This window comes from Imhoffiella purpurea (assembly GCF_000585215.1).
Lineage (GTDB): Bacteria > Pseudomonadota > Gammaproteobacteria > Chromatiales > Chromatiaceae > Imhoffiella > Imhoffiella purpurea.
The window spans coordinates 1-57,671 of record NZ_AONC01000018.1; the positions used below are offsets into that span (position 1 = coordinate 1).

A 57,671-nucleotide genomic window follows, 5' to 3' on the forward strand; every position below is an offset into this window, starting at 1 on the left:
GCCCCCAAGATCGAACGGCGCCAGCTCATCGAACGCTTCACCGGCAGCAAAACGACGAAGCCACCCTCGAAGGCGGCCTATTGCGCCCTACAGTCCTCAGAAGAACAAACTGGCGAGCTGCGCACCCGGATCCGGGGCGCGCATGAAGGCCTCGCCGACCAGGAAGGCGTTCACCCCATTCTCCCGCATCAGGGACACGTCCTCGCGCGCCAGGATGCCGCTCTCCGTGACCAGTAGCCGATCCTTGGGAACGGACTCCAACAGACCCAGCGTGGTGTCCAGCGAGACCTCGAAGGTGCGCAGATTGCGGTTGTTGATGCCGATCAGACGTCCGGGAACCGCGAGTGCACGCTCCAGCTCCTCCGCGTCGTGCACCTCGACCAGCACGTCCATCCCCAAGGATTGCGCCAGCGCGCTCAGGTCGGCGAGCTGGGCGTCCTCGAGACAGGCCGCGATCAGCAGGATGCAGTCGGCCCCGATGACCCGGGCCTCCCGGACCTGATAGGGATCGATGATGAAGTCCTTGCGGATCACCGGCAGGTCGCAGGCCGCGCGGGCCTCGATCAGATAGGCGTCGCAACCCTGGAAGAAATCGATGTCGGTCAGCACCGACAGACAGGACGCGCCCGAGCGCGCATAGCTGGCGGCGATCTCGGCCGGACGGAAGTCCTCGCGCAGCAGCCCCTTGCTGGGGCTCGCCTTCTTGACCTCGGCGATCACCGCCGGCTGTCCGGCTGCGACGCGGGCGGCGAGCGCGTCGGCGAAGCCGCGCACCGGCGAGGCATCGGGGATCCGCGCCGCGAGCTCGGACATGGGCAGACGCTCGGCGCAGGCACGCACCTCCTCCACCTTGCGCCGCACGATCTTCTTGAGGATATCCGGGGTCTCTGCCATGTCGTTCTGCCGTTGTGGGATGGATGGGAGCTACCAGCCTACAGCTGTCAGCTTCCAGCTTGATGTCGGAAGGCGCCGTAGGGTGCGGTGAGGCACGAACCGCACCGATCGCGAACGATGCGATTCGCGATGCTCATCGCATCCTACGAGGATCCTTGCCCCTTGCTCAGTCTCTACGCAATCGATGCAAGCGGCCAACCAGATGAGAAAACAGCCAAGTAACCCTGCAAGCTCCGCTGAAGGCTGGCGGCTGGAAGCTGGCAGCTACAAACCACTCGTCAGCGCCACCAGCTGCTCCAGACGTCTCGCCGCCTCTCCGCTCGCGAGCACCTCGCCGGCGGTCGCGACGCCCTCGGCCAGGGTCTCGGCACGGCCGGCCGCATAGATGGCGGCCCCGGCATTGAGCTGGACGATGTCGCGCGCCGGGCCGGTCTGACCGGCCAGGACCGAGCGGACCATCTCCAGGCTCTCGGCCGGATCCCGGACGCGGATCGCGTCCAGGTCCGAACGCGCCAGACCGAAGTCCTCCGGGCGAATACCGTAGCGGTGGATCTCGCCATTCCTGAGCTCGGCGACGTCCGTGATGTCGGCGATGCTGATCTCGTCCAGGCCGTCGCGCGAATGGACGACCAGGACGTGATGGCTGCCCAGCCGCTGGAGCACCTGGGCCAGGGGCTCCAGCAAGGATTCGCTGAAGACGCCCAGCACCTGATTCGGCACCCCGGCCGGGTTGGTCAGCGGACCCAGCACGTTGAAGATGGTCCGCACGCCCAGCTCGCGGCGCGGCCCGATCGCGTGCTTCATGGCGCTGTGATGGCCGGGCGCGAACATGAAGCCGACACCGACCTCGCGCACGCAGCGGGCGACCTGGTCCGAGGTCAGATCCAGACGCACGCCGGCCGCCTCCAGGACGTCGGCCGCGCCCGACTTGCTCGAAACCGAGCGGTTGCCGTGCTTGGCGACGCGACAGCCGGCGGCGGCGGCGACGAACATGCTCGTGGTCGAGACGTTGAAGGTCCCGGACGAATCGCCTCCGGTCCCGACGATGTCGACCGTGTGATCGAGCCTGTCCAGCTCCACCCCGCTCGCCAGTTCGCGCATCACCGAGGCGGCGGCGGCGATCTCGGCCACGGATTCGCCCTTCATGCGCAGCGCGACCAAGAATCCGGCGATCTGCGCCGGCGTCGCGCCGCCCGTCATGATGGTGCGCATCACCTGGGTCATCTCAGCGCCGCTCAGGTCCCGGCGCTCGATGCAGCGGGCGATGGCCTCCTTCATCTCCATATCGGACTCCTCGCTCAGCGGTCCTCGATGAAATTGCGCAGCATGGCGTGGCCGTGCTCGGTGAGGATGGACTCGGGGTGGAACTGCACGCCCTGGACCGCCAGTTCGCGATGACGCACGCCCATGATCGCCTCGCGCTCGCCATCCGGGGTCTGGGTCCAGGCGGTCACCTCCAGACACTCGGGCAATGTCTCGACATCGATGACCAGCGAGTGATAGCGCGTCGCCTCGAATGGATTGGACAGGCCGGAGAAGACGCCCTGGTCGGTGTGATGGACCTTGGAGGTCTTGCCGTGCATGACCTCGGACGCCTTGACGATATGGCCGCCGAAGGCCTGACCGATGGACTGGTGTCCGAGACAGACGCCGAGGATGGGCACCCGCCCGGCCATGGTCCGGATCAGCGGCACCGAGATACCGGCCTCGTTCGGGGTGCAGGGCCCCGGAGAAATGACGAGGCGCTCGGGCTGGAGCGCGACCACCTGCTCGACGCTCATCTCGTCGTTGCGCACCACCCTCACCTCGGCCCCCAGCTCGCCGAAATACTGCACCAGGTTGTAGGTGAAGGAGTCGTAGTTGTCGATCATCAGCAGCATGTTGCAGCCATCCCCTTATTCTGTCTCGAGCCAATCAGTAGGCGGAATCAGCGTTCGTCAAGACACGCGATTCAGCAACCCGTCAAGCAGCTTGATGAAATTTCGCTTGGGCTTGTATCGAACCCTCAGATCGCGCAGATAATCGAGGTGCTCGGCTTGCCGGTCGAGCGTTTTCATCAAGTCTCCGACCTTGCGAAGCAAACGGATCGCCTCGTCATAAGCCCGATTGTTGGTTTGCTCGACGATGGGCGGAATGACCCGCCGATAGATGCCGACCGCCGCATCCGCACGCGATGCCTCCAGCTCGCCGGCCAGCGTGATGAGGAGGTGCGACTCGCAGCGACCTCGCTCGACGGTCGCCAAGGCGGCGTCCAGATCCTTCTCCCAGAGCGCGATCTGCAAACGTGTCGAATAGTTGGGCTCTCCCGTTCTCGATGGCCACTGCAAGATGGCCGATGCTCCGGACTGCATCGACTCCTCCAGAAAGGCCAGCGCCCGTTCGCGTTGAGCTGGCCAGATACCGATCCGCTCGGCAACCTGAGCGAGCTTCTGGTAGACCACCAGGGAGGGATATTCCTCGAACTGGATCCAGGTCAGCTGCAGCGCCTCATCCTGCCGCCCACGATCCAGATAGGCCGCCGCCAAGAAATCGCGCAGCCGACTGTCGGGGCGATCAGGAAAGGCGGCGAGGCCACGCTCAGCCCATTCCAACGCCCGATCCGGCTGACCGGCCTCGACCCAGAGTTCGGCGATATCCAGATAACGATAGGAGGACGTGAGGTCACGGGAGCGAATCTCGATCAACTCCTCGATGTCGCCATCGGCCCTGGCCAATTGCTCCATGAGACTGGTAATCCGCACGCGATGGGAATCATAACGCTCCTGACTGCCACGCGGCCCCAATTCGCGCCACTGCTCTTCCACCAGCTCCCGATACCGCTTGAGCCCCGTCGCGCCGAGCGCATCGCTATAGCGGAGCGGACCAAAGCCGCATAGATCGATCGCGGGCTGCATCTCCATCCGAAAGAGGCACTCGGCCAGCTCGGTCGGATCCAAATCCGCCTTTTCGCAGGCCTCCCGATGCAGCTCGCTCAACCGCTCGAGGACACCACCGACCTCGCCGCTCGAATCGTCGATCTCCTGCAGCGCCTCTTCGATCCGTTCGATCGCGTATTCGCTCAACTCGACCAAGAGCACGGCCGAATCCGCTTCGAGCAACTCCTCCAGCGAATCCACGACCGCATCCAGATCCCGAGCAAAGTCGCCAGCCTCGTGCCAATCGAGGTAGCCACCAGTTTGGGTCGCGGTATCGATCGCGCGCCGGAAGATCTCGATCCGATCGCCATCGCTTTCGGCACGCCCGCGCTCGGCCTTGAGCAGGAGCGACTGATAGAGCCGATCGTCGTCGTGAATCGTATCCATCAAAAGGCTGATCAGGATCTCGGCCGGCAGGGTCTCCAGATAGCAGCGGATGAGATGCAGCGGATCGGGCCGCGCATCCGCCTCGCCCTCCCCGATATCAGGCAGATCCGCCGCCCCACCCAACCAGGCAAGACCGAGCGCGACACAGTGTTTGCAGAAATAGCCGTCGGCGGCGTGAGGACAGCTACAGTCGTAGCCCAGCTCGCCCTCCGCGTCCCAGAGTTCGGCCTGATAGCTCTCCGTGCCCTCGACCCGTGCCTTGATCCGGTCGCCGATTACACGCACTCGCCCCACGGCATCGGCGGCAAAGTAATCCCTGCCCCGCCAGAAGACCTTCTTTCCGGCGAGGGACTCGAGTTGATCGATCGTAATCAAATCGCTGAGCATGATGAGGGAATCCGAGAGGAATCGAGTCAGCGACCAGCCGAGCGTGGCATCTGCGACAGGGTTCTCGCGATGCCTGACCGCCGGTGGCCGATCACTGACGGCTGGAAGCTGAAGATCAGACCCGCTTCACGCCGCAGCCATAGCGATCGACGCCCATCTCGGCGGCGGTCACGGCGCGGAAGACGGCGCGGCCCTTGTTCATGGTCTCCTGCCATTCCATCTCCGGCTGGGAGTCGGCCACGATGCCGGCGCCGGCCTGGATGTGCAGGGTTCCGTCCTTGATGACTGCGGTGCGGATGGCGATGGCGGTATCCATGTTGCCGCCCCAGGAGATGTAGCCGATCGCGCCCGAATAGACCCCGCGCTTGACCGGCTCGAGCTCGTCGATGATCTCCATGGCGCGGATCTTGGGCGCGCCCGAGACGGTGCCGGCCGGGAAGGTGGCGCGCAGCACGTCGATGGCGCTCATGCCCTCCTTGAGCTCGCCGATCACGTTGGAGACGATGTGCATCACGTGCGAATAGCGCTCGACGATCATGCGGTCCGTGACCCGGACGCTGCCGATCTCGGCGACGCGACCGGCGTCGTTGCGGCCCAGGTCGATCAGCATCAGATGCTCGGCCAGCTCCTTGGGATCCTCGAGGAGCTCGGCCTCGAGCGCCCTGTCCTCCTCCTCGGACTGGCCGCGCCGGCGCGTGCCGGCGATGGGACGCACGGTGACGATGCCGTCCTCGAGCCGGGTCAGGATCTCGGGCGAAGAGCCCACCACCTGGAAGTCCTCGAAATCCATGAAATACATATAGGGCGAGGGATTGAGCCCGCGCAGCGCCCGATAGAGGTCCAGCGGACGCGCCTGGAAGGGGATCGAGAGCCGCTGGGACAGCACCACCTGCATGCAGTCGCCCTCGAAGATGTATTCCCTGATGCGCTCGACCGCCTGCTTGAATCCGTCCTCGGTGAAGCCGGAGACGAAGTCCGACTCGTCGACCTCGCGCCGGGATCCGCCGTCGACGTTCGGCATGCTGTGACACATGCGGTCGGTGAGCTCGGCGATCCGGGCCTCGCCCGCCTCCAGGGTGTCGCCCGCGGTCGGATCCAGATGCACCACGATGTACATGCGTCCGCTGAGGTTGTCGAACACCACCACCTCGTCCGAGACCATCAGCAGGATGTCCGGGGTGCCCAGCTGATCCGGATTGGGACAGTCGCCGAGCCGGGGCTCGATGTAGCGGATGGTGTCGTAGCCGAAATAGCCGACCAGCCCGCCGGTGAAGCGCGGCAGCCCGGCCATGTCGGCGACCTGGAAGCGCTGCTGGAATTCCTCCAGCCAGGCCAGCGGATCCGTGCTCTCGACCTCCTCGACGACCTGCCCGTCGCGCTCGACCCGGATCCGGCGTCCGCTGATGCGGATGCGGGTGCGGCAGGGCAGGCCGATGATGGAGTAGCGCCCCCATTTCTCGCCGCCCTGGACCGATTCGAGCAGATAGGAATAGGGGCCGTCGGCCAGCTTGAGATAGACGCTCAACGGGGTCTCGAGGTCGGCGAGCACCTCGCAGGAAACGGGAATACGGTTGTAGCCCTGATCGGACAGGGCACGGAAGGTCTTCGGGGTCATCGGGATCTCCGAGCAAAAACAAAAAACTAGGGTTGGCGGAGGCGTCCTAGCGTCGCCATCGCCGCTCTAGCATTGCTCGTCTTGCCGGTGTGCACATGCTGCTGGCCTCGGTACCCGGTTCAGGCCGCCGGGGCCAGAAGGCCTTGGAGTTCGGAGAGTGAGTCGATCACGGCATCTGGATTGGAATCGCGAATGTCCTGGCCGTGATTGTAACCGTAGCTGGTGCAAATAATCCCGAAACCGGCCGCGCGCGCCGCCTTCACATCGCTGATGGAATCGCCGACCATCAGCGAATCCTCCGGCGCGGCCCCGAAGTGACCGGCCGCGTGCAGCAGCGGCAGGGGATCGGGCTTCTTGCGCGGCAGGGTGTCGCCGCAGACCAGGATCCCGAAGTCGTCGAGGAGCCCGAGATGCTCGAGCAGCGGCTCGGTGAAGCACCGCGCCTTGTTGGTGACGCAGCCGAGCGGGTAGCCGGCCGCCTTCAGGAAGTCGATGCCCTCGCGCACGCCCGGATAGACCGCCGAACGGCCGTAGGTATTCTCGGCATAGAGCTCGAGAAAGATGGGATAGGCGCGCTGGTAGTCCAGTTCGTCCGGCTCGCCGTCCAGCTGGCCGACCAGCGCCCGGCGCACCAGGCGCTCGATGCCGTTGCCGACCCAGTTGCGCACGGCGGCCTCGCCGCGCACCGGCAGACCGAGACGCGCCATCATGGCATCGACGCAGTAGGCGAGATCCGGAACGCTGTCGACGAGCGTTCCGTCCAGGTCGAGCAAGATCATCTTGGGCCGCAGCATGCCTTGACCGCTCCTCGATTGGTCCCGTGTCTCAGCGATCGACGGAGGCCAGGGCCTCGCGCATCTGACCGATGATGCTGTCGTAGCGGTGCGGATCCGAGTCCTTGGCCTTGCCGAAGATCCCGGACCCGGAGACGAAGGTGTCGGCGCCGGCCGCCTTGATCTCGGCGATGTTGTCGGCCTTGACCCCGCCATCGATCTCGAGCCGGATGTCGAAGCCCGAATCGTCGATGATCTCGCGCACCTCGCTCAGCTTGTCGAGCGCCGAGGGGATGAAGCTCTGGCCGCCGAAGCCCGGATTGACCGACATCAGCAGGATCATGTCGACCTTGTCGAGCACATAGTCGAGATAGGTGAGCGGGGTCGCCGGGTTGAAGACCAGACCGGCCTTGCAGCCCTCGTTGCGGATCAGCTGCAGGGTGCGGTCGACATGCTCGCTGGCCTCCGGGTGGAAGGTGATGTAGCTCGCGCCGGCCGCGGCGAAGTCGGGGATGATGCGATCGACCGGCTTGACCATCAGATGGACGTCGATCGGAGCGGTGACGCCGTGCTTGCGCAGGGCCTCGCACACCAGTGGACCGATGGTCAGATTGGGCACGTAGTGGTTGTCCATGACGTCGAAATGGACGATGTCCGCGCCGGCGGCCAGGACGTTGTCGACCTCTTCGCCGAGCCGGGCGAAGTCAGCCGAGAGAATCGAAGGTGCAATGAGATCAATCGCCATCTGTGGTGTCCCCCCAGACTGCATGACCGGGCGTTCGGGCCACGATCAGTATCAGGATTTCGTTTTGTAGGAATTGGGTGCGCCTGTTCGAGCGATCAACCGGATCTTTCGAGTGGGCAACGTCTTATTCGAGCGGGCAACTCTAACCCATGCGAATGAGATTTTCACTCGGCCCCGATCACCCGAGCGGCGGGGATACACCCTCATATCCCCCTGGCCCGAGCGATCTCCTCATAGGCGCGCCGAATCTCATGGGTCTTCTGGGCCGCCATGCGCAGGGCCTCGTCGGGAAGGCCGCGCGAGGCCAGCTTGTCCGGATGGTGCTGGCTCAGGAGACGCCGATAGGCGCGCTTGATCTCGGCGGGACCCGATTCGGGCTCGATGCCGAGGGTGGCATAGGACTCGGCCAGAGGCCGATACCTGGACGTCTCCGTCTCGGGGCGTCGGTAGGAACCGGAACCTGGCGCCCGGCCGGACGCCGCCTGGACGCGCTGCTGCAGGATCACCAGGCGCTCCAGGGCGGCGAATTCGGGCACCGAGATCTTCAGCTCGCGACGCACCCGGTCGAGCAGATCGCGCTGCGCCGGACTGGGCGCCGAATCCACATGGGCCATGCCCAGCAGCGCCTCCAGCAGCAGACGCAGCAGGGCGCGCTGACCGGAGCAGACCGACCGGAACCCGGCGACCATCGCATGCACGTCGAATTGCGCCGCCTTGCCCTGGGTGAAGAGCCCGATCGCGGTGCGGCGCAATGGCGGCGGCAAGGCCATGCGATCCATGACGGCCTCGGCATAGGCGATCTCGGCCTCGCTGACCCGGCCGTCGGCCTTGGCGATATGCCCCATGAGGCTGAAGGTCGCCTCGAAGAAGCGTTCCTGGATGCGCGACCGGTCCTCGCCGCCCAGGCCCGAGCGCAGGCGGCCACTGGCCAGACCGCGATCCACGCCCTGCCCCAGGATGGCACCGAACATGGCCCCGACCGGACCACCGAACATCAGACCCAGCGCGCCTCCGGCAGCCGTGCCCCACCAACCCATGACGTCTTCTCCCTCCGACTCAGTCACCCGCCGCGTCCGGCTCGTACCCCTGCGGCGGGTACAATCGATCGCGGCACCTTCGAGCCCCGGCTCGATCGAAGCAACATATCATGCGCATCCAGAGAGGAGACAGCCATGCAGTTGAGACCATTGGGGCAAACCGACATCCGGGTCAGCGCACTCTGCCTCGGCACCATGACCTTCGGACAGCAGAACACCGAGGCCGAGGCACACGCCCAATTGGACCGGGCGGTGGCGGCCGGAATCAATTTCATCGACACGGCCGAGATGTATCCGGTTCCGCCATTCGCCGAAACCCAGGGCCGCACCGAGGAATACATCGGCACCTGGCTGAAATCCAGAGGGGGACGCGAGCGTCTCGTCCTGGCGACCAAGGTCGCCGGGCCGGCGGACTGGCTGCCGCACATCCGCAGCGGCACGCACCGCCTCGACCGCCCCAATATCGAGGCGGCGCTGGACGCCAGTCTGAAACGGCTCCAGACCGACTGGATCGACCTCTACCAGCTGCACTGGCCGGACCGCAAGACCAACTTCTTCGGCAAGCTCGGATACTCCCCGGACGAAGAGGAGCCGAGCGTTCCGCTGCTGGAGACGTTGGAGGTGCTCGCCGATCAGGTGAAGGCGGGCAAGATCCGCCACATCGGCGTCTCCAACGAGACGCCCTGGGGTCTGATGCGCTTTCTCGCCCTCGCCGAGCAGCACGGACTGCCGCGCGTGGCGAGCATCCAAAACCCCTACAACCTGCTCAACCGCAGCTTCGAGATCGGACTGGCCGAGATTGCCATCCGCGAGCAATGCGGACTGCTGGCCTATTCGCCGATGGCCTTCGGCATGCTGTCCGGAAAGTATCTGAACGGCCAGCGGCCCGCCGACGGCCGAATCACCCTCTTCGAGCGCTTCAGCCGCTACTCCAACCCACAGTCCGAGCGGGCGACCGAGGAGTATGTCGCGCTGGCCCGCCGTCATGGGCTGGATCCGGCCCAGATGGCGCTCGCCTGGGTCACCAGCCGTCCCTTCGTCACCGCCAACATCATCGGCGCCACCAAACTGGAACAGCTGGAGAGCAATCTGGCGAGCATCGATCTGGAGTTGGACGAGGAAGTGGTCGCCGAGATCGAGGCGATCCATGTGAGTCAGCCCAATCCGGCGCCTTGATCGCTTCGGTGCGGTTCGTTCCTCACCGCACCCTACGGGTCTGAATGGGGTTGAAACATCAACCCGGCGTTGCGGGCCTCGTCGATCAGACCCTCCAGGCCGATGCGCCCGCACTTGAATCCGGCCAGGCCGACGGCGCGCTCGACCGACTCGCGCGGCGTCAGACTCCGTGCGAGCGCATCGATCACGGCGGCGTTGAAGGTGTCCCCGGCGGCCAGGGTGTCGAGGACGCGCGGCGGCGGCACGGCGGGAACATGCTCGACCTCGGCGCCACGCACCAGGAAGAAGGCACCCGCCGCGCCCCAGGCCAGGACGCAGAGCTGGGCGCTGGTATGCGACATGAGGTCGGACAGAAAGGACTCGGGTACCTCGAAACCGCGCGCCTCGGCGAAGACGCGACCGGCGAGGATGACGTCTGGACCCTCCAGCAGCGTCTCGATGCCATCGCGGGGCTTTTCCAGTTCGAGGGACACCGAAAGACCGGGCGCGATTCGACGCACCCGGTCGATCATACGGCGGGTCTCGAGCGGGTTGCGGCCCTCGAAATGGATCCAGTCCAGACCCTCGAGCGGCACCCGATCGAAGCCATCCGCATCCAGCTCGGGCAGATCGCGATAGTGAACGATGGTCCGGCTGCCGCTGGCACGGCTCAAGGCGATGTAGGATGTCGGCGTCGCTCCACCCGCATGCACCACCGCATGAGCGGCATCGATACCCTGCCGCGCGAGGTCTTCGCGAATCCAACGGCCGGTATCGTCGTCGGCTAGGGTCCCGAGCCAGCGGCAATGGTGTCCAAACTGGGCCAGCACGCCGAGACTGTTGGCCACGTTGCCGCCGCGCACTCGGCGCTGGGCGGAGGCGCGCATCTCGGCATCCTCGGCCGGATAGACCTCGACCTCGTTGACGATATCCAGGGTGGCGATGCCGACGCCCAGGATCGAACGCACGGCCGGGCGGGAAAACCGCGAGCCGCGCTCAAAGGTCTCGGGCAACGCGGAATCCGATCATGTTGAGACGCGCTCCCGAGGCGAAGTGCGAGCGTACGTAGGAACGCATGGATGAGGACGGCTTGTTGAAGGCACCGCCGCGCGCGACCCTCTGCGAGCAGTCGCCGGCGAGCCAGGAGCGTCCGTCGCTCGGGGCGCCGCGATAGCTGCCGTTGTAGCAATCGTCGACCCATTCCATGGCATTTCCAGCCGTGTCGAAGAGCCCGAATGGATTGGCGGGAAAGGAGCCGACGGGAGCGGTCGAACGGTTGTCCCAGCGGGTCCCGCAATCGAAGCAGACGGCCCGCCCCGGTGTCATGCCGTATCCCCACCAGTAAGGCGTATCGGTTGATGCCCGGGCCGCATATTCCCATTCGGCCTCGGTCGGCAACCGATACGCCCTGCCGGTCTCGCGCGAGAGCCAGGCCACGTAGGCCCCGGCATCGTTCCAGCTGACGCCGACCACGGGCCGCGATCCGCGTCCCCATCCACGATCGTCTGGCGGCGAGATCCCGCTCGCCCGGGCGAAACGGTCGTACTCCTGGAAGGTCACCTCGTGCTGACCGATCCAGAAGGGGCGGACCCTCACCTCGTGCGCGGGGCTGAAATCCTCGCCCGTCGGACTGGTGCTCCCCATCGTGAAGGCGCCGCCCTCGATCAGAATCATCGGTGGCCCCAGGGTGCCATTGCTCAGACGGTCGTTGCGGATGCGCGGAGGTATCCCGGGAGATGCCGCGGCCACGTCATCCGGGACCGGCTCGGCCGTCACGACCGGATCGGCGGCCGATTCGAGCGGCCGGCCGGCATCGGCCTCCACCGGAGGAAATGACGAGGTTCCCTGGGCGACGATGGTCTGGGTTGCCACGCTCCCCCCGCCCAAGTCCAGCCCTGGGAGACGGATATGGATGCGATCCCAGAACAGATAGAGAAAACTGAGCATGCCGGCCGACAGGAAAACGAACATGACCAGGGCGCCGATCAGTATCCAGGAGGTCGGAATCTTCCTCGGCGGCGCCTTATCGACCGGGGCCGTCGGCGCCACCACGACGGGCGGTGGCTCCTCGACACGCCTCTCCAGCATCCTGACCTCGTCGCGCAGATTCTGCAGCTCGGACTCCAGTTCTTTGACCTGCCTGTCCTTGCGCTCGACCTCCTGCTTGAGTCCATCGCAGACCATGTTCTGGTCCTCGATCTGATCCTCGAGCCGGCGGCATTCCTCGGTGATGTGATCGAGCGCCTGTTCCTTGGCCTCCAGGGTCTGCTGCAGGACCATCATCTCCTGCTGCATGGCGAGACGCTCGGTGGCGGTCGCGACCGAGCTGTCGGGCGCGAACTCGCGCTCCGCGAGCCTGCGGTTGAGTCGCGCGACCTCGTCCTCCGCTTCCTTGCGCATCTGCTCCAGCGTCTTGCGCAAAGACTCGGACTCGTCCTCGTACTCTGATTGCGAGTCGATTTGCTCAGTCATCCCGAAAGGCATCTCAAAGGCTTAAAATCATCCGAACGTCCAGGATAGCGGAACGGCATGCGGCCCCGAGGACCGCATCGCACCGGTCTGGACACCCAGGGCGAGTTGTACTTATCCACGAAAACGTCGGCCACTTCAACAAGCCCCTCGAGCATTCCGGCAGCCCATGACTTTGTGAGGACATGAATTGCGGATACTCTGTTCCGCCCATCGCCACGAGGAGCATTCGCAACATGCCGCTGCCGTTCAAGGAACACCCACTGCGCCATCAGGCCATCGCCGAGCTGCACGCACGCACCTACGAGCCCCTACGCGCACCCGAGCGCGTCTCGCACCTGGCGGCGGTCTGCGGCGAGCGCGGCAGCGGACGCAACGTCCGGCACCTGATCCGTCTGCTCGAGCACTTCGGACTTCCGGTCCCCGACCAGGTGGATCAGCATTACTCGGCGGTTCTGGGCGACATCCGCATGCGCTGGGAGCGACACACCGAATTCGTCTCCTACACCTTCAGCAAGCGGGGACCCTTCGTCCACCCATTCGCCCAGCCCGTGTTGCGGGATCTCCCCCAGGACTGGCTGCGCGAGATACCGGGCGAGGTGATCACCGCAATCTCGCTCGCGATCGAATCGCGCGACATGCCCGAGCGCTCGCAGGATGAACTCGATTCCTTCTTCTCGAGCAACCAGATCATCGGCTCGCAGGTCGTCGGCGGCGCCGCGCGCGCCTGGTCGGACATGCGCATTCACGGCGACGGTTTCTCGCGGATCCTGATTCGCGATCAGGGACTCTCGGACAATCAGGCGGGACGGCTGGTCAAGCGGATCCTCGAGGTCAACTCCTATCGTTCCATGGCGCTGATCGGACTGCCCGCCGCGCGCGAGGCGAACGCCATCCTCAGCCAGGCCGACCGCCGCCTCGTCGAGGTCGCCGCGCGCATGAGCGAACAGGAAACCTCCGAGCACTGCTCGGAAAGCGATCTACTGGAGGTGCTGACGACCCTGGCCTCGGAGATCGAGGCCGTGACCGCGCGCACCAGCTATCGCTTCGAGGCGGTGCGCGCCTACTATGCCGTCGTCCAGCAGCGCCTGGAACAGCTGCGTCAAAGACGCATCGAGGGGCTGCAGACCTTCACCGAATTCCTCGAGGCGCGGCTCGCCCCGGCCGTGGCGACCTGCGATTCGACCTCCAGGCGCCAGCAGGATCTCGCCGAACGTGCGGCGCGTCTCACCAGTCTGCTGCGCGCGCGGGTAGAGGTCGGTCTCCAGGAGCAGAACAGCGGCCTGCTCGAATCCATGGATCAGCGTGCCAAGCTGCAGCTGAGGCTGCAGGAAACCGTCGAGGGACTCTCGGTGATCGCCATCGGCTACTATGGGGTCGGTCTCGTCGGATACCTGCTGAAGGGCCTGGAGGCCCATGGCGTCCCGATCGACGCCGGCTATGCCACCGGGCTCTCGGTTCCGCTGGTGGTTCTGACCGCCTGGCTCGGCCTGCGGCGCATGAAGGCGCGTCTGCTCAAGTCCGAGGAGGTCAGGGACTGACGTAGGGCCTCAGGGTCATGCGGCCGCCGGAGAGCATCACCTCCAGGTGCTTGAGATAGGCCATGCCGAGCAGGGCCTGGTCGCCCTGCATGTTGGGCAGCACGGTCGCCCTGACCCGGTCGACGGCCAGCCCCCCGATGTCGACGCTGTCGAGCCAGGCGACCCAGCTCTGGACGTTGCCGTTGCCGGTCTTGCTGACGTGCCCCGGGGTCATCTGCAGCCCGAGCCGTTCGGCGATGCGGTAGGGCATGGCGACGTCGACCGATCCCGTATCCACGAGGAACTCGACCTTCTTGCCGTTGATACGACCGGTGGCCACGTACTGACTGAAATCGTTCTGTTCCAGCACCACCTCAGGCACCCCGCCCTCGCCCAGATAGGCCACGGGACGCGGATTGGGGTTGCCGCGCCCACCGCTCGAAAGCACGACCGCTACCATGAGCGCGCCCAGGGATGCGAGCGCGATCAGGCCCAATTTCCGCGTATTCAATCGGGTTTTCAACTCATGACACCTCTCGATGCGATGCGCTCCACGCCCTCGAACCCCCATGCCGAGGTCTTCGACCGGGGCGAGCTTACCGCGAAAAACCGAGGGTGAGGAGGCGGGCGCCGGTCGTCAAGGCGACGCGTGGCGGCGCAAGGTCAGGGTGTCGCCGCGCTGGACGAGCTCGAGATGCCTGAGAAAGCTCATGCCCAGCAGCACCGAATCGCCCGGCATGTTCGGCAGCACGCTCGCGCGGACATCGCGTCCCACGAGCCCGCCGAGTTCGAGGCGATCGAGACTGGTGCTCCAGGTCCGCACCATGCCGTTCGCGGTCATGCTGTTCCCGCCGGGGCGCAGCGGCAATTGGAGCTTGCGCGCGAGATCGAGCGGCAGGGCGACGTTGGTCGCCCCCGTATCGACCAGAAAGCGCACCGGATGGCCCTCGATCCGCCCCGAGGCGACGTACTGGCCCGAACGATTGCGCCGCAGCACGACCTGCTGGGCACCGTCCGGTCCCAGGGTCGCGACCGGATCGGAATTGGGATTCACCTGACGATCGATGACCCGATCGAAGAAGCCGAACAGCAGCGCCAGACCGACCGCCCAGGCGCCCAGCAGCATGAGGCGCCCGATCCGCGTGGACAGATCGCCGGCGTTGGACCGAGAACCTCTCCTCATGAGGGGCGGGAAGAGGACATTCGAGCCGCAATGAGCGCGAGGCAGGCACCGGATTTCTGGCCCATCCGCCCTCGAGTCACTCTCGCACCGGGGAGCTCCTCGAGGGTCGTCGACCCCACATCGATATCCTTCGCGCGCTTCGCGTCTTTGCGGTTCAAGTCGAGGGTCCCGAACGTCGCTCAGCGGCCGACCACCGGCATCTGCCCGGCCATGCGCTGGAACTGCACCCGATAGAAGGCCGCGGCGCTCTGACCGTCGGCGACCACATCATAGACGCGCCAGCCCGCGTCGGACGGCGCCATGCGGAACTCGAGGGTCGCCGGATAGGTGCCTGGGCGCAGGATCGCCACCTTGATGCCGACCGCGCCGCGCGGCCCGCGCCGAGGCGACAGCATGCGGATCCGCTGGCCATCGTAACCGCCGAGATTGCCGGCCAGCACGCTGAGAAAATCGGATTCCAGCCAAGCCGCCAGATCCCTCCGATCCTCGTCGGACATGCCGCTGTAGGCGGGTCCGGCGACCCATTGCGCCATGTATTCAAAATCGAAATAGGGTGCGATCTCGCGGTCGAGAAAGGCCGCGACCTGTAGCTTGTTGGCGGAGGCGTTCGCGGACAGGAAATCGAGCAGGCGGTCCATGCCCTCCTCGAGCGTAGCCGCCGCCTCGGCCACAGGGCTGACCGGCCGTTGCGGCGGAGACGACGCCGAACGGTCGCCGGACATCGAATCAAGGGATTGGTGCCGAGAGGGTGCGATGGGTCGGGCGTAGTCCGAAGGATAGGCATCCGGGCGCCACGGCATGGCCGGCGACGGCGCGGAGTCGAAGGATCCCGGCCCATCGTAGCCGGATCCGGGCTGAGAGGGGTAGGGATAGGGCTGCGCGGCGAGCCCCGCCGACAGACAGAGCAACAGGGCACTCGAGGACGCGGCAGATGCTTTCATCGATTTCCTCCGGTTCGTTTATGTTCTGCAAGCCTGATCGAGCGCGCCCCGATGGCGACCACCGGGTTTGGCCCCGTCGAATCGGAGCCGTTGGCGCTCCGACCGATGCCGAGCGGCAACAGGCGCCTGCACGAGCGGCCATTCGATCGCATGGATCATCGGTCGAGCGGGAGGTTGCCAACGACCTTGTCGAAAAGCAAGTTGGCGCCGGTCAATCGGCCGGGACGATTACATGCTCGACACCGGAAGAGCGCCCACCGCGAGACCCTGCGCGAGCTGATCCGGGGCGAGCGGACTGGCCAGCAGAGGGCCCTGGACGGCATCGCAGCCCTCGCGCTCGAGGAAGCGATACTGCTCCTGAGTCTCGACGCCCTCGGCGACCACCCTCAGGCCGATCTCACGCCCCAAGGCGATGAAGGTCCGCACCAACAGCTCGCTGGTCGGCTCGCGCCCGATCTCGCGGACGAATGCCCGGCCGATCTTGAGCGTATCGATCGGCAGCTGTTTCAGCTGCGACAGCGACGAATAGCCCGTGCCGAAATTGTCGACGGCGATCCGCAGGCCATGATCCCTGAGCAGCCCCAGGGTCTCGATCAGACGCGCATCCCGGGCGAGCAGCAGGCTTTCGCCGATCTCGAGTTCGATCGTGCCGCGCGGACGCTCCTTGGCGATCCGGATCAGCCGGTTGATCAGGCCCTGATCGCTGAATTGACAGTCGGACAGATTGAGCGAGACCGGGAAGGCCACGCCATCGCGCGACCAGTCGGCATACTGGCGACTCAGCTCCTCGATGACCCACTCCCCGATCGGCAGGATGAGACCCGATTCCTCGGCGACCGCGATGAATTCGCCCGGCTCCACCCAGCCCCGATCCTCATCGTGCCAGCGCAACAGAGTCTCCACGCCCAGTATCTCCCCTGAGCCGACGGCATGGATCGGCTGATACAGCAGCCTGAAGTCGCCGCGATCCAGGGCTCGGCGTAGACGCGACTCGATATCCAGCTTGAGCGAGGCTGACTCGCCCATCGAGGCGGTGAAGAACCGGTAGAGGTTGCGCCCATCCAGCTTGGCGGCATAGAGGGCCGTATCCGCGTGCTTGAGCAGCGTCTCGGCCGTCTCGCCATCCTCCGGACTGAGCGCGATTCCGATCGAGACCGTACAGACGATGCTGTGACCGGAGCAATGGAAGGGCTCGCGAAAGCGCTCGATGACGTGCTCCGCCACACGGCTCGCCACGCGCGACACGCCATACCCCTTGAGGATCACCGTCAGCTCGTCGCCCCCCAGACGGGCCACGGTGTTGGCCACATTGGCGCCTCGCCCCGAGCCCCGCACGCGGGCCTCCGCCGTGACCTCGTCGACGGCCTCGCGCAGGCGTTTCGCAGCACCGCGCAGCAGTTCGTCCCCGATCCCGTGGCCGAGCGAATCGTTGATGCGCTTGAAACGGTCCAGATCCAGATACAGCAGGGCGAGACGGTCGTCGCGGCGACGCGAGAGGGCCAGCGCCGAGGCCAGGTCCTGATTGAACTGCTGGCGGTTCGCCAAACCGGTGAGACTGTCCTGATAGGCCAATTGATGGATGACACGCTGACGTCGGCGCTTCTCGGTCATATCGCGGAGCAGCAGAATCACCTGCTGGGCATCGACCGCGATCAGCCGGACATCGAAGGCGCGGATCTCGTCGTCCTCGACCGGAACCTCGATCTCGAGTTCGCGCAGACCCAGCTCGGGGAGGGCCGTCTCCAATTCGCGCTGAATCGACGCGGCGACAGACTCGGGGAGCAGGTCTGAGAGGGTTCTCGATCCGGTCTCGACGCCATCCAGGCCCTTGTCCAGGATCGGCCCCGACTTGATCTGCAGCACCCGGCCCTGACGGTCGAGACGCATGAGCACATCGGGAATCGCGGCGATCAGCGCGGCATTGCGCGCCTCGCTGAGATGCAATGCGGCGAGGGTACCGTGACTGCGCAGCAGATAGCGGATGCGATGGACGAGCAGGCTCCAGTTGACCGGCCTGGGATAGAAATCGGTAGCACCCGAGTCGTAGGCCGCCTCGACGGCGGAGAGGTCGTCCAGCCCGGTGACCATGAGGATCGGAATCAGCTCGAATCCGGGCAGCCGGCGGAATCGGCGGCAGGTCTCGTAGCCATCCATGACCGGGGCCATGACATCGAGCACGATCAGATCGGGACGCTGAAACCGCACCGCCTCGAACGCGCCCTGTCCGTCCCTGACACCGGCGAAGCGGAAGCCGCACGTATCGAAGGTGCTTTGCGCCACCAGATGCGTCCCCGGATCCTCGTCGACCACCAGAATCAGAGGACGATCGCGTCCCGAATGCCGATCGTAGGAGCCGGACGCATCGCTTTCGCCGCCTGGAGCCTCACCCGGCGAACCCGAGCCGATCGCCGTTGGCGCGATCGAAGGCGGGGAAGATGCCGGGAGCCGCTCGAGCACCTGAGCATCGGCGGTCGCCGCGTCCGCGCTCGAGCGCTGGCTGATGGCACGCCGCGTCTCGGCCGCCGTGCGCTCCAACGAGATCGCCACCTGGGCCGACGGGTAGAAGGGGCCGCCTCCGCGCGACGCGCGTTCGAGGCGATCGCAGAGCGCGGTCAGGCGCATCGCCCCGAGGGTCTTGGCCGCCGAGCGCAATGCCTGGACGCACTCGGCCACCTGCTGGGGCTGTCCCGCCTCGACGCCGTCGCGAATTCGGGCGACCAGGACCGATTCGGAATCGAGATAGCTCGCGATCATCCGGGTCACCAGCGCCGAGCCGGACTGGAGATCGATCGCGCCGACCTCGTCGAGCACCCGAGGATCGAGCAGAGGCATCGCCTCGAGGTCGTCCAGACCGAATGGCCCGGTCTCTGCGGGCGCGGAGGATGCCGCCCGCGCGCCCTGCAGGCCGATCGCGCCACGGCCGCTCGCCCCGGAAACGGACGCGATACCGGACCCTCGGCCCACACAGCGCAGCAGGGTACGATGCATCGACCTCAGCGACACGGGCTTGGTCAGGTAATCGTCCATGCCGGCGGCCTGACAGCGTTCCTGATCCCCCTCCATCGCATGCGCGGTCAGGGCGATGATCGGCAAGCGCCGGCCGTTCCCGCCATGCTCGCGCAGACGCAGACGACGGGCCGCCTCGTAGCCATCCATCATCGGCATCTTGCAATCCATGAGAACGGCATCGAAGGACTCGGCCGCACAGGCGTCGATCACCGCCTGCCCATCGAAAACCGCGCGAGATTCGCATCCGAGCGCCGCGAGCATCGCCATCACCAGATCCTGGTTGATGGCATTGTCGTCGGCAACCAGCACCTTGATCCCCAGAGGCTCCAGGTTGCCCAGATCCAAGGCCGCATCCTCGCCGATCTCCGGCAGATCCCAACCGCTCCGCGTCACGCTCGCCAGGGTCGAGATCATCTGTTCGCGCCGTACCGGCTTGACGAGACGGGCGTCCACGATCAGTCCGGCGCCCCGATCCTCGCCCCAGTCGTCGCCGGCGGAGACCAGCAGGACCCGAGCGACCTGATCGAGCGCCCGGGTCTCCGCCAGCGAGACCGAGGACAGCAGCGACTCCAGATCCCTGAGCGCCGAATCCACGACCAATAGATCGAACGGAGCCGGCCCCTCGTGGGATTCGCACAAGACCTCCCGAGCCTCCGATGCCTCGGAGCACTCGTAGACCAGGATGCCCGCTTCGGCGGCATAGGCGCTCATTGCCTCGCGCGACTGATCGCTTGGTCCGACCAGGACCATCCGCATGCCCGAGAGATGGGCGCGCGCCGCGGACCAGGGCAGGTCCCAATGACTGACGGTCACCGGAAGACTGAACCAGACCCCTTCGCCATGCCCGGGATCGTCCAGCACGCCTGGGGTGCCGCCCATCAGGGCGATCAGGTCGCGAGCGATCGACAGCCCCAGATTGGTATCGACGGAGGTGGTCGCGATCAGACCCAGCAAAGAAAAATCCTCGAACGCCGAACCCGAATCGCGCACGCTCGTTTCCATGCTGGCGAGGCGCACCTCGACCCGGATCGTCGCCCGTTCGCCGCTGGATCCATCCAGACTGGCCCGAACCAGGATCTCGGTATCCTGCGCGACGCGGATCGCAGCCGACCCCAGGATCCCCAGGACCTGAGCGAGCCGCACCTGATCCCCGCGAACGGCATGGGGCAGATCCGGATCGAGCCGCGCGACCAGCTCGACGGACCTGGCGCGGGCGCGGTCGGCGAGTCCGGCCAGCGCCTCCTCGATGCAATCGGCGAGCACGAAATCGCCCGAGCCGAGACGCATGCGTCCCGCCTCGATCTGGGCCACGTCGAGCATGTCCTTGATCGCCATGCGCAACGATTGCCCGGAACGGATCAGCGCCGTCGGAAGACGCCGCTGATCGCTCGGCAGATCGGTTCCGAGCATCAGCTCCCCGATCCCGAGGACACCGCCGAGATGGGTTTGGATCTCGTGGATGAGGTTGGCGAGCAGCTGGGATTTGGCCTGCTTGACCTGGTCCGCGACATCCAGGACATGCTCGGCGGCACGCCTGGCCGATTCGGCCTGACGCAGCTGCTGCTCGATGATCAGATTGGCCTGGATCTGATGCGCGCAACGCTCCTCGCACTGCTGCTCGAGCCGTTCCTTCTGGCTCAGATACCAGCCGTCGCGCTGAGCCTGCCGCTCGAGCTGCTCGAGCAGACCGTTGCAGCCGGCGACGATGCGGTCGAGCTCCTCGGCCGCGTAGAAGGAGGCACGCAGACCGTAGTCGCCCTCGCGCAGGGCGCGCTCCACCACCGACCCCAGGGAGGAGAGCGGGAAGAGCACGCGCCGCTGCAGACGCTCGGCGATCAGCCAGGCCATGGAGATGGCCAGCAGCAGCACGAACAGCAGAAGGGCGGCATTGGCGATGAGCCGATCGGGCGTCGACTGGATGACGACCACCACCGGCACCAGGAGCAAGAGCGCGGTCAGGGTCGCGATGGCCGATATGCGCCGCAGCGTTGAGCTGACCGACGAACAGGATGGCGACTTCATTCCGATGGCCCCTCCATCGTTTACGGCATGTCGGGAAATAGTGGCATCCGATGCGTCACGAAGCCATCACTCGAGTGTCGTCCAGCGCTGCAGCATCTCGGCAAGATCGGACAGCTTGAACGGTTTGACCAGATAATCATCCATCCCGGCCTCCAGCGCGCGCTCGCGATCGCCTTCCATGGCGTAGGCGGTCAGGGCGATGACGGGAAGCCGTCCGCCCCGCATCCTCTCCCGGAGACGCAATCGCCGGGTCGTTTCGTAACCATCCATCGCGGGCATCTGGCAATCCATGAGTACCAGATCGTAATCCGAACGGGCCAATTCGGCGAGCAATGCCTGACCATCGGCACAGAGCTTCGACTGGCAGCCCAGCTCGACGAGCATGCTGTCGATCACGTCCTGGTTGACGGGATTGTCCTCGGCGACAAGCACCCGCAACCCGAGACGGGGATGGATGGCCGCCGAGCCAGAATCGCCCTGGAACCCCTCATCCCCGGCCCGAGAGGACGCCGGCATAATCGCGCTCAAGTGGCTCGCCAAACGGTGACAGTCGAGAGGTCTTGTCAGATAGACGAGGTCATCCCACCCCGAATCCGATTGATCCATCTCGCCGAGCAGCACGGCCGCACGGGACTGATCGAGCAGATCGCGCAGCACTCGCCCCACGGGCTGGTCCGAGCCGGGAAGCTGCGTCGCCTCCAGAACGAAGACCGGGAAGCCCTGGCCGGCGGCGGCCTGGGTGAGCGCCATCTCCATCGCCTCGCCCAGCTCGGCGACCCATTCGATATGACCACCCCGCTCGGCGCATTGACCGACCAAGACGCTGGAGGCCGAGCGATCGCGGTCCACCAGCAGGATCCTCAGACCGCTCAAGTCCGGCTCCTCGCCGAAAGTGCCCGAGAGAGCCTTGGGCAGGGTCAGCTCGATCCGAAAGACCGATCCGCGCCCCGGCCTGCTTTCGAGGTCGAGGGTCCCGTGCATCAGATCGATCAGCTGCCGGCTGATCGCCAATCCCAGACCGGTCCCGCCATAACGCCGCGACGTCGAGGAATCCGCCTGACTGAAGCGCTCGAAGATGCGCGATTGCTCCTCCTCGCTGAGTCCGATGCCGGTATCCCGGACCTCGATGGAAAAGTGCAGCTCCCGTTCGGACTCCTCGAGACACCGCAGGCTCAAATGCACGTATCCGGATTCGGTGAACTTGACGGCATTCGACAGGAGATTGGTCAGCACCTGGCGCAACCGGCCCGGATCACCCTCGACCCGGCCGGGGCAATGGGGCGGAATGCGGACCGAGAGATCCAACCCCTTGCGACGGGCGGTTTCGGACAGCAGCTCGGCCGTGCGCGACATGAGCGTGCGCAGGTCGAACGCGACATGCTCGAGCTCGAGACGGCCGGCCTCGATCTTGGAGAAATCCAGAACGTCGTTGATGATCCCCAGCAAGGATTCGGCGGAGAGCTGGACGGTCCTCGCGAAATGCCGCTGGCGATCGTCGAGCCGGGTCCCCAACAGCAGCTCGATCATGCCGATGATGCCGTTCATGGGCGTGCGGATCTCATGGCTCATGGAGGCGAGGAACTGCGACTTGGCGAGGCTGCCCTGCTCCGCGGCATCGCGCGCCTGGCGCAGTTCCTCGTCGCGCAGCTGGATCTGCTCCAGCATCCCGTTGAAGGCGCGGATCAGCATGCCGAGCTCGTCCGCGCGGCCCACGTCGAGCCGGATCGAATAATCGCGCCTGGAGGCCAAGTCCTGCATCGCGCGCGCCAGCCCGTGGATCGGCTGCGAGATGAGACGATGGAGCCAGGCCGCGAGCAGGAAGGCCAGCAGCACGCCGCTCAGGAACACGGCCAGGGCCAGGGCGAACTGATAGAGGATACGCTGGCGCAGATCGCTGGTGTCGTACTGCAGATCCATGGTCCCGAACGGCTTGCCCTTCGCCGAGACCTGCAACCTGACGTCCAGATAGCTTCGACGGAAGCGGGTGATCGCCTTGCCGGAGCCGACGGCGTCGAAGTCGGCCTGGCTCAGCCGCCCCTTCTCGTCCTGCTCGATCTGACGCAATTGGAGCTCGTGCCGAGCGGCCGGACTGCGATAGCGCGCGAACAGCTCGCCCTCGCGCGTACGGATGCAGATCCGAACCACGTCGAGCTCGCTGCCCAAGGCGTTCAGGACTTCCTCGGCCGTCTCCGGGTCCCGAAAGGCCAGAGCGGCCTGGATATTGATGCTGGCGACACGCGACAGGGCGCTGACCTGCTCGACCAGGCCGGCGCGCATGCCGACGATATCCATGTAGGCCACCACCACGGCCGAGAGCGACAATACCGGCAGGATGACCAGCATCACCACCGAGATGACCTTCCAGCGCATGGAGAGGTCGCGGAATAGAGTGATCATTGCGATCCACCTCCGTGATTCCCGGAACAGAGCATGGCCGGACGCAAAGGCCCCAGCCCCCTTGGCCAGGTTCGAGACGAGGCTCGCGGTCGCCGAAACCTCGAAAAGCGCGCGGAGGCCCACACCCTCGGGCCCCCGGAGACGATCGGGGATTGCATTCTAGCCCCATGCTCGGCAAAGCTGAGGATATCCAGCCGATCGAGCGGCAAACGGACTCGGGATGATCTCGAGATCCGCTCGCCCGAAGCCGGCACCAGACAGCGGGAGTGAGATGCCATGACCGATCTGACCGTCGCACGCTTCACGGGTGGCGCCGTCGCCCCCCATGTGCCGTCGCTCGCCGAGCTGCGGATCCGCGTGTTCCGCGAATGGCCCTATCTGTACGACGGGGACATGGAATACGAGGAGGGCTATCTGGAGACCTACAGCCGCTCCGCCGAAAGCCTCTTCGTGCTGGTCTTCGACGGCGGGCGGATCGTCGGCGCCTCGACGGGACTGCCCATGGCCGACGAAACCGAGGATTTCAAGCGCCCTTTCCTGGAGCGGGGCCACGATCCGGAGCGGATCTTCTATTTCGGCGAGTCCGTCCTGCTCCCCGAGTACCGGGGACGCGGCATCGGCGTGCGCTTCTTCGCCGAGCGCGAGGACTATGCGCGCCGGCTCGGGCGCTTCGGCCACACGGCCTTCTGCGGGGTGCAGCGCCCCTCGGATCATCCCCGCCGGCCGCCGGACTATGTCCCGCTGGACGATTTCTGGACCCGCCGGGGCTACGTCAAGCACCCCGAGCTATCCACCACCTTTACCTGGAAGGACCTGGACGAAACGGCGCAGAGCCCCAAGCCGATGACCTTCTGGCTCAAGGCGCTGGAGCCGGCCGGAGGGGCCTGATCGCCAACCCCTGTCGGACCAGGAACATTTCGCACACAGCAGAGGAAGACGCCATGCAGGATCGAGATAGAGAATACACCCCGACTCGAGTCGCCGCCGCCGCGCTCGCCGCCTTGATACTGGCCGCAGCGGCCGGATGCGATCAGAGCGAGCCACCGCCGCCGCCCGTCGCGCCCACCGGCCCGGCCGAGCGCGCGGGCAGACAGATCGACGACGCCATCCAGCAAAGCGGGGCCCGCGCCCAGACCGCGCTCGACCAGGCCCGGGAAGGTCTGGCCAAGGCCGCCAGCGAGGCCGCCGCGCGCCTGGAGGCCGCCAGCGAGGCCCTCGAGTCCAAACCCTCGCCCCAGGACGCGAACCACTGAGGACCGGCCATCGGCGTGGGCGCCTGCCGCCTCCCGGCAGGTGCCCACGTATCGCCGCCCCGCGGACCGATCCCGTCCGGATCGCCCTTCGCGTCGACGCAGTGGACATGCGTCGCCGGCAGCGCTCCCTGTCATGCGCCGACGCGAAATCGAACCGATATAGCCATTGAAATCAGCGCCTCGGTACAGAATCATCTGCGCCTGCCCATCCTGGGGTCCGGCGGCCACCGGGCGGCCGAGCACCCGTATCATCTCCTTCGGAAGACAACCAATGATCAAGCCGTACAGATCCATCCGTTCGCTCTCCAGCCTCCTCCTCGGCGTCGCCCTGCTCTTCATCGGCTGCGCTCAGGCCGCGGGCCCCCAGATCTCGCCGACCGAGGCGCTCGACATGGCGAACAGAGGCGAACTCACGCTCATCGACGTCCGCACCCCGATTGAATGGCGCCAGACCGGCGTCGCCCCCATGGCCCACCGCATCGACATGCAGGATCCCAAGGGGCCAGACGGCTTCGCCCGGCACGTCCTGGACGAGGTCGGGGGCGACAAGTCTGCTCCCATCGGGCTCATCTGTCGCACCGGCAACCGCAGCAGATACATGCAGCAGGAACTGCTGTCGCGTGGATTCACCCATGTCTACGACGTCGAGGAGGGGATGGCCGGCAACCCGAACGGGCCGGGCTGGATCCGGCGCGGTCTGCCGGTCCAGTCCTGCTCCGACTGCTGAGGGCGACCCGGGCATCGTCTTCGCCGTCGGCGAGGAACCAGCATGCCAAGGCGCCCCATCTGGATCCGCTCGGAGCCCAGGGGCGGCGCCCGCAAGACGAGACACCCAGATTCCATCACCAAAGGAAAGAACCGAGATGATCAAGCCATCCGCACTCTGCGCCACACTGATCCTGGCCGCATCCGCGACCACCGCCATGGCGGACAACCCCAAGGTCGCCATGGACGTCAGCATCGACGGCGAGCCGGCCGGGACCATCACCCTGGAGCTGTTCGCCGACATCGCGCCCAAGACCGCCGAGAACTTCCGCGCGATCTGCACCGGAGAGAAGGGCGACGGCCTCGATTACGCCGACAGCCCCTTCCATCGCATCATTCCCGGATTCATGGTGCAGGGCGGAGACATCACCAACGGCAACGGCACCGGCGGCAAGTCCATCTATGGCGAGCGTTTCGAGGACGAGAACTTCGCGCTCGACTTCACCGGCCCCGGACAGCTCGCCATGGCCAACGCCGGCCCGAACACCAACGGCTCGCAGTTCTTCATCACCGTCGAGGCGACACCCTGGCTCAACGGCCGTCACGTGGTCTTCGGCGAGGTGATCGACGGCATGCCGGTGCTGCGCGCCATCGAGGACCAGGGAACCCGCTCCGGACGTCCCAAGAGCCCGGTCGTCATGACCGACTGCCGTCAGCTCTGAGCCCGGACATTCGGAAGACCTCGCCCCGGCATCCGTCGGGGCGGTTCACTCGGGGTCGCAGGGGCGCAGATAGCTGGCGAAGCGCGGCAGACCCCGGCTCGTCTCCCCGCGATAACGGAAGGTCACGCAACTCCCGAGCGGCGGCGGATCGGCCCGCTCGGCGTCCGAGAAACCGGTCCCGATCCGAAAGCGCCGACCGCGACCGTCCTCGACCAGCAGCGATCCCAACATCCCCTCATATTTGCCGCGTCCGGGAAGATGCCCGACGACGCTGGCCTCCGCGTCCAGATAGGGCTTGAGCTTGAGGAGATCGGGCGAGCGGCCCGAGCGGTAGACGGCGTCATCGCGGTGCAGCATCAGCCCCTCGCCGCCAGCGGCGACCAGGGCGGTCAGATGCGCCATGAGCGCGTCCCGATCCGGGAGACGCACCTGCTCGACCTCGACCAGATAGGGCGATTCCATCCTGTCGAGCAGCGTATGGAGCGACTCCAACCGGCGTCCGAAGGATAGGTTGGAGGCCGGCAGATCGAAGACCATGAAGCGCACCTGACGCCAGGCATCTTCGTCGGGCTCCAGTTGGCGCACGGTCCCGGACACTCGCGCGAACGCGCCCCGACGCAACCACAGCTCGCCATCCAGCGGCACGCGCGGAAAGCCGGCGACGAACCATTCCGGGGCATGGATCTCGTGCCCTCCGCGACTGACGAGACGCGCCCCGTCCCAATAGGCGCGCACCCCGTCGTACTTCTCGCTGACCCAATAGCGGCCGAGATCGATATCCTCGGAATAGACCTCGGCCAGTTGAAGCTCCGGCTTGAGAATCCCGTGAACCGGATTCGGCAGGCTTGGATTTGAAATGGCAGCCTCGGCCCCAGACGGTTCGCCTGAGATAGAATCCAAGTCCAGCGTCGCCGGACTCCCCTCGGCCGAATCGAGCACCACGAGAAAGGCGATCAAGGAAACCGCCGAAGACATCCTCCTTGCCTGCGCCATGATGCATAGCCCTCCCTACTCGCGCATGACCAGATGGGAGGAAACTACCCAATCGCACACGAATTGACAACAGAGCATATCCAGCCCTCGCTATGATTCGGCCAAGCGGATGAACTCAAGCCGAATGGTCGATCCCCGTAGCGGCATCCGACCATCTCGACGATCAGGTCGAGACAATGGGCGAGTCCCTGAAACTGAAGTAAGCTCACCGATGTGTTGCTGGAGGAACCCATGACCATCATACAGTTACAGATTCCGGACGCGTTGGCCGAAGAGGCGACAAGGGCAGGACTTCTAGCACCAGAGCAGATCGAGCGAATGCAGCGCCTTGGACTAAGTCCGGAAATACTTACCTCAAGCTGCGCGGCCATGGTCCAATTGGTCGTCCCAGCCAGGATTCCATTGGCGATCGACCGGGCCCCAGACGATGCCAAGTCCCGGATGTTACATTCCTCTCAAGATCTAAGATCAGGATGGCCTGATCGACCCCTTCGCGGATCTAGTAACTAGCCTCCGACTGGCATATCAAACCCGGATTGCGCTTGATGCTGGAGACCACAATGACCGGAGTCACACGTTACGAGGACGACATCATCGCCTGGGCCAACCACCAGGCTCGAATGCTGCGCGAGGGGCGATTCGACCAACTGGATATCGAACACCTGGCCGAGGAGATCGAGGACGTGGGCAAGAGCGAGCAGCGCGAACTGGCCAATCGAATGACCCTGCTCCTGGCCCATTTACTGAAGTGGCAGAAGCAGCCTGGACGGCGAGGCGCAAGCTGGCAGATCACAATCCGCAATCAACGCCGAGGCATCGCCAGGCGTTTGGACGAGACACCCAGCCTGCGTCCCAAGCTCGCCGACTTCGGCTGGTGGTCGGCAGTCTGGGACGACGCCACCGCCCAAGCGGCGCAAGAAACCGGCTTCTCGGATTTTCCCGATATCTGCCCCTGGCCGGCGAGCGACGTACTGGATCAGGGCTGGCTGCCCGAGTAGACACAGAGCAGCGCAGACCCATTCGCCATGGATAGGCAGATCACCCCAACATCCCATTTTCATGAGATTTTATGAGCAAAGCCGGAAGAAACGATCCCTGCCCCTGCGGCAGCGGTAAGAAATACAAGAAATGCTGCCTCGCGATCGACGAGAAGCGGCATCTCGAGAATACGCGCCCGGATGATATCGAGGCGCTGTTCGAGGAAGAGCCCGTCGTCCACGACGCATTCGATGATACCCGGGAGACTCAGGACTTCGAGGAAGCGCCCGCGCCCGACCTGAAGCCCTATGTTTCCAAGACCATCGACAAGAGCGTGCCGAATATCGACGAGCGACAGCAAGACCTGATCGAGGCATGGTGGTCCGAATACCACGAGTTGGAGGACACGGACCAGATACTGGGTCATCTCCATGCCTTCCTGCAGACCCATCCAGATCTGGTCGAAAATCTCGGCCTGGAAGAGATTCTGTTCGAACTCGGTGCCCAACTCGTCAGAAACGAGCGGACCGGCGATTACATCGATCTCCTGAAGCATCTACGCCAGACATTTCCGGCCGCCTACCTCAAGTATTTCGCCTATTTCGATCGCGACATCCTCGCCCATACGGTCATCGAGCACGGATGCGGTGCCGATATCCAGACCTACCTGGACGGGTTCAAGGAATATCCAGATACAGATCCGGACAATCTGTTCGGGGTGATCCATTTCCTCATGGTGAACGAGTGCGACGAGAGGCTCGTGGATCTCCTGGAAGCGACCTACGATCCGCTCATCCGCTCGCCCCAGGTCATGCGCGGCGACAAGGCACTGGACATCCTCGTCTACGCCTATTGCACCGACCACCTCGACAAGGGCGGCTCTCCGGCCGATCCGGACGCATTGGTCGAGCGGCTGAAGACGCTGCGGACGCCGCTGCGCGACGAGTGGTACGACCCCGAGACCCTGGGGGCGATCCTCGATCAGATCGGCGGCGATCTCGACGCGGGCTTTGTCGACGCCTTCCGCAGCACGAAAGATATCGGCCGCTATTACGACACCGTCACACGCAATTTCATGGGATGGCTGCACAGAGACAAGAGCTTCAGCTGGATGAAGACCCAGTTCTACCGCCAGCAGGTGCTGAACTACCTACTGGACAGCATTCCAGCAGGCAAGCGGCCGCGCCATCCCTTCATCTTCACCAAGAAGCTCGTCGACCAGACCCTGGCCAACAACTCGCGACTGCTGCTCGGACTGGATCCGGTGAAGGCATTGGGCGGGATCAATGCCATGTACTGGTTCGCCGAGTATCTGGTTCATCAGGGATTCATCGCCGCCGAATTGGGCGCCGATCTGCAGCGCTGGTGCGAAGAGATGTGGACGTCCGCAAGCGATGGGCTGAGGAAGGAGGGCATCGAGGTGAGCGCCTTCAAGGTCTTCCCTTCATGAGTGCATCGCCTCCATCCCGCCGGGGACACGCCCTGCCGTGAAAGACTGGATCCTGCTCTTTTTCGCCATCCTCTCCGAAACCCTCGCGACCCTTGCATTGAAGGCGAGCGAGGATTTCACCCGGCTCTGGCCATCCGTCGTAGTGGTGGTCGGCTATGGCGCGGCCTTCTATCTCCTGTCCAAGACGCTCAAGACCATTCCGGTCGGCATCTCCTACGCGGTCTGGTCGGGCGTCGGCATCGTGCTCATCACCATCGCCGGCTGGATCCTCTTCGATCAGAAACTCGACCTGGCGGCCGTCATCGGGATCGCCATGATCCTGGGCGGGGTCCTGGTGCTGAATCTCTTCTCGAAATCCGCCGGATATTAGCCGGACGGGATGCACAAACCGAATACGCCCCATATCTTCAGTGACACCGAGAGACGTCAGCACGCCAAATCGAGATGAATGGAGGCCGAGCATGATCCAAGACCGCAAGTTTCCGGAAGGCTTTCTCTGGGGCGCGGCGACCTGCGCCTATCAGATCGAGGGCAGTCCGCTCGCCGACAACGCCGAGCCCAGCATCTGGGACCGCTTCACCCACACCCCCGGGTGGATTGCCAGCGGCGATACCGGCGACATGGGCAGCGACCACTATCGGCGCTTCCGGGAAGACGTGGAATTGATGGCCCAGCTGGGTCTGCAGGCCTACCGCTTCAGCATCCCCTGGAGCCGGATCATCATGGGCGGTCACGGGATCATCAACACCCTGGGCCTGGACGTCTACCAGCACCTGATCGACGCGCTGATGGAGAAGGGCATCAAGCCGGTGGTGACCCTGTACCACTGGGACCTGCCGGCGGCACTCCAGGATCGCGGCGGCTGGCTGAACCCCGACAGCCCCCAATGGTTCGCCGACTATGCCGAGGTGCTGTTCCAGGCGCTCGACGACCGGGTCGGTCACTGGATCACCTTCAGCTCGCCCTGGTCGATCGCCGCCCAGGGCCATCTGGAGGGCACCCTGGCCCCCGGGCATCGCGACCTCTACGAGGCCCCGAGGGTCGCCCACAACCTGCTCCTGGCCCATGCCCGGGCGGTCGACGTCTACCGCTCGATCGGCAAGCAATCCATCGGTCTGGCCGTGGATCTCGAGCCTCAGCATCCGGCCAGCCGCAGCGACGAGGACAAGGCCGCTGCGATCCGGCGCGACGCCTATGTCAACCGCTGGTTCCTGGATCCGCTGTTGCTCGGGCACTATCCGGAGGAGCTGATCTCGGCCTTCGGCGCGGCCTGGCCCGAGATCGATCCGGCGGACCTCGAACGCATCCGGACCAAGACGGATTTCATCGGGGTGAACTACTACAGCCGCGGTCTGGTGCGGGCCGATCCCAACGCCAAGCCATTCGGCGCCAGCCGTATCCGCATGCCCGGATCCTTCGACAGCGAGATGGGCTGGGAGATCTATCCCCAGGGTCTGATCGAAGCGCTGGTCTGGTTCAAGGACCGCTACGGCCGAATCCCGCTCTTCATCACCGAGAACGGAGCCGCCTTCACCAACACGCCCCCGGTGGAGGGCGAGGTGGAGGACCCGGAGCGCATCGGCTTCCTGCGCTCGCATCTGCGCGCCGCGCGGCGCGCCATCGCGGCCGGGGCCGACCTGCGCGGCTATTTCGTCTGGTCGCTGCTCGACGGCTTCGAATGGACCCAGGGCTATTCCAAGCACTTCGGCCTGATCCGAGTCGATCCGGACGACCAGTCGCGTACCCCCAAGACCAGCGCGCGCTTCTACAGCGAGGTGATCCGCAGCAATGGCGAGAATCTCGAACAGGAATCGGGGCTGGTGACATGACATCCGGCCACGCCCCGTCCAGGCAGCCGCCGTATCGGCTGATCGTCTGCGATCTCGACGGCACCCTGTTGAACGCCGAGCACCGACTCGGCGAACGCAGCCGGGCCGTGCTGCGGGCCGTCCAGGATCTCGGGGTCCAGGTCCTGCTCGCCTCGGGACGTCACTTCCAGGACATCCGCCGCATCGCCGAGCGGATCGGAACCCGTGGCGGACTCATCTCCAGCAACGGCGCGGCGGCCCACGACGACCTAGGTCGCCTGACCCACTGCCGCCCGATCGACCGGAACTGTCTCCCCTTCCTGCTGCGGGATCCGATCTTCGAGCGGGCCCATGTCAATCTCTATCGCGTCGACGACTGGCTGGTCGAGACACCCAAGCCGCACCTGCTCCACTATCACCGGGACTCAGGCTTCGCCTACCAAGTGGCCGATTTCGATGCGCTCGAAACCGACCCCATCCTCAAACTCTTTTACTACTCCGAGGACAGCGACTATCTCGAATCGCTGGAGCACCAGATCCTGAGACGCCATGGCGATCGGCTCAGCACCACCTATGCGATGCCGCTGGTGCTGGAGGTGATGGCCAAGGGCGTCTCCAAGGGCGCGACACTGAAGAACCAGGTCGACCGACTCGGCCTGAATGCCTCGGACGTCATCGCCTTCGGCGACGGACGCAACGACCTCGAGATGCTCCGCTATGCCGGCACGGGCATCCTCATGGCCAATGCCGACCCGGCACTGAGGGAGGCGCTACCCGACTTGGAATCCATCGGCTCGAACGCCGAAGAGGCGGTCGCGGATTACCTCCAGAACCTCTTCGCCATCGACCTCTGACCGCCTTCGCATCACACCTTGAACCGCCCGACACGCTCCTGCAGGTCAGCGGCCAATCTGGCGAGACCCTCGCTCGACGAGGCGATCTGGCCCGAAGACTGGAGGGTGCCGTCGACCGACTGGACGATGCTGACCAGATTACGGTCGATCTCCTCGGCGACCGCACTCTGTTCCTCCGCCGCGCTGGCGATCTGGGTATTCATGTCGTTGATTCGGGTGATCGACTCGCCGATGCTCGCGAGCGACTGCTCGGCGCGTGCGGCCCTGTCGACCGTCTCGTTCGAACGCGCCTGGCCCTGTTGCATCGCGGTCACGGCCTCGTTCGCGCCGCCCTGGAGACGCTCGATCATCGTCTGGATCTCCTTGGTCGAATCCTGGGTGCGCGAGGCCAGACTGCGCACTTCGGCGGCAACCACAGCGAATCCGCGACCCTGCTCGCCGGCACGTGCCGCCTCGATCGCCGCGTTGAGCGCAAGCAGATTGGTCTGCTCCGCGACGCCCCGGATCACGTCGAGAACCTTGCCGATCTCGTCGCTGTCGGCCTCGAGACGGTGGATCACCTCGGCGGCCCCTTCGACCTGGCGGGCCAATGCCCCGATGGCGTCGATGGTCTCGCGCACCACCTCGCCCCCGTTTCTGGCCTCCTGATCCGCCTCGCGCGCGGCCTGGGCCGCATTGTTGGCATGGGCGGCGATCTCCTGCACGGTCGCCGTCATCTCGTTCATGGCCGTCGCCACCTGATCCGTCTCGCCCTGCTGACGCTGCACATGCTCGCGGGTGCCTTCGCTGGTCATGCTGAGCTGCTCGGAGGCCGCCGCAAGCTGAGTGGTCGCCCCCATGACCTGGGCGACCAGATCATGGATCTTGGCGACGAAATCATTGAAGTTGGACGATAGCAATGCGATCTCGTCCCTGCCTTCGACCGGCAGACGTTGGGTGAGGTCGCCCTCTCCGCTGGCGATGTCGGACAAGGCTCCGACCACCCGCCGCAAGGGTCGCGTAAGGGTCTGTCCCAGGATCCAGATCACACCGACCATCAAGGCGACGCCGAAGACCCCGATCAACAGGAGCTTCATGAGGAGCGCATTCGTCTCAGCCAACACGTTCCTGAACGGCAATGTCATGCCGATGGACCACTGCCCCTGCCTTCCGGCCAGGGTGAGCGGTTCGGTGAGCAGCAGACCATCGCCGTCGAAGAGATCGCTATCACGGATCGCGGTGAAGGGTTTGCCCTGTTCGAGCGCCTCGACGAATCGTGCGAGATCCTCGCCCAAGGTATCCTGTTCGGCCCCGGCCACATTCTTGCCGATCCGCGCGGCATCCGGATGGGAGATCACCTCGCCATCGTGACCGAAAAGCGCTGTGATACCGCCGAAATGACGCTTCGATCCGACGAACTCCTTGATCGCGGCGAGGGAGATATCGGCTCCCACGACACCAGCCACCCGGCCGGACTCCTCGATCGGCACGACGATGGAGGTCATGGCCACCTGCTGACCTCCGACCTCGTAGGCAAAGGGATCCAGAACGACCGGCTTGCCGCTATCGCGAGCCAGAAGGTAATAGTCGCCGTCTCCAGGCGTCTCGTACCCTTTGAGCGGTTCCATCTGGATCGTCTGAGCATCCCGATACCAATAGGGGATGAACCGACCGGTCGCGTCATGTCCGTCGGTCCCCGCATGTCTGGCATCCTCGCCATCGAAGGCATCGGGCTCCCAGACCGTCCAGACGCCCAAGAGCTCGGGACGACCCTTTAGATAGATCGATAGCAGCCGATTGAAGTAGTCTCGACGTTCCTCGGGAGCAATGGCTTCGCGAGCCTTGCCTGCCTCGGCGAGTGCGGCCAAGGCGCGCAATTCGTCGTCGAACCGATTCTCTATCTCCCGCCCGTCGAAGCGCGCCATCAGCCGCACCGACTCGACCGCATCCTCGGTCACCGCGCCACGCAGAACGACCTGAATGAAGATGAGCATCCCCAACAAGATCAAGGCGGTCGCAGGAATCAGTGTGATCAGGAGTTTTTGCATCATGGAGAAACGAGACAGCATGGATATGTCCTCGGCAGATGATCGACGGCGGGAAGGTGGGCCTTCCGCTGCATCAGAATAGACCTTTGGTACGAGAACGCATGTGAACGTCCCAGCAAACGCATCCGCGCTCCGCTCGCAGGACAGGCACCCTGATACGCGCGTCGCAGTCCCAAACTGATCAACACGTCCGAGACCCAGGCAATCTTCGCGTTTCTCAGAGATCCGGCAGCGGGTCGTGTCCGGGATCCGGCGGCACGGCCGCGCGGTCGCGCCGCTCCAGCAGCCTCAGAATCAAGGCGACGCAGAAGGCGATGCCGAGCATCGCGAGCGCGCCCAGGACGACGCCATGCCAGCCGAGCCAGTGCCAGAAGGGTCCGAGATAGAAGCTCCCGACGCTGGCCCCGCCGTAGTAGGACATCAGATAGAGCGAGGAGGCGCTCGCCCGGGCGCCGTCCGCCTTGCGGCTCACCCAGCCGGCGGCCTGGGTATGGGTGAAGAAGAATCCGATGGCGTTGATCACCATGCCGAGGATGATGACCTCGAGCCGCGGGACCAGGGTCAGGAGCGTCCCGCTCATGAGGATGACCACACCGGCGGCCATCGCCAATGGCTGCGACCGCCCGCCCACGATCCGGCCGGAGACCCCGGCGGCCAGGGTCCCGGAGAGATAGGTGAGGAAGAGCAGTCCGAGCGCCGCGGGCGACAGCTCGTAGGGCGGCGCGCTCAGCAGATAGGTGATGTAGCTGTAGAGATTGATGAAGACGAGGAAGTTGAGTCCGCCGATCAGACAGGCGAGCAGGATGACGGGGTTGCGCAGATGACGCCCCAGATCCGCCAGCATGGCGATCGGATGCAGGGGTTTGGGCCGGAAGCCGCGCGACGGCGGCAGCATCCAGATGAAGAGGATCAGGACGGCGAGGCTCAGCGTGCCGGTCACCAGGAAGCTCGCCTGCCAGCCCCAGGCCGAGGCCACGGCACCGCTGATGAGCCGGCCCGAGATGCCCCCCAGCGAATTGCCGCTGATGTAGAGTCCGACCGCCAGGACCATGGCGTCGTGCTCGAATTCGTCGCCCATGTAGGCCATGGCGACGGCGAGCAGTCCGCCGATGAACAGCCCCTGGATGGCCCGTAGCGCGAGCAGCGACCAGAAGTCGGGGGCGAAGGCCATGGCCAGCGAGCAGAGCGTCGTCAGCGTCATGGTCACGAACATGATGCCGCGGCGGCCGATGGCATCGGAGAGCGGGCCGTAGACCAGCAGCGAGAGACTCAGGGTCAGGGTCGTCAGCGAGACGGTCAGACTGGCGTCGACCGGCGACACGCCCCAGGTGGCGCTGAACAGCGGCAGCAGGGGCTGAGGGGTATAGAGGTTGGCGAAGGTCAGCAGCGATCCCAGGCTCAGGGCCAGGGTCGCCCGCCAGAAGGCCGGGGTTCGTGCAGCGATCATGCGGATGGGTCGGCGGAGTACAATCCCCTATTGTACTCCAGTGACAACCCCCATTACCCCGCGTCTGCCAAGGTTGGATAGCGTATTTCCACTCAAACCAGCTCGGCGGATATTCGATGCCTGGAAGCAAGGAGAAAAGCGAGCCAGCATCGAAACAGATCGAATCCGCCTACCGGCTGAGGATCGCGGCCGAAATGGTCTCGGCGGTCCGCGACTTTTGCGAGACCGAGCCGGCACCCGGCGCCGAGCGGGCGACTGTCCATATAGGGGCCGAGCGGCCGTACAATCCAGCCCCATGCCCCAATCGCAACAGCCACCCAGCGAGCGTCTCAGCGGATCCGTCGAGCGCGTCACCTTCCACAGCCCGGAGAGCGGCTTCTGCGTGCTGAGGGTCAAGGTGCGGGGCGAGCGCGAGCTGATCACCGTCGTCGGCTCGGCCGCGAGCGTCACGCCGGGCGAATATCTGCAGGCCGAGGGCGGATGGGTCAACGACCGTCAGCACGGACTCCAGTTCAAGGCGACGGGTCTGCGGATCATCCCGCCGAGCACGCTCGACGGCATCGAGCGCTATCTGGGCTCGGGCATGGTCAAGGGCATCGGCCCGCACTTCGCCCGCAAGCTGGTACGCGCCTTCGGCGAGCGGGTCTTCGAGGTCATCGAGGACAACCCGGAGCGCCTGCTGGAGCTGGACGGCATCGGCCCCAAGCGCCAAAAACGGGTCACCGAGGCATGGGCCGAGCAGAAGGTGATCCGCGAGATCATGGTCTTCCTCCAGTCGCACGGGGTCGGCACGGCGCGCGCGGTGCGTATCTACAAGACCTACGGCGAGCAGTCGGTCGAGCGGGTGCGCGAAAACCCCTACCGGCTCGCGCTCGACATCCACGGCATCGGCTTCAAGACCGCCGACACCATCGCCGCACGGCTCGGCATCCCCCACGACTCGCCGATCCGCGCCCAGGCCGGGGTGCGGCACGTGCTCCAGGAGATCGCCGGCGAGGGCCACTGCGCCGCCTGGCACGAGACCCTGGTCGAGCAGTCCTGCGCACTGCTGGAGATTCCCGAACCCATCATCCAGGAGGCCATCCGGACCGAGCTGGCCGAGGAGCGCCTGATCGCCGAGCCGATCGAGGATCGGCCCGCGCTCTTCCTCGCCCCCTTGCAGCGCGCCGAGATCGGCGTCGCCCGCGGTCTGGAGCGGCTCCAGCTCGACCCGCCGCCTTGGGGCCGCATCGACGTCGAAAAGGCGCTGCCCTGGGTCGAGGCCCAGACCGGACTCGAGCTGTCCGAGTCGCAGCGCGCCGCCGTCGCCACGGCCGTCTCGGGCAAGGTCACCATCATCACCGGCGGTCCTGGCGTGGGCAAGACCACGGTGGTCAACGGCATCCTGCGCATCCTCAGGGCCAAGGGCGTCGAGGTGCTGCTGTGCACCCCGACCGGACGCGCCGCCAAGCGTCTATCGGAGTCGACCGGGGGCGAGGCTCGAACCATCCATCGGCTACTGGAATTCGACCCACAGGTCATGGGCTTCAAGCGCGACCAGTACAGTCCGCTCGACACCGACCTGCTGGTGGTCGACGAGGTCTCCATGGTCGATCTGGTACTCATGAATCAGCTGCTGCGCGCGGTACCGACCCGGGCCGCCCTGCTCCTGGTCGGCGACGTCGACCAGCTGCCCTCGGTCGGACCGGGGGCGGTGCTCGCCGATCTCATCGGCTCGGGCGCCGTGCCGACCGTGCGGCTCACCGAGATCTTCCGCCAGGCCGCCGCCTCGCGGATCGTGGTCAACGCGCACCGCATCAACGCCGGGCGGATGCCCGAACCCCCGGACGCCGCGCGTCCGGACAGCGACTTCTATCTGATCCGCTGCGACACGCCGGAGGACATCCACGACCGGCTGATGCGGGTCGTCACCGAGCGCATCCCCAGTCGCTTCGGTCTCGATCCGGTCCGCGACGTCCAGGTATTGACCCCCATGAACCGGGGCGGACTGGGCTCGCGGGCGCTCAACGTGGCGCTTCAGGGCGCGCTCAATCCGGACGCCCAGCCGCGCATCGAGCGCTTCGGCTGGACCTATGCCCCGGGCGACAAGGTCATCCAGCTGGTCAACGACTACGACAAGGAGGTCTTCAACGGCGACATCGGCCGCATCCGCTCGATCGACATCGAAGAAGGCCTGCTGACCATCGACTTCGACGGCCGTCAGGTCGTCTACGAGACCGGCGAGCTGGACGAGGTGGCACTCGCCTACGCCACCAGCGTCCACAAGGCCCAGGGCTCCGAATACCCGGCCGTCGTCATCCCGCTTGCGACACAGCACTTCACGCTGCTGCAGCGCAACCTGCTCTATACGGCGGTGACCCGGGGGAAGCGTCTGGTCGTGCTCATCGCCCAGCCCAAGGCGCTCGGCATGGCCGTCAAGCAGACCGGATCGAGCAAACGGCTGACCAAGCTGAGATGGAGGCTGATGGAAGAGCGGGCTTGACCATGACGAAATCAGGGGAATTGCTGGATCTCAATTATCAATACATTAGAAATTTATAATGTATTGAATCTCAAATTCACCCTCGAATGCGGCAGACGCATCGTCACACGGACCCCAGTCATATGAACGATCATCAAGCCCCAGCCAGCCCTCAGTCTCCGAATCGGTCTCACTCATCCAGGTCGCCCCGCTCCTGGATCAAAATGACCCTGGCGATTCTCGCCGGCGGATTCGGTCTCTACATCCTCGTCGTCCTCGGGCTCGCGCTCTACTGGTGCAATCAGCCGGAGACCTTCAAGGTGACCGAGCGCCTTCCGGAGTCCGCGATCCGCAGCGACGGAACGCCGGTGCCCGGCACGGCGCTGGTCTCGTCCGTCATCGAGATCGGCGAGACGCTGCTCGACAAGCCGGGCGGATTCCTGCACAACGACATCGCGCCCCCCGGCTCCTTCCTCGACAACTGTCCCAACTGGGAGTGCGGCTCTCTCATGGCGCTGCGCGACGCGGTGCGCTCGCTCCGAAACGACTTCAGCCGCTCCCAGAGCCAGTCGCTCGAGGACGATGACGTCAAGCGCGCCGATCTGCAGTTCGCGATCGACCCCAAGGCCTGGATGTTCCCCTCGGCGGAGGACGAATACCGAGAGGGCATCGAGGCATTGAAGCGGTATCGCGAAACGCTCGGCACCAGCACGAGCGGACCCAAGTCCTTCCATGCCCGGGCGGACAACCTGGCCGACTACCTCGACGTGATCGAGAAGCGTCTCGGCCACCAGGGCAGCCGACTCAGCTCCAGCGTCTCCGACCCGGCGCTGACTTACGCAATCGCGCCGCGGCAGGAAATTTCCTCGGACATGGCCGGGGATACCGCCGAGCGCCCGCGCACGCCCTGGAACGAGGTCGACGACGTCTTCTACTGCACCCGAGGCTACAGCTGGGCCCTGCTGCACATCATGCAGGGCATCCAGATCGACTTCCGCGACACCCTGGCGACCAAGAACGCGCAGGAACTGGTGAGCCAGATCATCGCCGACCTGGAGGGCGCGACCCGCGCCATGTCCAGTCCCATCATCCTCAACGGGGACGGCTACGGTCTGCTCGCCAACCATTCCTTGACCATCGCCTCCTACATCTCGCGGGTGAATGCCTCGGTGCTGGACCTCAAGATCCTCCTCAAGGAGGGTTGATCCCGAATCGGTGGCTCGTCCCGGCGAGCCACCGGCGGCGACATCCCCGCGCTCTACGGCATCTATTTCGACTTCAGCGAGGCCCAACTCCAGCCGGAGCCGCGGCCCTCGAACCCGTCCCCGGATGGCGGCCCCGCGCCATGGATCGGATTCCTGGCGAGAGGATCGAGGACGGACGACCTCGCCCAAAACCATCATTTAGTGTAACTTCCGAGCGAACCGGGAATCGTTTGCCATATTCAGGGGCGAAGCCATGGAACAGAACGACCTCGCCGCAACTTTCGACAAACACTTCGAACTCAGACTCGCGCGGCATCATGACCTGCTCGACCAGATCTTCCGCATCCGCTACCAGGTCTATTGCGAAGAATTCCGCTACGAAGACAAGTCGCACTTTCCGGACCTCAAGGAACGGGACGAGTACGACCAAGCGGCGCTGCACTGCCTCATGATCCACCGGGCGACCCGCGCCTCGGTCGGATGCGTGCGCTTCATCCGGGCCGATTGGGATGACGGCAAGCGGCCGCTCCCTTTCGAGCGCGTCTCCGCGACGCGACCCGACGCCATCATCGATCCGCATCGGTTGCCAAGGACGCGCTTCGGCGAGCTGTCGCGGCTCGCCGTGCTGGAATCCTTCCGCCGGCGCCGCAAGGACGACAAACGGCCTATCAGTCTGCCCGAAAAGGATGCGGTCGAGGACCAAGACCAGCGCAGCGAGTTTCCCTGCATTCCTCTCGGCCTCTTCATGGCCGGGATTTCCATGTTTCTACGCAGCCGGACCGATTTCACCTTCGCCATGATGGAGCCGCGCCTGGCGAGGCTGCTGCGCCGTTTCGGCATCCTCTTCGTCCAGACGGGCGATCTGGTCGAACATCACGGCCCGCGCGCGGCCTTCGTGCTGCCGCGCGAGAGCGCGATAGAACCGATGCCGCCCCAGGTTCGCGATCTCTTCCGGCTCGTCGACCGGCAACTGTTCGACAACGCCCCCACGAACGAGCCGGCAACCCTCGATGTCTGATGGAGCGCTCGCGATGGAACCAAGGCTATCCTCCGAATCCGGGGGGCGGTCCCCGGGCTATGTCCCGCCCATCTATCTCGACAAAGCGGGGGACCTTCTCCGCCCCGTCAAGAGACTCAGCTATGAAATGCTGGGACTCTCCCCCGGCCAGCACGTGCTGGACGTCGGTTGCGGACCAGGGATCGATACCCTGGCCATGGCCGAGCCGGTCGGAGCGGATGGACGCGTCCTCGGCGTGGACGCGGATCCGGCGATGGTCGAAGCGGCCAACGCCCGCGCGCACGCGGCCGGACTGGCCGGCCGTGTGCACCACCAGACGGGCGATGCCTGTGCCCTGGCGCTGGACACGGACAGCGTCGACGTCTGCCGCTGCGAACGGCTCTTCATCCATCTGGACGATCCTGCGCGCGCCCTGCGCGAGATGCAGAGGGTCGTGCGTCCGGAAGGCCGGATCCTGGTGGTGGATTCGGACTGGGGCAGCCTTTCGATCGACACCCAGGAGATCGAGGTCGAGCGCAAGCTCGCGCGCTTCCGCTCCGAGCGGCTCTTGAGCAATGGCTATTCGGGCCGGCAGCTGTTCAGGCTGTTCAAGACATGCGGAATGACCGATATCGAGATCCAGGTGCTACCGGTCGTCATCCTCGGCGACACCGGACTGCTCGGATACCTCACCAAGCTGGACGAGGTGGAACGGGATGCGCTCGAGGCGGGAGCCGTGACCCGGCTGGAACTCGACCGCTGGCGCCTCGAACAGGAAGAGGCGGCGCGGAAGGAAACCGGATTCGGCTGCATGAGCATGGTGCTGGCGCTGGGACGCGTCGAAGGCGACAGACACGGCCGGGGATGATGTCATCAAGGGAAATCAGAAGCGGTAGGAGCCGATCACCGAGAAGAGGGTCCAGTAGCGCTCGGTTTCGCTGGAGATCGGATTCTCCAAATCGGAGAGCCAGCCGGTGCCGTCGATGTAATGGAACTCGGTCCTCAGCATGAAGGCAGGGGTAACGTCCCAACGCAGTCCCAGGGTCAGATCCTTGGCGAACCGTCTGTACGCCGGCAGGCCGGTCTCCGCGGCGAATGCCGTTCCATTGCGGTCCTCCTTGTCCCAGTAGAGCGCGTCGTATCTCAGCAGCGCCTCCCAGTCCGGAGCGAATCTGTAGGTCCCCTGGAGGTAATAACTCTCCCCGGTGAAGCCGTCATCGGGAAAGGTGGCACCGAAATCGCGCAGGCTGACCGAGCGTCTCGCGTATTCGGCCGTGAGATCCCATAGCCTGGCGTTGTACTGCGCCGAGAGGATCAGAGGCTCGAACCGGAACCGGCCGGAATCGAATGGATCCCCCCGGCCAGCGCGATCGTATCCAGTGTTCACCTGGCCGCCGGAGATCCCGAACCGCAATCGCGCGTCCGGGGTTTCGTAGATCAGTCGCGCCAGCCAGGTCGGCCTGGGATCGAGCCGTCCTTGTGCGGCCCCGAAGAAGACGGAGCGCTCGAAGTCCGGATCCTCGACGCGCGGCCAGCCGTATTGCAGTTGCAGCGAGAGATTGCCCGTCTCCAAATGACGCTCGCCGTAGAGCTGCGCGCCGTCCAACGAGAGCGCGAGATTGCGGTTGACGTCGAAATAGATCGACTGAGGCAGCAGGATGCTGGGGCGGGCGAAGGCCACGTCGCGCGTATCGATATAGAAGCCGAGCGGATTCAGGATACGGCCCGCCCGCGCGCCCACCAGCATCTCGCGGCTCTCCATGAAGCGATAGTCGATGAAGCCGAAATCCAGCCTCAGGTCTCCGTCATCGGTCTCCCCGGCCAGACGCGACACGGCCTGCGCCGAGATCTGCAGACCCGGCTTGAAGCGCCAGGAGGCGTTGAGCCCCAATTCGCGGAAGTCGAAATCCCCCCCGGTGATGGTATCGCCGAAGAAGCTGTTGCCCGTCGTCAGTATGTATCCCTGGGTTGCGAAACCGTGCAGCTGCAATTGCTCGGGCCAATCGTCGCTCGCCAGGCACGAGCTCCCCCAGATTCCCATCATGAGGATGCAGCCCTGGACTCCGAGTCCACCGATCTCCGAACCCGATCGCGAGTGCACTTTCCGCCCCTCCGGCATCTAGATGGATCCATGCAGACGTAAATAGCTTCCGACAGGAAAGAACCGGCAGTCACATTCGCACATACCTATCCCGCCACGCATGTTCAAGCCCATTGTAGAGCAGTCGGCAGCGCAACGCCGGGCGTGAATCGCGAGCATCATCGGATGCGGCATATGGACCTATCGGATCGGAGCGAAGAAGCCGATCGCAGAGACGACCGAGCGCCACATAAAAGCGACCCGGCATCCGCCGGGTCGAGGCTCTCTCGTCGGGGGAGAGATGAGGAGGACAGCTAGCGATGTAGGGCCAGAAGTCGGGATTCACCGGCCCCGGTGACTCTATCGGCCACAAGCCCTATTTCTTGACCCCTCCGATCCGCAAGGACGGACGAAAGCGGTTTCATCGGTCGACGTCGACGATGACGCGGCCCCGGATACGTCCCTCCAGAATCCGGGTGGCGGTGGGTATGACCTCGCCGAGCCCGATCTCATGACCGATGGCGTCGAGCTTATCGAGGTCCAGATCCCGCGCGAGACGGCGCCATGCCTCGATACGCAGCGGCCTGGGGCACATGACGCTGTCGATCCCCGCCAGGGTGACGCCACGCAGAATGAAGGGCGCAACCGTGGCCGGAAAATCCATGCCTCCAGCCAGACCGCAGGCGGCGACGACACCGCCACGCTGGAGGGTGGCGCAGACGTTCGCCAGCGTGTGGCTGCCGACGACGTCGACGGCCCCCGCCCAGCGTTCCTTGCCGAGCGGCTTCCCGGGAGACGAGAACTGGGAGCGCTCCAGGATCTCCGCGGCACCGAGCCGCTCCAGATAGTCGGCGTCCTCCGTGCGTCCGGTGACCGCGACGACCCGATAGCCCAGCTTGGCGAGAACCGCGATGGCGACGCTTCCCACACCACCGGCGGCACCGGTGACGAGGATCTCGCCATCCTCCGGCTCGACCCCGTGGCGCTCCAGCGCCATGACGCACAGCATGGCCGTATAGCCCGCGGTCCCGATCGCCATCGCCTGCCGAGGCGTGAATTCCGCAGGCAGCGGAACCAGCCAGTCTCCGTTCAGCCGGGCCTTCTGTGCCAACCCCCCCCAATGCGTCTCGCCAACGCCCCATCCGTTCAGCACCACGGCATCCCCGACCCGATAATCGGGGTGAGCGGTCTCCTCGACGATCCCGACCAGATCGATCCCGGGGACCATCGGAAACTTGCGGACCACAGGCGACCGGCCGGTAATGGCCAGGCCGTCCTTGTAGTTCAGGGTGGAGTGGCTGACGCGAATCAGGGTATCGCCCTCCGGCAGCCGTGACTCGTCCAGCTCTTTCAGCTCGGCGCGATAGCCCGCGTCGTCCTTCTCGATCAATAGTGCCTTGAACATCCAAACCTCCTCGTGACTTGTGGCGGACCGTCCCGGGCGCGAGTCGAGAGGGACACTTTCGACTCCGAGGCGGCCGGTCTCTCTCTGGAACATCCATTATTTCGCAGATCGGCCATCCACTGGCCAATGTCGCCAACGACCGGCTCCGGCATCCCATGGCTTCATCGACTCCAGAATCTTCGCGACGGGAGACGAGGATTCAAGGCTGGAGGCATGAACCACACAGATCGTTGACAAATACACGAGTCTGACGTTAGATACCAATATCTAACGCGCGCGTTAGATTTTAGGCCAACCTTCATCGCGGAGAAACCACCATGACCAGTGAGCTGTTGCTGCATTTCGAAGAATCGCTGGATGCGGAGACACGAGAGGACCTGATCGCCAGGCTCGCCGACCAGCTGGGCGTCTCGGCCGAAACCCACCAGTCGGAGAAACCCCATCTGATGTTCCTGCCGACCGACCCGGAGCGCTCCCCGCCGCACCGCGTTCTCGCAGCGGTGCGCGAGCAGGGCTATCACGTCAGGATCGTCGATCTATGAGTCTCAAGATCGGCGCGATCGCGCAACGGCTGGGCACCACGGTGCGGACCCTGAGGTTCTACGAGGAGAACGGCCTGGTGCACCCCAGCCGGTCTCCCGGCGGCACCCGTCTCTACACCGAGGAGGACGAGGCGCGCTTCGCAGCCCTGCTGGCGCTGGCTCGACTCGGCTTTTCACTGCAGCAGCTCGCCGGGCTCGCCGGTCTGCGCGCCGCCAGCCGCACGGGCGACGAGGCCAGCCGTGCGGTGGCCTCTCGGCTCATGGAGATGGATGCCGAGCTCGAGGAGCGGGTCCGCGCGATCGAGCGCCAGCGCCAGGACATCGAGCATGCCCTGGCGCTGGTACGGCGCTGCCATGGCTGCCGACGACGGCCGGCACGCCCAATCTGCGACGCATGTCCCGCGAGCGTCGGCGTCGAGGACAGCACCGTGCTGCAGGTCGTGTGGGACGAAGCCGTCCCTCGCTGAGACGCCTGCGGCGCAGGTCCGTGCCCTGGCCGGCAAGACGACGGCGTCGACCGCCCACACTCATGCCCGAGGATCCGCCAGATCCAGGAGCCGGTCGGCGAGACCGAGGATGGCGTCGACCATGGCCAATGCCCGACGCCAGGATTCGGGGATGGCCGAGAGACCGTAATAGGCGCCGGCGAGCTGGCCGTAGATGGCGCCCGTGGTATCCGCGTCCTCGCCCAGGTTGACGGCGCGGAGCGCGCCGTCGCGGAAGGACTCGGTGGTCCAGAAGGCCCAGAGCGCGGCCTCCAGCGACTGCACCACATAGCCTGTGCCGCGAATCGCCGGCGGCCGGCGCTCCTTGAAGCGGCCGGCGGCGATGAAGTCGATCTGCGGACTCAGGGGATGCGCCTCCCAATCGACGCCATCGGGGGCGAAGCGCGGAGCGAGCAGGATCTCCTTATTCACCCCTTGCAGGGCGCCCAGGATCAGCCCGGCCATGTAGCGGCAGGCGTCGACCGCCTCGGATGCGCCGTGCGTGGTGCGCGACATGCAGCCTGCACAGCGCACGGCCTCCACCGGGGCGCGTCCGAAGGCCAATGGGATAGGCGCGAGGCGCATCAGCGAGCCGTTGCCCGCGCTGTGCGGATCCGTGGAGCCGGCATAGGGATCCCCCTGTTCCTCGAAACGCCGCAGGGCGGTCGCGACCGTGTTGCCGATGTCGAAACAGCGCCCCGTGCTGCTCCACAGCCCCTTGTCGCGCCAGCGCAGATAGCGGCGCATCTGATCCCCGGCATCGAAACCGCCGCACTCGACCAAACTCTCGGCCAGACAGAGCGCCATCGAGGTATCGTCCGTCCACTGCCCGGGCGCGAGCCGGAAGGGGCCGCCGCCCCGCATCTCGTCGATCGGCTCGAAGGTTCCGGGCCGGGTGAATTCGAGCGTCGTCCCCAGGGCGTCGCCGGTCGCGAGTCCCATCAGGGCACCGCGATACCGATCCATCCGGGACATCTCTGCCTGTCGAGTCATCTGATTGCACCTCGGTCGTGCGGATCCGCAAGCAGCCGAGTGTAGACCTCCAGATCGTCCGCCGAGAAGCAGCAGAAGACGACCTGCTCGATCGACGGACATCGCACCAGCGTCGCCCGCACCGTCTCCACGGCCACCCCAGCCGCCAGCTCGGCCGGATAGCCGTAGACGCCCGTGCCGACGCCCGGAAAGGCGATCGAGCGCAGACCATGGGATGCGGCCAGTTCGAGCGAGCGTCGATAGCAGGAGGCCAGCAGCTCCGGCTCATTGGCCCTCCCCTGACGCCAGACCGGGCCAACCGTATGGATCACGAATCGTGCCGGAAGCCGATAGCCGCCGGTGATCTTGGCGTCGCCGGTCGCGCAGCCACCGAACTCGCGGCACTCGGCGAGCAGCCCGGGACCGGCGGCGCGATGGATGGCGCCGTCCACCCCGCCGCCGCCGAGCAGCGAGCCATTGGCCGCATTGACGATGGCATCCACCGCCAGGGTGGTGATGTCCGCCCGAACCGCGCTCAATTCCGCCGCCATGGAGCCTCCTCCAGAATCATCTCGATCGGAAATCGCCATCCCCCAGCCGACCGGGATGACGCAGAATCGGCCAAAACCGTTGGGGCCAAATCGAACCCGCAATGTGTCCGGGCGCCGGGAAACGATTTGATAGAGTTCCGGGACACTGTCTCCTTTGGTTTGCCGCTCCATGCCCCGCGCCTCGAAAACCGCCTCGAAGAAACGCCGCCCGACCGCCAAATCACGCTCCGCCTCGATCTCCTGGCTGCCCCAGCCGGTCAAGAACTGGCTGCTCAAACTGCGCGGAATCGCCATCGCGCTGGCCGCGATCGGCCTGGTTTCGACCCTGCCTCAGGGCATCGTCGACAAGCTGCCCGAGAACGCCCGGGAGGCCGTCTCCATCACGGTCGACATCCGCAATCTGCTGGGCAGGATCGCCGTCGACACGGGCGACTGGCTCGGCGATCTGGTGGAGACGACCGATCTCGAGATCGGCGACGACCTGCTGTCCATGATCCGCAGCCTGCCGAGCGAGATCGAGCGCCGGCTTCCCCAGGATCCCCTCACGGACACGCCAGACGCCGCAAGCCTGCCCAGCGTCGCCTCATCCTTCTCCGGGGCCAAGCGGCTGCTCTACGAACAGGTCTATGCGGACCATCGAGAGACCTTCTACTGCGGATGCCGCTATGACGACAAGCGCCAAATCGAGCTCGGCACCTGCGGTCTGACGAGCCTGACCAGCTCGCGCGCCCAGCGGGTCGAGGCCGAGCACGTCTTCCCGGCCGCCCAGTTCGGCAACATGCGCAAGTGCTGGCGCCAGCCGGAGGCATTCCCGGACTGCGTGACCGACAGCGGCCGCACCCTCTCCGGCCGCCAATGCTGCGAGCGAACCGACCCGGTCTTCGAGGCGGCCCACAACGACCTCTTCAATCTCTATCCGGCGGACGGCTACATCAACGGCCAGCGCTCGAATTTCAACTGGGGCATGGTCAGCGGCGGCGAGCGCTTCGGCAACTGCGACATCCGCATCGACGCCAGCCAGCGCCGCGTCCAGCCGCCCGACAAGGTCCGCGGCGACATCGCCCGCACCATGTTCTACATGCGCGACACCTACGGCTTCCGGCTGAGCCGCCAGGACGAACAGCTCTATACCGCCTGGAACAACGAGGATCCGCCCGACTACTGGGAGATCGAGCGCGAGAAGCGCATCCGCCGCATCCAGCAAAAGGGAAACACATACATCTCGGACTACAGGCGGCTCTAGACAGGGGTCGGGCGGCGCGATCCCGGAGGCAACCCGCTCCATCCGCACGCTGGAGCTCGCATGCCATGGACGGTATGGTGACGAACCAGACGACAGGCAACCGCAAGCGAGGTCACGAGGATGAGCTGGAAAACCGCCAACCGATCCTTCTACTACGCGCAGGCCCCCGAGCCGGACGACCCGGTGCTGCTCCCGCACGAGACCGCCCTGCTCTGCATCGACGTCCAGAACTACGGCATGGTGCAGTCGACCGATCCGGACGAACGCGCCCGCTGGGAACCCTTCCATACCCGGATGCGCGAGACCGTCATCCCCAATCTGCGGACGATGCAGACGCTCTTCCGCCGCAACGGGATCGACGTCATCCATGCCCGGATCGCCTGTCTGCTCGAGGACGGACGGGACCGCTCGCTGAGCCAGAAGCTCCCCGGTTGGAACAATCTGCTGATGCCCACCACCTCGGAGGCGTCGCAGATCGTCCCCGAGCTCGCCCCGAAAACGGGCGAGATCGTGGTGACCAAGACCACCGACAGCGCCCTGACGGGCACCAATCTGCGGCTCGTCCTGAACAACATGGGCATCCGCAATCTGATCGTGACCGGCGTCTACACCGATCAGTGCGTCTCCTCCACGATCCGCAGCCTCGCCGACGAGAGCTTCTTCGTCATCCTGCTCGAGGACTGCTGCGCGGCCGGCACCGACGAGCTGCACCGCCGCGAGCTCGAGATCATCAACATGATCTACTGCCACGTCATGAGCAGCGACGAGCTGATCGGCCTGATGGGATTGAGCTGAGCGGGGCCGCTCGTCTCGGAAGGAGAAATCGAACCGCAAAGGACGCGAAGAAAACAAAGGATTGTCATGAACCGAGCGAATTGCGTGTATCCACCCGGCGGATGGAATACGCCCATTGCTCGAGCCCCTGTTCCCCTTAGCGCCTTTGCGGTTCCGACTCTCTGGATCCAGACGGCGGCATGGATTCGCCGCCGTCTGGAGGCGTCATCTCAGCGGATGAACTTGCCTCTCGGCGTGTAGTGGGTGTGCAGGTGGTGGTGCGAGATGTGGCCGCAGGGTCCGTCGGTCAGGAACTCCTCATAGAGCTGGAGGATGACCGGGTTCTCATGCGACTTGCGCACGGCGCAGCTTTCGTCGATCTGGTAGATCGCCTTGGCGCGCTGGGCGCGGATCTCGGGGCTGGTCGGGATCGGCTGACCGCCGCCGCCGAGACAGCCGCCGGGACAGGCCATGAACTCGATGAAATGACACTCGCTGAAGGGACCGCCGGCCTTGATGTCCTCCATCACCAGCTGGGCATTGGCGGTGCCGTGCACCACGCCGACCTTGAGGGTCGCGCCCTTCAGCCATTCCCAGTCCGGGACCAGGTGCTTGATGAGATCCGGCACCGGACCGACCTCGGTGATGGGGATCTCGGCCATCCGAGCCCCTTCGATCCCGCGCACCGGCAGGATGTTGGCATGGTCGTAGAAGTCCTCGACCTGATGGCCGGTCACCATCTCGATCACGCTGCGCAGCGCCGCCTCCATGACGCCGCCGGTAGCGCCGAAGATGACACCGGCGCCGGATGCCTCGCCGAAGGGATCGTCGAAGGGCGCCTCGGGGACGTTGGGCAGATCGATGCCCGTCTCCTTGATCATGCGCGCCAGCTCGCGCGTGGTGAGCCCGTAGTCGACATCCTTGAAGCCGCTCGAGGTCATCTCGGGGCGGTTGCATTCGTACTTCTTGGCGGTACAGGGCATGAGGGCGACCACCACCATCTCGGCCGGATCGACGCCGCGCTTCTCCGCGTAGTAGGTCTTGAGCAGGGACCCGAACATCTGCTGCGGACTCTTGGCCGAGGACAGATGGTCGATCATGCCCGCGTAGAAGTTCTCCATGTACTTGACCCAGCCCGGCGAACAGCTGGTGAACTGGGGCAGCTTGACGCTCTCGTCCTTCTCCACCAGCGCCTTGTAGAGCCGCAGGATCAGCTCGGTGCCCTCCTCGATGATGGTGAGGTCGGCGGTGTGGTTGGTGTCGAAGACCGCGTCGAAGCCCACCCGCTTGAGCGCGGTGTTGAGCTGATAGGTCATGGGGGTGCCCGGCTCCAGATCGAAGCACTCGCCGATACCCGCGCGCGGCGAGGGAGCGGTCTGGATGACCACGTGCTTGGTCGGATCGTCGATCATGGCCCAGACCTCGTCGGTCTGGTCCACCTCGGTCAAGGCCCCGGTGGGACAGTGGTTGATGCACTGGCCGCAGTTGATGCAGACCACGTTGGCCAGCGGCTTGTTGGCGAAGGTCGCGACATGTGCGCGCGAAGAGCGGCTGGCGACCGTAAGACAGCCTACGCCCTGGAGCTCCTCGCAGGCGCGTACGCAGCGGCGGCAGAGCACGCACTTGTTCATGTCGCGCACGATCGAGGGGCTGCTGCGGTCGATGACGTACTTGGGCTCGGTCGGATGGCCGAAACGGTAGAAATCGACGCCGTACTCGGTCGCCAGATCCTGCAGCTCGCAATTGTTGTTGCGCTTGCAGGTGTTGCAGTCGCCATAGTGCTCGGCGAGCAGCAGATCGATGATATGGCGCCGGGCGTTGCGGACCGTGCGCGTATTGGTCTTGACCTCGATCGAACGCGTGATGGGCGTGGCGCAGGATGCCTGAAGGTTGCGCATGCCCTCGACCTCGACGACGCAGACGCGGCAGACGCCGGCGGTGCAGAGGTCGTCGTGGTGACAGAGGGTCGGGATGCGCACGCCGACCTGGCGCGCGGCATCGAGGATGGTGGTTCCCTCGGGAACCCGAAGCTCGATACCGTCGATGGTGAGGTCGATCATGGCCGCGTCCGGACCGGGAACGATGGCGGTGTGGCGATGCGGATGTGTCTGCATTGGCTTGGTATTCATGGTTGCGTCTCTCCGTCCGTCCTCAGGCCGCCAGAATCGGGCGCGCCATGATCTCTTCCTGGAAGTGCGCGTTGATGGCGATGAAGACGTTGGGACTCGCCTGCCCCAGACCGCACTTGGAGGTGCTCTTGATGCTGTGGCTGAGACCGATGAGATCGTTGAGATAGCGGTTGGAACAGGTCCCTTTCTGCAGCAGACGCACGCCGTCCAGCAGCTTCTGGTTACCGATGCGGCAGCCGGTGCACTGACCGCAGGACTCCTCGACGAAGAACTCCAGATAGTTCTCGGCCACCTCCAGCATGTCGCGGCCCTGACCGTAGACGATGATGGAGCCGCCGATGCCCAGGTCCTCGTAGCCCATGACGCGGTCGAACTGGCTCGCCGGAACCAGCTCGCCGGTATAGCCGCCGACCTGGACCGCCTTGGCGCCCACGCCGTCGACCAGTTCCAGCAGCTGCTGCACCGTCATGCCCCAGGGCAGCTCGTAGACGCCGGGACGGGCGCAGTCGCCCGAGACGCTGAACAGCTTGAAGCCCTTGGAGCGCTCGGTGCCGATGCCGGTGAACCATTTGGCACCGCGGGCGACGATGCAGCTCGCCGTGGCCAGGGTCTCGACGTTGTTGACGATGGTCGGACGGCCGTGGAGCCCCTTCTCGACCGGATAGGGCGGACGGTTGCGCGGCTCGCCGCGGCGACCCTCCAGACTCTCGATCAGTGCCGTCTCCTCGCCGCAGACATAGGCGCCCGCGCCCATGTGGATGCGGATGTCGAAGGAGAAGCCGTCCTTGTCGAGGATGTTCTCGCCCAGCAGACGGGCCTGACGGCGCGTCTCCAGAACGGCCTCCAGATGCGGACGCAGATGGGTGTATTCGTAGCGCAGATAGAGGATGCCCTCGGTCGCCCCGACGGCATAGCCGGCCAGGGTCATGCCCTCGAACACCATGTCGGCGTACTTGCCGAGGATGACGCGGTCCTTGAAGGTGCCAGGCTCGCCCTCGTCGGCATTGCAGATGATGTATTTGAGATCGCTCTCGGCCTTGGCGGCCAGGTTCCACTTGACCCCGGTCGGGAAGCCGGCACCGCCGCGTCCCTTGAGGCCAGAGACGGTCAGCTCGCCGATCACGTCGGCCGGCGCCATCTCGCGGACCGCACGCGTCAGGGCCGCGTTCGGCTCGTGCGAGGCGTAGCTCAGCATGCTGGCATAGGTCTCGCCGACGTTGCCCATGGTCGGACGGCGGATGCTGATCTCCTGGCGGCACTCCTCGATGATGCGATGCACCATCGGCGGGGTCAGATTGGAATAGACCTCATTGTTCACCATCATGGCCGGGGCCTGATAGTTCATGCCGATGCAGCTCGTCCATTCGAGGGTGAACATGCCGTCCGGGGTGGTCTCGCCGAAGCGGATCCCCAGATCGTTGCGCAGCTGGCGCGCGACCGACTTGGCCCCCTTCATGATCGAGGACATGTCGCGGCTGAGCCGGATGATGAACTTGCCCTTCGGCTTCTTGTTGATGAAGTGGAAGAAGGTGGCGACGCCATAGACCTCGGTGGGCGGCATCTTCAGCTGGTCGGCGATGAACTGCATGGCGAATTCGGAGACATAGCCGAATTCGTCCTGCACCGCCAGGAGGAGTGGAATGAGTTCGGATCTTTCCGATCCTATCGACGTCATCAACTCCCTGATGACCGCCTTTTCATTGTCCTGCCCAGTCAACAACATCTAAAGACCTCGTCTGCGCGCCACTGCCCAAGAGGGACGCGCCGTCATGTTGAGAACGAACTGGGCGGCCGCCGCGGCGGCCGGCCCCCGCGTTTCGACCCATCATCGTGTGGATGGCCGAAACGGCGCGGGAGCGAGGATGATCCAAGAGGAATCCAGAATCCGACGGGTTACGACCGGTGCGGCGGATGAAGGATCATCATTGGGCATGTTAATACCCCTACGAAATACCGCAGAATTTAATGGTATTCTGAAATAAGTCGGTCATACAAGGATCTAGGACAACCAGAACGAGTAAAAATACCCAATCCACAGCATTCGGAGACGAAATATAACCCCATTGAAATCAGGATTCAGACAGGCATCCTGTCCCGACCCCTGTCCTGACCCACAGTCATTTCCTAGTCAAACTCTTGAGCGACAAGCGATAACCACTGAGCAGGCAGAAGGCGCTTAGAACCCGAACCGAACCGGATCCCCCCTCATCAAGACTTGGTCAAACTCGCGCGATTACGTATAGATACGGATTCCATGCGTGTCGATCCATGTTGCACGGGGATATCCATCAAGGAGGAACCCGAGCGTTCATCGGCAATATCTATCGCGGATAGCACAACAACCGGCAGATTCATGCGCCTCCGAAAATGGCTCGAGCAGCCCCACTGGTTCCAGCCGACCCGACGTCCCATGCGATGGATGCGACCCTCTAAACAGGCGCGGCAGTCGGTCGGCTCCTCGTCGATGCAGGGCTTGTTGTCGTAGAGCTGATAGCGCTTGCGCACCGGACGCGGGGTGATGTTGGGCATGATGATGTTGCAGCCGTGGGCGATCCCCTGCTCGCGCCCGTCCTCGGCCAGGGCCTGCAACGCGGTCGCCGCGGCGATGTTGACGTCGCGCAGCACTAGACGGCAGACCGCCAGCATATTGAGCGCGAGCTGCAACAGCGGTCCCTGCTCCAGCATCCCCTCGTCGAGCATGTCGCCACCGCGCGAGAGGATGTACGGCCCCATGCCGAGCATGTCGACGTCCATGCGCTGGTAGAAACGGATGTCGGCGCAGAGATCGGCGAGGGTCTGACCCGGCAGCCCGATCATGCCCCCGGTACCGACCTGGAACCCGGCCGTGCGCAGATCCCGAAGCGCCTGGATGCGCGAGGCATAGGCCTTCTCGTGGGCGAATCCGTCCGGATGGAGCCGGGCGAAGATCTCGGGATTGGTGGTCTCCATGCGCAGCAGATAGCGCATGCAATCGGCCTCGCCCGCCGCCGCGCGCCAGCGTGCGTAGGTCTCCAGCGGCTGCTCGCCGAGCGAGAGCGTGATGCTGGCCCCCTCGGGCAGCCGTTCGGACCGGGTACGGGCGCGGATTTCGCGGATGCAGTCCTCGACGAAGGCGACGAAGGATTCGTCGCGCCGCTCACCCGCCTGGAGACAGACCGAGCCGTAGTTGTTCTCCGCCGCCCAGACCGCCCCCTCGACCAGCTGCTCCAGGCTCAGGTCGTAGCGCTCCAGCGCGCGGTTGTCGCGACGGATGCCGCAATAGCGGCAGTTGAGGGTGCAGCGGTTGGAGAACTCGATGATGCCGCGATAGTGGACCAGATCGCCGACCAGACGGGTCGTGAGATCGTAGGCCGCCCGGCGCAGACGCTCGCAGTCCTCGGGATCGGTAAGACCCAGCAGGCGGATGATGTCAGCGTCGCTGAAGCGCTCCTGCCGCAGAAGGTCGTCCAGGGTCTTCATGTCGAAGCCTCCCGACAGGCGTCTTCATAGGCCGCCATGGCCGCCGGAAAGGACTGCAGCGAGCGTGTCAGCACGCCCTGGAGCAGCGAGATGGCCACGCCATAGTTGGTCATGGGAACGCCCTGGCGCTCGGCCCGATAGAGCCAGGAGAGCATGTGTTTGCGCGTCACCATGCAGGCCCCGCACTGGATGATGAGATCGTAGTGGGCGATCTCCTCGGGGAAATACTTGCCGCTGCTGAAGTCGATCTGGAGTTCACCTCCGACGAATTGGCGCAGCCAGCGCGGGATCTTGACCCGGCCGATGTCGTCGCAGATGAGATCGTGGGTACAGGCCTCGGCGATCAGCACCCGGTCGCCCGGCTTGAGCCTGTGGATCATAGCCGCGCCAGCGGTCAGCTTGATCAGATCCGCCTTGAAGCGGGCCATGAGGATGGAGAAGGTGGTCAGGGGCACCTCGGGCGGGGTGTCCGCCGCCGCCTTCATGACCACCTGCGAGTCGCAGATCACCAGCGAGGGCGGGGTGCGCAGATCCTCGAACACGGCCGAGAGCTCACGCTCCTTGACTACCGTGCAGACGGCGTCCGCGTCCAGTACCTCGCGGATGACCTGGACCTGGGGCAGGATCAGCCGTCCCTTGGGGGCGCCCAGATCGATGGGCACGACCAGCACCACGCTGCCGCCCGGCTGGATGAGGTCGGCGACCAGCGGCGGCTCCTGCAAATAGTCCTCGGGCACCAGACGGATGATGGACTCCTTCACCGCGTCGATGTTCTGGTGCTCCAGCGCCGAGATCCGCACCAGCTCGCCGCCCTCCCCGAGCAGCTCGGCGATTCCGGCATCCGGCGCCTCGCCCAGATCGCTCTTGTTGAGTACGCAGAGGATCGGCGTCTCGCGCTCGCGGAGCTGGGCGATCAGCGCGCGCTCCTCGTCGCCGAGACCGCGCTGGTCGCAGACCAGCAGGGCCACGTCCACCCGCTCCAGCACCCCGGCGGTCCTGGCCATACGCATCCCGCCCAGCGCGCCCTCGTCGTCGATCCCGGCGGTGTCGACGAAGACGACCGGCCCGATCGGCGGCAACTCGAAGGCCTTCTCGACCGGATCCGTGGTGGTCCCGGCTACGTCCGAGACGATGGAGAGCGGATAGCCCAGCAGGGCGTTGATCAGACTCGACTTGCCGGCATTGCGGCGTCCGAAGATGCCGATGTGCAGACGCAGACTCTTGGGGGTGTCCAGCATGGGAGAAACTCACGGAGGGGAATACAGCGGCCAGCGGCCAGCGGCCAGAATTTTGGTGATGCGACGCATCGGGCCTCAACGAAACCCGAGCGCCGTCATGGCGGCCGGCGAGAGCAGCCGGTCCAGCGTCGCCGCATCGAGCAGCCCCGCCTCCAGCACCAGGTCGCGGACCCGTCGATCGCTCGCGGCCGCCTCCTTGGCGACGCGAGAGGCGGTCTCGTAGCCGAGCGCGGGGACCAGGGCGGTGACGACGGCCCAGGAGCGCTCGACCTGCTCGCGGCAGTGGTCGGCGTCCACCTCGATGCCATCGACGCAGCGCTCGGCCAGGGTCAGGGAGGCGCGCTCAAGCACCGCCAGACTCTCCAGCAGGGCGTTGGCCACCAGCGGCAGGAAGGCGTTGAGCTCCAGCTGACCCGACTGGCAGGCCTGGGTGATCATGGTGTCGTTGCCGATGGCGGTCATGGCCGCCTGGGCCGCCGCCTCGCAGACGACCGGGTTGACCTTGCCCGGCATGACGCTGGATCCCGCCTGGACCGGCGGCAGGCGCAGCTCGGCGATACCGGCGCGCGGGCCCGAGGCGAGCAGGCGCAGATCGGACGAGATCTTGTAGAGATTGACCGCATGGGCCTTGAGGATGCCCGAGACCTCGACGAAGACGTCGGCGTTCTGGGTCGCGTCCAGCAGGTTCTCGGCGCGGGCGAGGTTGAGCCGGGTCTCCTCGCGCAGCCGGTCGGTGACGCGGAAGATGTAGTCGCGCGGGGCGGTCAGCCCGGTGCCGATGGCGGTCCCGCCCAGGTTGACGACCCGTAGCCGCTCTTTGCACTTGAAGACGCGCCAGCGGTCGCGGGCGAAGGCCTCCGACCAGGCGCCGAAGGCGGCGCCCACGGTCATGGGACAGGCATCCTGGAGCTGGGTCCGGCCCATCTTGGGAATGCCTTCGAAGACGTGCTCCCGGGCCTGGAAGGCGGACTGCAGCCGGGCGATGCCCTTCTCCAGCCGGTCCAGCGCCACGAGGGAGGCGACCTTGAGCGCGGTCGGGAAGACGTCGTTGGTCGACTGGTGCAGGTTGACCTGATGCAGCGGATGGACGCGCGCATAGGACCCGAGCGACCCGCCCAGACGCTCCTCGGCGCGGTTGGCGATCACCTCGTTGAGATTCATGTTGAGCGAGGTGCCGGCGCCGCCCTGGAGCGCGTCGACCCGGATCCATGGGTGCAGACCGCCCGCGAGGATCTCGCGGCAGGCGGCCTGGATGGCCCCGGCCTCGGCCTCCGACAGGAATCCGAGCTCGGCGTTGGTGCGGGCGCAGGCCAGCTTCACCTGCGCCATGGCGCGGATCAGCTCGGCGCGGCAGGGCCGGCCGAGCAGGTCGAAGTTGGCCAGGGCGCGGGCGGTGTGGATGCCATAATAGGCATCGGCCGGAACGGGAAACTCGCCGAGCGCATCCGACTCGATGCGCATACCGGCATCCGGCTCCCCGGTCCCTCCGGCCATCTCAGCAGAAGACGTCGCGCTTGCCCGAGCGGATGCGATCGAGGATCACGTCCGAGACGCGCCGCTCTTCCGTACCCATCTCGGCCAGATCGCGCTCGATTGCCTGCTCGCCGGCACTGACCGTCTCCGGCTTGGCGTAATCGAGCAGATATTCCATGAAGGTGCCAACCGAGTTGGGACCGCATTTCTGCTTGATGTCGGCCGTCTTGGCCCAGTGCATGAAATCCTCGCCGGTGCGTCCGTTGCGGTAGCAGGCGGTGCAGAAGGAGGGGGTATAGTCCAGCGCGGCCAGCTCGCGCACCACGGTGTCGAGCGGACGATGATCGCCGAGCGAGAACTGGCTCTCGTCGAAATCATCTTCGACCTGATCGAGCTGCGCGGCATAGCCGCCCGGATTGGTGCGGCTTCCGGCCGAGATCTGGGAGACGCCCAGCGCCAGGGTCTCGCGACGCATTTCCGCATTTTCGCGCGTCGACATGATGATACCGGTATAGGGCACGGCCAGACGCAGGATGGCGACCAGACGCTTGAAGTCCTCGTCGGAGACCGGATTCAGGGGCGCGTTGGAGAAGTCCGAGCCGTGCGCCCGCTCGATGCGGGGCACGCTGATGGTGTGACAGCCGGCGCCATAGGTGGACTCCAGATGCTCGGCATGCTTCATGAGCGCCAGCACGTCGAAGCGCCAGTCGCCCAGCCCCAGCAGCGCGCCCAGACCGATATCGTCGATACCGGCCTGCATGGCGCGGTCCGGCCCCGAGAGACGCCAGTCCATGTCGCGCTTCTTGCCGCTCAGATGCACGGCGGCATAGACGTCGCGCTGATAGGTCTCCTGGAACAACTGGTAGGTCCCGATGCCGACCGCGTGCAGGCGGCGGAACTCATCGACCCCGAGCGGGGCCAGATTCACATTGATGCGCCGAATCTCGCCGTTGCCGCGGCGGACCGAATAG

Annotated in this window: 47 protein-coding genes (1 of these 47 running past the window's edge); 19 read left to right on the forward strand and 28 right to left on the reverse strand. The window is 65.3% G+C overall.

Going from position 1 to position 57,671, the window contains the following annotated elements:
* Positions 1 to 96: 96 nt before the first annotated feature.
* From trpC to djlA, 8 genes are all read right to left on the reverse strand, one after another.
* Positions 97 to 894, reverse strand: coding sequence for an indole-3-glycerol phosphate synthase TrpC (gene trpC / locus D779_RS06410; protein WP_043751276.1), 798 nt, complete (start codon positions 892 to 894; stop codon positions 97 to 99).
* A 264-nt stretch (positions 895 to 1,158) separates the two neighbouring features.
* Positions 1,159 to 2,178 carry an anthranilate phosphoribosyltransferase gene (trpD, locus tag D779_RS06415; RefSeq protein ID WP_043751278.1) on the reverse strand — a complete coding sequence of 340 codons (1,020 nt, stop codon included), beginning with the start codon at positions 2,176 to 2,178 and terminating at the stop codon, positions 1,159 to 1,161.
* Positions 2,179 to 2,192: 14 nt separating this feature from the next.
* Positions 2,193 to 2,774 (reverse strand): aminodeoxychorismate/anthranilate synthase component II, encoded by a 582-nt coding sequence (locus D779_RS06420; RefSeq protein WP_043751288.1) that lies wholly within the window; start codon positions 2,772 to 2,774, stop codon positions 2,193 to 2,195.
* Positions 2,775 to 2,831: 57 nt separating this feature from the next.
* On the reverse strand, positions 2,832 to 4,583 hold the full coding sequence (locus D779_RS06425; protein ID WP_043751290.1) for a DUF6880 family protein: 1,752 nt from the start codon (positions 4,581 to 4,583) through the stop codon (positions 2,832 to 2,834).
* Positions 4,584 to 4,698: 115 nt separating this feature from the next.
* Entirely contained in the window at positions 4,699 to 6,198 is a 1,500-nt protein-coding gene (gene trpE / locus D779_RS06430) for an anthranilate synthase component I (protein ID WP_043751292.1), read from the reverse strand.
* Positions 6,199 to 6,317: 119 nt separating this feature from the next.
* A complete protein-coding gene (locus D779_RS06435; protein ID WP_043751294.1) occupies positions 6,318 to 6,992 on the reverse strand; it encodes a phosphoglycolate phosphatase in 675 nt (224 codons plus the stop codon).
* Between the two features lie 31 nt (positions 6,993 to 7,023).
* Positions 7,024 to 7,716 (reverse strand): ribulose-phosphate 3-epimerase, encoded by a 693-nt coding sequence (gene rpe / locus D779_RS06440; protein WP_043751296.1) that lies wholly within the window; start codon positions 7,714 to 7,716, stop codon positions 7,024 to 7,026.
* A gap of 203 nt (positions 7,717 to 7,919) precedes the next feature.
* On the reverse strand, positions 7,920 to 8,780 hold the full coding sequence (gene djlA / locus D779_RS06445) for a co-chaperone DjlA (RefSeq protein ID WP_232424088.1): 861 nt from the start codon (positions 8,778 to 8,780) through the stop codon (positions 7,920 to 7,922).
* A gap of 108 nt (positions 8,781 to 8,888) precedes the next feature.
* Between djlA and D779_RS06450 the strand changes: the two genes are divergently transcribed.
* Complete coding sequence (locus tag D779_RS06450) at positions 8,889 to 9,929, forward strand: NADP(H)-dependent aldo-keto reductase (protein ID WP_043751309.1); 1,041 nt, start codon at positions 8,889 to 8,891, stop codon at positions 9,927 to 9,929.
* A 32-nt stretch (positions 9,930 to 9,961) separates the two neighbouring features.
* On the opposite strand, the gene D779_RS06455 is transcribed toward D779_RS06450, so the two are convergent.
* Positions 9,962 to 10,921 carry a PfkB family carbohydrate kinase gene (locus tag D779_RS06455; RefSeq protein ID WP_232424089.1) on the reverse strand — a complete coding sequence of 320 codons (960 nt, stop codon included), beginning with the start codon at positions 10,919 to 10,921 and terminating at the stop codon, positions 9,962 to 9,964.
* Positions 10,905 to 12,380, reverse strand: a complete 1,476-nt coding sequence (locus D779_RS06460; protein ID WP_043751312.1) for a formylglycine-generating enzyme family protein — start codon at positions 12,378 to 12,380, stop codon at positions 10,905 to 10,907. The genes D779_RS06455 and D779_RS06460 overlap by 17 nt, the downstream gene beginning before the upstream one ends.
* 233 nt (positions 12,381 to 12,613) lie before the next feature.
* Between D779_RS06460 and D779_RS06465 the strand changes: the two genes are divergently transcribed.
* The gene (locus D779_RS06465) at positions 12,614 to 13,918 is read left to right on the forward strand and encodes a DUF3422 family protein (protein ID WP_043751315.1); all 1,305 of its coding nucleotides are present in this window, start codon (positions 12,614 to 12,616) and stop codon (positions 13,916 to 13,918) included.
* On the opposite strand, the gene D779_RS06470 is transcribed toward D779_RS06465, so the two are convergent.
* The 5 genes from D779_RS06470 to D779_RS06490 form a co-directional block, all read right to left on the reverse strand.
* Positions 13,908 to 14,408 (reverse strand): retropepsin-like aspartic protease family protein, encoded by a 501-nt coding sequence (locus D779_RS06470; RefSeq protein WP_232424090.1) that lies wholly within the window; start codon positions 14,406 to 14,408, stop codon positions 13,908 to 13,910. The two genes, D779_RS06465 and D779_RS06470, sit on opposite strands and share 11 nt — an antisense overlap.
* A 126-nt stretch (positions 14,409 to 14,534) precedes the next feature.
* Complete coding sequence (locus tag D779_RS06475) at positions 14,535 to 15,023, reverse strand: retropepsin-like aspartic protease family protein (protein ID WP_232424091.1); 489 nt, start codon at positions 15,021 to 15,023, stop codon at positions 14,535 to 14,537.
* Between the two features lie 236 nt (positions 15,024 to 15,259).
* Entirely contained in the window at positions 15,260 to 16,021 is a 762-nt protein-coding gene (locus tag D779_RS06480) for an MlaC/ttg2D family ABC transporter substrate-binding protein (RefSeq protein WP_043751323.1), read from the reverse strand.
* 228 nt (positions 16,022 to 16,249) lie between these two features.
* Positions 16,250 to 21,052, reverse strand: a complete 4,803-nt coding sequence (locus D779_RS20985; RefSeq protein WP_052347894.1) for an EAL domain-containing protein — start codon at positions 21,050 to 21,052, stop codon at positions 16,250 to 16,252.
* A 66-nt stretch (positions 21,053 to 21,118) separates the two neighbouring features.
* A complete protein-coding gene (locus D779_RS06490) occupies positions 21,119 to 23,449 on the reverse strand; it encodes an ATP-binding protein (protein ID WP_052347895.1) in 2,331 nt (776 codons plus the stop codon).
* Between the two features lie 276 nt (positions 23,450 to 23,725).
* On the opposite strand from D779_RS06490, the gene D779_RS06495 reads away from it, so the two are divergent.
* The 4 genes from D779_RS06495 to D779_RS06510 all read left to right on the forward strand — a co-directional run bounded on the left by D779_RS06495 (position 23,726) and on the right by D779_RS06510 (position 26,129).
* Positions 23,726 to 24,337: a GNAT family N-acetyltransferase gene (locus tag D779_RS06495; RefSeq protein ID WP_043751327.1), complete on the forward strand. Its 612-nt coding sequence runs from the start codon at positions 23,726 to 23,728 to the stop codon at positions 24,335 to 24,337.
* A gap of 53 nt (positions 24,338 to 24,390) precedes the next feature.
* Positions 24,391 to 24,702, forward strand: coding sequence for a hypothetical protein (locus tag D779_RS22145; RefSeq protein WP_198295679.1), 312 nt, complete (start codon positions 24,391 to 24,393; stop codon positions 24,700 to 24,702).
* A 271-nt stretch (positions 24,703 to 24,973) separates the two neighbouring features.
* Positions 24,974 to 25,429, forward strand: a complete 456-nt coding sequence (locus tag D779_RS06505) for a rhodanese-like domain-containing protein (protein WP_043751332.1) — start codon at positions 24,974 to 24,976, stop codon at positions 25,427 to 25,429.
* 136 nt (positions 25,430 to 25,565) lie between these two features.
* Complete coding sequence (locus D779_RS06510) at positions 25,566 to 26,129, forward strand: peptidylprolyl isomerase (protein ID WP_081763366.1); 564 nt, start codon at positions 25,566 to 25,568, stop codon at positions 26,127 to 26,129.
* A 45-nt stretch (positions 26,130 to 26,174) separates the two neighbouring features.
* On the opposite strand, the gene D779_RS06515 is transcribed toward D779_RS06510, so the two are convergent.
* The gene (locus tag D779_RS06515; protein WP_232424092.1) at positions 26,175 to 27,104 is read right to left on the reverse strand and encodes a DNA ligase; all 930 of its coding nucleotides are present in this window, start codon (positions 27,102 to 27,104) and stop codon (positions 26,175 to 26,177) included.
* Positions 27,105 to 27,682: 578 nt separating this feature from the next.
* On the opposite strand from D779_RS06515, the gene D779_RS06520 reads away from it, so the two are divergent.
* The 5 genes from D779_RS06520 to D779_RS06540 all read left to right on the forward strand — a co-directional run bounded on the left by D779_RS06520 (position 27,683) and on the right by D779_RS06540 (position 32,212).
* Positions 27,683 to 28,120 carry a DUF29 domain-containing protein gene (locus D779_RS06520; protein ID WP_043751422.1) on the forward strand — a complete coding sequence of 146 codons (438 nt, stop codon included), beginning with the start codon at positions 27,683 to 27,685 and terminating at the stop codon, positions 28,118 to 28,120.
* A gap of 71 nt (positions 28,121 to 28,191) precedes the next feature.
* Positions 28,192 to 29,550, forward strand: coding sequence for a YecA family protein (locus tag D779_RS22790; RefSeq protein WP_043751335.1), 1,359 nt, complete (start codon positions 28,192 to 28,194; stop codon positions 29,548 to 29,550).
* 37 nt (positions 29,551 to 29,587) lie between these two features.
* Positions 29,588 to 29,920, forward strand: a complete 333-nt coding sequence (locus tag D779_RS06530) for a DMT family transporter (RefSeq protein WP_043751338.1) — start codon at positions 29,588 to 29,590, stop codon at positions 29,918 to 29,920.
* Between the two features lie 91 nt (positions 29,921 to 30,011).
* On the forward strand, positions 30,012 to 31,379 hold the full coding sequence (locus D779_RS06535) for a GH1 family beta-glucosidase (protein ID WP_043751341.1): 1,368 nt from the start codon (positions 30,012 to 30,014) through the stop codon (positions 31,377 to 31,379).
* Complete coding sequence (locus D779_RS06540) at positions 31,376 to 32,212, forward strand: Cof-type HAD-IIB family hydrolase (protein WP_052347896.1); 837 nt, start codon at positions 31,376 to 31,378, stop codon at positions 32,210 to 32,212. The genes D779_RS06535 and D779_RS06540 overlap by 4 nt, the downstream gene beginning before the upstream one ends.
* 11 nt (positions 32,213 to 32,223) lie before the next feature.
* Here D779_RS06540 and D779_RS06545 read toward each other — a convergent pair whose 3' ends face one another.
* Together D779_RS06545 and D779_RS06550 are read right to left on the reverse strand one after the other, a co-directional pair.
* The gene (locus D779_RS06545) at positions 32,224 to 34,260 is read right to left on the reverse strand and encodes a methyl-accepting chemotaxis protein (protein WP_043751345.1); all 2,037 of its coding nucleotides are present in this window, start codon (positions 34,258 to 34,260) and stop codon (positions 32,224 to 32,226) included.
* 196 nt (positions 34,261 to 34,456) lie between these two features.
* Positions 34,457 to 35,686, reverse strand: a complete 1,230-nt coding sequence (locus D779_RS06550; protein ID WP_043751348.1) for an MFS transporter — start codon at positions 35,684 to 35,686, stop codon at positions 34,457 to 34,459.
* Between the two features lie 295 nt (positions 35,687 to 35,981).
* Here D779_RS06550 and recD2 point away from each other — a divergent pair, with 295 nt between their 5' ends.
* The 4 genes from recD2 to D779_RS20990 all read left to right on the forward strand — a co-directional run bounded on the left by recD2 (position 35,982) and on the right by D779_RS20990 (position 41,217).
* Positions 35,982 to 38,168, forward strand: coding sequence for an SF1B family DNA helicase RecD2 (gene recD2 / locus D779_RS06555; protein ID WP_043751351.1), 2,187 nt, complete (start codon positions 35,982 to 35,984; stop codon positions 38,166 to 38,168).
* Between the two features lie 203 nt (positions 38,169 to 38,371).
* Positions 38,372 to 39,352: a DUF2333 family protein gene (locus D779_RS06560; RefSeq protein WP_232424093.1), complete on the forward strand. Its 981-nt coding sequence runs from the start codon at positions 38,372 to 38,374 to the stop codon at positions 39,350 to 39,352.
* A gap of 253 nt (positions 39,353 to 39,605) precedes the next feature.
* On the forward strand, positions 39,606 to 40,370 hold the full coding sequence (locus D779_RS06565; RefSeq protein WP_052347897.1) for a PEP-CTERM/exosortase system-associated acyltransferase: 765 nt from the start codon (positions 39,606 to 39,608) through the stop codon (positions 40,368 to 40,370).
* A 13-nt stretch (positions 40,371 to 40,383) separates the two neighbouring features.
* Positions 40,384 to 41,217 (forward strand): methyltransferase domain-containing protein, encoded by an 834-nt coding sequence (locus tag D779_RS20990; RefSeq protein WP_052347898.1) that lies wholly within the window; start codon positions 40,384 to 40,386, stop codon positions 41,215 to 41,217.
* A gap of 15 nt (positions 41,218 to 41,232) precedes the next feature.
* Here the strand turns inward: D779_RS20990 and D779_RS06575 are convergent, their stop codons facing one another.
* Together D779_RS06575 and acuI are read right to left on the reverse strand one after the other, a co-directional pair.
* Positions 41,233 to 42,450 carry an OprO/OprP family phosphate-selective porin gene (locus D779_RS06575; RefSeq protein ID WP_232424094.1) on the reverse strand — a complete coding sequence of 406 codons (1,218 nt, stop codon included), beginning with the start codon at positions 42,448 to 42,450 and terminating at the stop codon, positions 41,233 to 41,235.
* Between the two features lie 400 nt (positions 42,451 to 42,850).
* Positions 42,851 to 43,834 carry an acrylyl-CoA reductase (NADPH) gene (gene acuI, locus D779_RS06580; protein WP_043751358.1) on the reverse strand — a complete coding sequence of 328 codons (984 nt, stop codon included), beginning with the start codon at positions 43,832 to 43,834 and terminating at the stop codon, positions 42,851 to 42,853.
* Between the two features lie 317 nt (positions 43,835 to 44,151).
* Between acuI and D779_RS06585 the strand changes: the two genes are divergently transcribed.
* Together D779_RS06585 and D779_RS06590 are read left to right on the forward strand one after the other, a co-directional pair.
* A complete protein-coding gene (locus D779_RS06585; RefSeq protein WP_043751361.1) occupies positions 44,152 to 44,376 on the forward strand; it encodes a hypothetical protein in 225 nt (74 codons plus the stop codon).
* Positions 44,373 to 44,843 (forward strand): MerR family transcriptional regulator, encoded by a 471-nt coding sequence (locus tag D779_RS06590; RefSeq protein ID WP_043751364.1) that lies wholly within the window; start codon positions 44,373 to 44,375, stop codon positions 44,841 to 44,843. The genes D779_RS06585 and D779_RS06590 overlap by 4 nt, the downstream gene beginning before the upstream one ends.
* Before the next feature lie 60 nt (positions 44,844 to 44,903).
* On the opposite strand, the gene D779_RS06595 is transcribed toward D779_RS06590, so the two are convergent.
* A complete protein-coding gene (locus D779_RS06595) occupies positions 44,904 to 45,854 on the reverse strand; it encodes an ADP-ribosylglycohydrolase family protein (protein WP_232424095.1) in 951 nt (316 codons plus the stop codon).
* Positions 45,851 to 46,384 (reverse strand): O-acetyl-ADP-ribose deacetylase, encoded by a 534-nt coding sequence (locus D779_RS06600; protein WP_043751370.1) that lies wholly within the window; start codon positions 46,382 to 46,384, stop codon positions 45,851 to 45,853. Before D779_RS06600 ends, D779_RS06595 begins: the two co-directional genes overlap by 4 nt.
* 169 nt (positions 46,385 to 46,553) lie before the next feature.
* Here D779_RS06600 and D779_RS06605 point away from each other — a divergent pair, with 169 nt between their 5' ends.
* Positions 46,554 to 47,627, forward strand: coding sequence for an endonuclease (locus D779_RS06605; protein WP_043751371.1), 1,074 nt, complete (start codon positions 46,554 to 46,556; stop codon positions 47,625 to 47,627).
* 120 nt (positions 47,628 to 47,747) lie between these two features.
* The gene (locus D779_RS06610; RefSeq protein ID WP_043751374.1) at positions 47,748 to 48,422 is read left to right on the forward strand and encodes a cysteine hydrolase family protein; all 675 of its coding nucleotides are present in this window, start codon (positions 47,748 to 47,750) and stop codon (positions 48,420 to 48,422) included.
* Positions 48,423 to 48,631: 209 nt separating this feature from the next.
* Here the strand turns inward: D779_RS06610 and D779_RS06615 are convergent, their stop codons facing one another.
* From D779_RS06615 to hydG, 6 genes are all read right to left on the reverse strand, one after another.
* Positions 48,632 to 50,530 carry an NADH-dependent [FeFe] hydrogenase, group A6 gene (locus D779_RS06615; protein WP_081763369.1) on the reverse strand — a complete coding sequence of 633 codons (1,899 nt, stop codon included), beginning with the start codon at positions 50,528 to 50,530 and terminating at the stop codon, positions 48,632 to 48,634.
* Between the two features lie 22 nt (positions 50,531 to 50,552).
* Positions 50,553 to 52,205, reverse strand: coding sequence for an NAD(P)H-dependent oxidoreductase subunit E (locus D779_RS06620; protein ID WP_232424096.1), 1,653 nt, complete (start codon positions 52,203 to 52,205; stop codon positions 50,553 to 50,555).
* 533 nt (positions 52,206 to 52,738) lie between these two features.
* Positions 52,739 to 53,989 carry a [FeFe] hydrogenase H-cluster radical SAM maturase HydE gene (gene hydE / locus D779_RS06625; protein WP_043751379.1) on the reverse strand — a complete coding sequence of 417 codons (1,251 nt, stop codon included), beginning with the start codon at positions 53,987 to 53,989 and terminating at the stop codon, positions 52,739 to 52,741.
* Entirely contained in the window at positions 53,986 to 55,227 is a 1,242-nt protein-coding gene (gene hydF, locus D779_RS06630) for a [FeFe] hydrogenase H-cluster maturation GTPase HydF (protein WP_043751383.1), read from the reverse strand. The genes hydE and hydF overlap by 4 nt, the downstream gene beginning before the upstream one ends.
* Positions 55,228 to 55,302: 75 nt before the next feature.
* Positions 55,303 to 56,688, reverse strand: coding sequence for an aspartate ammonia-lyase (locus tag D779_RS06635; RefSeq protein ID WP_232424097.1), 1,386 nt, complete (start codon positions 56,686 to 56,688; stop codon positions 55,303 to 55,305).
* Between the two features lie 34 nt (positions 56,689 to 56,722).
* Positions 56,723 to 57,671, reverse strand: partial view of a [FeFe] hydrogenase H-cluster radical SAM maturase HydG gene (gene hydG / locus D779_RS06640; RefSeq protein ID WP_043751389.1) — the 3' portion only. The gene runs 509 nt beyond the window's last position; the window shows 949 of its 1,458 coding nt (coding positions 510-1,458); its start codon lies off the right edge, out of view; the stop codon is at positions 56,723 to 56,725.

What these genes read in the sequence shown, in the direction of transcription:
- trpE (WP_043751292.1), bottom strand. Translation starts at nt 6,198, where the DNA reads ATGACCCCGAAGACCTTCCGTGCCCTGTCCGATCAGGGCTACAACCGT.
- trpC (WP_043751276.1), bottom strand. Translation starts at nt 894, where the DNA reads ATGGCAGAGACCCCGGATATCCTCAAGAAGATCGTGCGGCGCAAGGTG.
- D779_RS20985 (WP_052347894.1), bottom strand. Translation starts at nt 21,052, where the DNA reads ATGAAGTCGCCATCCTGTTCGTCGGTCAGCTCAACGCTGCGGCGCATA.
- D779_RS06605 (WP_043751371.1), top strand. Translation starts at nt 46,554, where the DNA reads ATGCCCCGCGCCTCGAAAACCGCCTCGAAGAAACGCCGCCCGACCGCC.
- D779_RS06600 (WP_043751370.1), bottom strand. Translation starts at nt 46,384, where the DNA reads ATGGCGGCGGAATTGAGCGCGGTTCGGGCGGACATCACCACCCTGGCG.
- D779_RS06635 (WP_232424097.1), bottom strand. Translation starts at nt 56,688, where the DNA reads ATGCGCATCGAGTCGGATGCGCTCGGCGAGTTTCCCGTTCCGGCCGAT.
- D779_RS06465 (WP_043751315.1), top strand. Translation starts at nt 12,614, where the DNA reads ATGCCGCTGCCGTTCAAGGAACACCCACTGCGCCATCAGGCCATCGCC.
- D779_RS06495 (WP_043751327.1), top strand. Translation starts at nt 23,726, where the DNA reads ATGACCGATCTGACCGTCGCACGCTTCACGGGTGGCGCCGTCGCCCCC.
- trpD (WP_043751278.1), bottom strand. Translation starts at nt 2,178, where the DNA reads ATGGAGATGAAGGAGGCCATCGCCCGCTGCATCGAGCGCCGGGACCTG.
- recD2 (WP_043751351.1), top strand. Translation starts at nt 35,982, where the DNA reads ATGCCCCAATCGCAACAGCCACCCAGCGAGCGTCTCAGCGGATCCGTC.
- D779_RS06510 (WP_081763366.1), top strand. Translation starts at nt 25,566, where the DNA reads ATGATCAAGCCATCCGCACTCTGCGCCACACTGATCCTGGCCGCATCC.
- D779_RS06610 (WP_043751374.1), top strand. Translation starts at nt 47,748, where the DNA reads ATGAGCTGGAAAACCGCCAACCGATCCTTCTACTACGCGCAGGCCCCC.
- D779_RS06420 (WP_043751288.1), bottom strand. Translation starts at nt 2,774, where the DNA reads ATGCTGCTGATGATCGACAACTACGACTCCTTCACCTACAACCTGGTG.
- D779_RS06565 (WP_052347897.1), top strand. Translation starts at nt 39,606, where the DNA reads ATGGAACAGAACGACCTCGCCGCAACTTTCGACAAACACTTCGAACTC.
- D779_RS06490 (WP_052347895.1), bottom strand. Translation starts at nt 23,449, where the DNA reads ATGATCACTCTATTCCGCGACCTCTCCATGCGCTGGAAGGTCATCTCG.
- D779_RS22790 (WP_043751335.1), top strand. Translation starts at nt 28,192, where the DNA reads ATGAGCAAAGCCGGAAGAAACGATCCCTGCCCCTGCGGCAGCGGTAAG.
- D779_RS06435 (WP_043751294.1), bottom strand. Translation starts at nt 6,992, where the DNA reads ATGCTGCGGCCCAAGATGATCTTGCTCGACCTGGACGGAACGCTCGTC.
- D779_RS22145 (WP_198295679.1), top strand. Translation starts at nt 24,391, where the DNA reads ATGCAGGATCGAGATAGAGAATACACCCCGACTCGAGTCGCCGCCGCC.
- hydE (WP_043751379.1), bottom strand. Translation starts at nt 53,989, where the DNA reads ATGAAGACCCTGGACGACCTTCTGCGGCAGGAGCGCTTCAGCGACGCT.
- D779_RS06585 (WP_043751361.1), top strand. Translation starts at nt 44,152, where the DNA reads ATGACCAGTGAGCTGTTGCTGCATTTCGAAGAATCGCTGGATGCGGAG.
- D779_RS06505 (WP_043751332.1), top strand. Translation starts at nt 24,974, where the DNA reads ATGATCAAGCCGTACAGATCCATCCGTTCGCTCTCCAGCCTCCTCCTC.
- D779_RS06620 (WP_232424096.1), bottom strand. Translation starts at nt 52,205, where the DNA reads ATGACGTCGATAGGATCGGAAAGATCCGAACTCATTCCACTCCTCCTG.
- D779_RS06460 (WP_043751312.1), bottom strand. Translation starts at nt 12,380, where the DNA reads ATGACTGAGCAAATCGACTCGCAATCAGAGTACGAGGACGAGTCCGAG.
- rpe (WP_043751296.1), bottom strand. Translation starts at nt 7,716, where the DNA reads ATGGCGATTGATCTCATTGCACCTTCGATTCTCTCGGCTGACTTCGCC.
- D779_RS20990 (WP_052347898.1), top strand. Translation starts at nt 40,384, where the DNA reads ATGGAACCAAGGCTATCCTCCGAATCCGGGGGGCGGTCCCCGGGCTAT.
- D779_RS06475 (WP_232424091.1), bottom strand. Translation starts at nt 15,023, where the DNA reads ATGCTGCTGGGCGCCTGGGCGGTCGGTCTGGCGCTGCTGTTCGGCTTC.
- D779_RS06615 (WP_081763369.1), bottom strand. Translation starts at nt 50,530, where the DNA reads ATGAATACCAAGCCAATGCAGACACATCCGCATCGCCACACCGCCATC.
- D779_RS06535 (WP_043751341.1), top strand. Translation starts at nt 30,012, where the DNA reads ATGATCCAAGACCGCAAGTTTCCGGAAGGCTTTCTCTGGGGCGCGGCG.
- D779_RS06520 (WP_043751422.1), top strand. Translation starts at nt 27,683, where the DNA reads ATGACCGGAGTCACACGTTACGAGGACGACATCATCGCCTGGGCCAAC.
- D779_RS06595 (WP_232424095.1), bottom strand. Translation starts at nt 45,854, where the DNA reads ATGACTCGACAGGCAGAGATGTCCCGGATGGATCGGTATCGCGGTGCC.
- D779_RS06425 (WP_043751290.1), bottom strand. Translation starts at nt 4,583, where the DNA reads ATGCTCAGCGATTTGATTACGATCGATCAACTCGAGTCCCTCGCCGGA.
- D779_RS06590 (WP_043751364.1), top strand. Translation starts at nt 44,373, where the DNA reads ATGAGTCTCAAGATCGGCGCGATCGCGCAACGGCTGGGCACCACGGTG.
- D779_RS06480 (WP_043751323.1), bottom strand. Translation starts at nt 16,021, where the DNA reads ATGAAAGCATCTGCCGCGTCCTCGAGTGCCCTGTTGCTCTGTCTGTCG.
- D779_RS06450 (WP_043751309.1), top strand. Translation starts at nt 8,889, where the DNA reads ATGCAGTTGAGACCATTGGGGCAAACCGACATCCGGGTCAGCGCACTC.
- D779_RS06545 (WP_043751345.1), bottom strand. Translation starts at nt 34,260, where the DNA reads ATGCTGTCTCGTTTCTCCATGATGCAAAAACTCCTGATCACACTGATT.
- D779_RS06515 (WP_232424092.1), bottom strand. Translation starts at nt 27,104, where the DNA reads ATGTCTTCGGCGGTTTCCTTGATCGCCTTTCTCGTGGTGCTCGATTCG.
- acuI (WP_043751358.1), bottom strand. Translation starts at nt 43,834, where the DNA reads ATGTTCAAGGCACTATTGATCGAGAAGGACGACGCGGGCTATCGCGCC.
- D779_RS06550 (WP_043751348.1), bottom strand. Translation starts at nt 35,686, where the DNA reads ATGATCGCTGCACGAACCCCGGCCTTCTGGCGGGCGACCCTGGCCCTG.
- D779_RS06560 (WP_232424093.1), top strand. Translation starts at nt 38,372, where the DNA reads ATGACCCTGGCGATTCTCGCCGGCGGATTCGGTCTCTACATCCTCGTC.
- hydF (WP_043751383.1), bottom strand. Translation starts at nt 55,227, where the DNA reads ATGCTGGACACCCCCAAGAGTCTGCGTCTGCACATCGGCATCTTCGGA.
- D779_RS06540 (WP_052347896.1), top strand. Translation starts at nt 31,376, where the DNA reads ATGACATCCGGCCACGCCCCGTCCAGGCAGCCGCCGTATCGGCTGATC.